This window comes from Nocardia wallacei (genome assembly GCF_014466955.1).
Classification (GTDB): domain Bacteria; phylum Actinomycetota; class Actinomycetes; order Mycobacteriales; family Mycobacteriaceae; genus Nocardia; species Nocardia wallacei.
Window position 1 is genome coordinate 1,134,887 of sequence record NZ_AP023396.1, and the last position, 55,091, is coordinate 1,189,977.

The following is a 55,091-nucleotide window of genomic DNA, read 5'->3' on the forward strand; positions in this document are numbered from 1 at the left end:
GGAAACCGTCGCTGGTGAAAAGATAGATCCACGTGCACGCGAGTACATGAACGAACTCATTCGTGATTTCCCCGGCCGGTTCGAGCACGTGGAAATATCGCGGAAAGATGCCGCACGGGCTTAGAAGCAGGGAGGGCACTCGCTTCACGGCAACTCGAATTGATCCGAACCTACCAACTGGATCGCGCTGAACGCGCCCGAAAACGACTCGCGAATATCCGCGAGATCCTACGCCAGCGCGAAGCCAAAGCCGCGGAGGAGCGCGCCAAGGCTGAACGCGAGCGGCAAGCCCGCGAGGAACGAGCACGGGTAGAGCGTGAGGCAGCAGAGCGGGTAGCTCGGGAGTTCGCAGAGAAGTACAAAGCAGTGTTCCGGGACCGCGAGCCGGACGAGAACACTTCGGCACGGACGCGGGAGGACGACGACGCAGCCGAGAAGACGAAGCAGCGCGAACGCGACCAGGCCGATGAGAAAGCGCGGCAGAGACAGCGTGAGGCAGCCGACCGGCTCGCGCTCGAAGCGCGGAGAGCGCGTGAATTGGCGGACAACGGGGAACCCGGCAACATGGTCCGAGAAGTTGCTGACATATTGCATGTCTCCCGGCCGACACCCGGAATCGGACCCCTGCACCGGGAACCGCCGCACGCGGGCCCGACTCGCGGCGGCAGGGAAGAGCGGGGACGCGAGCGCGGCGGACTAGAACGCACCCGTGACTAGATGAACCAGAGATACCCGGAACACCGGCCTAGCTCGTGCTTGCCGGGATGGAGTGAGTACACGCTGGGGAAAGGGGTGCTCGACTTTTGTGTGCGCGTACGCAGAATGGCGGTATGGATATCGCGACGCTCTATCGCCGCTGGTTGTTCGAGGTGTGGTACGGCGACTACTCCGGCGTGAGGGATATCTTCATGCCGGGTTTTGTCGGGCACTGGCCGTCGATGGATGTGTATGGGCCGCAGGGGGTTGTCAACCAGATCGAGCAGTCCAGACGCTTCTTCGACGACATCGAGAACACGCTGGATGTCGGGCCGGTGATCAATGGCGACCTGATTGCCGCTCGGTGGACCTTCCACGGCTCGTACCGCGAGGGTATTCCCGGCGCCACGGCCGCGCCCGGCACCCGCATCGCCTTCTGCGGGCAGGACATCTTCCGTGCGGAGGGTGGCCGGTTCGCCGAGTACTGGGTGGTGTCCGACGGGCTGGGCATGATGCAGGCCCTCGGTGCGCTCGGACAATGACGAAAAGTGCTGTGCCGCAGGCTTAGTCGTCGGCGAGGTAGCGCTCGACGCTCGCCACCTTCGAGGTGAGGCCGTCGGTGACGCCCGGCCGGATGTCGGCCTTGATCACCAGGCTGCAGCGCGGGGCGGCGGCCATGACGGCGTCGGTGGCCTGTTTGATCACGGCCATCACCTCGTCCCATTCGCCTTCGATCGAGGTGTACATGGCCGTGGTCTCGTTGGGCAGGCCGCTGGCCCGCACGACGCGCACGGCCTCGGCGACCGCCCGGCCGACATCCTCTCCGGTGCCGAGCGGGGTGATCGAGAAGGCAGCAATCATGGGATCAATTGTGGTGCCGCGCCATGTCGTGCAGCGTAGCGACACGCGACTCCAGGTACTCCAGCTCGGACTCGTCGAGCACGGTGCGCTGGATGCCGGCCGAGACCAGGAACGCGCCCTGGCGGTGATCGTCGATCACGTCGACCTCGATCGCCACCGCCACGTAGTCCTCGGCGTCGGGCATCGGGTCGGCGATCACGCGCGCCGTACCCCGGGCGCACAGCGCCACATTGTCGCCGCTGAGGAGCAGCAGCGCCACATCGGGACGCTTGCGTAACCGAACCAGGGAGCCGCGATTCGACCTGAGGCTCAACAGGATTCGATGATCACCCGCGCGCACCGGCCAGGACACCGGGATGGCGTGGGGTGACGGGTCGGTGGTCACCAGCACCCCGATGGTGTCTCGTGGCCATTCCGGCAGTACGTCCAGTTCGGGATGCTCGGTCATCTCTGCCTGCGGCTCGGTCGAGGTCTCCTGACGTTCCCGGGCTTCGGCTACCATATTTCGTCACCTCACGGTCGGCTCGCGCTGCGGGCTGAATCGCGCGTTTCCTAGCAGTGTAAGCCGTTGCGCCGCTTGCTCGCTGGGATGGAGACGGATCAGGACGCGACCGCTGCGGTGGCCAGGGCCTCGATCGGCAGCGACCGGGCCCACTCGCGCGCCTGATCCTGCGGCCGGACGGTGCCGGAGGCGTCGTGGCGGCCGTGCTCGCCGACCTGCCGCGCGCCCAGCGCGGTGAGTTTCTCGGCGCAGATCTCCCCGCCGCGGTTGAAGGTGTCGTCGTAGACGATGTCGCCCAGGCCGAACACCGCGAACCGCAGTCCGGTCAGATCGGGCAGGCGGTCGTCGAGCTGGTCAAAGAACGGCTCGGCTCCGGTCGGCAGCTCCCCCGTGCCATAGGTGGAGCAGACCAGCACGTGGAAGTCGTGAATGTTCAGATCGTCGGTGTCGAAGTCGGACATGTCGTAGATCGAGACATCGTGCGCTCGCGCCAATTCGTCGGCGACGGCCTCGGCCGCCCGCTCCGCGGTGCCCATCTCGGACCCGAACAGAATCACTACCCGCACGCTGTCTCCCTCGCGTAGTTCCACTGACCGCTTAGTGAGCCTACCCTAACTTGTATACTGGTGGAGGTGTCCGCCCCGGACGGATACCGACGGCCCGGGATTCTTCCGTTACGGATGTGAAAACCTCTCGGGACCTGCGACCCTCCTGATTGACGAACAGGCACCACCGGTTGCATCATTCGTAACAGTTCCCCGTCTTGTCGGGGTCACGCGAGTAACCGGTCGATGAGCGCCCGGTGAAGCGAGGTCGCTCACCGATTCCTGGTGCCCGACGAACGCAGCAGCATCCGTACGGCGCGTCCGCGCGCCCGACGACGAGTGAGGTGAGTGCGATGGGATTTCGGCCCTACCGATACCGACTGTGGGCGGCCTTCCCGAACAGTCTGACCTCGCGCGGCTTCTTGTAACGCATTCGACGCAGTGGTGAGCCCTCCGCCGAGGCGGCGGAGGGCGTATGCGCGCGCGTCTGGTGATTTCACGGGTGATGGTGCCCGCGGCTCCGCTCGGAGAGCCGCGGTTCGGGAGTACGAGGCAGGAGACGGTGATGACGGAATTCGAAACGGTGGAGACGGCCGGGCCGGCGACGGTGGCGAATCTCGCGGTGTCCACGGCGGTGCTCGATGATCTGCGGTATCTGCGGGCCGAACTGGTGGCCGCGGAGCTGCCGTACCTGCTGGTGCGCGACGGCGATCACGGCCTGGCGCTGGCCGTCGACGCCGCGTACCGGGCTCAGCTGCGGCGGGTGCTGGGCGCCGCCCTGGTCGCCGGATTCTCTTGTAACGAATTGCGGCACAACGTCTTCCGGTTGGGCCGGGACGTGGATCCGGCCCACCACGTCGACCTCGAGCTGTGGGAGTACCACGGTGACACAGTCTCCTGCCCGCGCCCGAACGCGCTGACCCGCAACGTCTTCGACGTCGCGGACGTGGAGTACACCACCGTGCTGCTGTTCGACGCCAGCTGGCCCACGCTGGCCGGGATGTTCGCCCCGCACCCCACCGACGTCGGATTCGACATCGACATCGTCTACTCCTGGGTGGACGGCTCCGATCCCGAATTCCGCGCCCGCCGTGCGGGAATGCTGGCCCAGGTGGTGGTCGGCGAGGGGGACGACGCGGACGCCCGCATCCGGCAGATCGACGAGCTGAAGTACGCGCTGCGTTCGGTGCACAAGAACGCGCCGTGGATCCGCCGCATCTTCATCGCCACCGACTCGCGGGTGCCGCACTGGCTGGCCGACGACCCCAAGGTGACCATCGTCCGGGCGCAGGACCACTTCTCCGACACCAGCGGCCTGCCGGTGTTCAATTCACACGCGGTGGAATGCCAGCTGCAGCACATCGAGGGACTGTCGGAGCACTTCCTCTACTCCAACGACGACATGTTCTTCGCGCGCCCGGTGCGCCCGTCGATGTTCTTCACCCCCGGCGGGATCAGCCGGTTCATCGAGGCGGACACCCGCATCGGCCCCGGCGGCAACAACGAGCGGCGCAGCGGATTCGAGAACGCCGCGCGGGTGAACCGGGCGCTGCTGTCGAAACGCTTCGGGCACATCATCACCCGCCACCTCGAGCACACTCCGGTGCCGTTGCGGCGCAGTGTGCTGCTGGAGATGGAGCGCGAGTTCGGCGCGGACTTCGCGCGCACCCGCGCCAGCCGGTTCCGGGCGGCCACCGACATCTCGGTCACCAACTCGCTGTACCACTACTACGCGCTGCTGACCGGCCGCGCGGTGCCGCAGGAAGCGGCGCGGGTGCGATACGTCGACACCACCGGCTACGCCGGTCTGGCCCTGCTGGACGGCCTGGCGCGGCGGCGCAAGGTGGACTTCTTCTGCCTCAACGACGGCAGCTTCCCGGAGGTCCCCGAGGCGGAGCGGGTCCGTGTCGTCTCGCAGTTCCTCGAGGGCTACTTCCCGGACCCGGCGCCCTGGGAGCGTGTCACCGAACCGAACCCGTTGGGGGCGCTGGAGCCGGGCGCGGCGTAAGCCGGTCCGTCCGCACGAGCCGTCCGCACGAGTCAACAGACCGATTCGTCGTCCGATTCGGGAGCCTCGGTCTGGCGGTCGAGCACGCGCGGGATGCGCGCGGCGGGCGGGATGACGATCCCCGCCCGCTCGAGCCGCTCGGCGGCCTCCGCGGGGGTCGCCGGTTGCCCGACCGTCGGACCGTGATCGATGGGCACCACCGAATGCACCACGGTGTCCGGGTAGACGTGCACGTAGTTGAAGCTCTGCGCGCCGTCGCGGCCGCGCTGGCCGCCCTCGGCGACGGCCAGGTCCTGGCTGTAGCAGGCGGAGGACGCCACCGACACCGGGATGCCGGCGAACGTCGCGGTGGTCGAGTAGTGCAGGTGCCCGGCGAGAATACTGCGCACGTCGGTGCCGTCGAGCACGTCGGCGAGGCGCTTCTGGTCGCGCAGCTCGACCGTCACCGCCAGGTCCTGAATGCACGGCACCGGCGGGTGGTGCATGGCGAGGATCGTCCCGAACGGGGCGGGCTCGGCCAGAACCGCACGCAGCCAAGCCAATTGGTCGTCGGTGAGCTCGCCGTGATGGTGCCCGGGGACCGTGGTGTCCAGCACCACGATGCGCAGGCCGTCGATGGTGTGCACCAGGTCGAAGGGCTCGGCCGAACCGTCCTCGCCGAGCAGGTGCTCGCGCAGCGTGGCGCGATCGTCGTGATTGCCCGTGACCCAGACGACGGGCGCGCCCAGCCGATCGGCGAACGGTTCCACCAGCGCGCGCAGCTTGCCGTACGCGCGCGGCTCACCGTGGTCGGTCAGATCGCCGGTGAACAGGATGGCGGTCGGGGTGATGCCGCCGGCCGCGGCCCGGTCCAGAAGCTGGCGCAGGCGCTGTTCGGCGTCGACGGCGCCGTAGAGCGCGCCGTCGTCGGCGATCAGGTGGGTGTCACTGAAGTGGAACAGAACATGGTCCGGTCGTGGGTATTCCGCGACTCTGCTGATGGGCACCGGATTCCTCCCGGATACGGGCTTGGCTTCGCCTCCGCGTCAGAATAACGAAGCGGATCCCTACTAAATGCCCACGCCCGGTGACGACATGCTTACGCCCAGATGAGAATTTCGTGTCAACTCGCGCCGCCGAGACTACCGGCGAGCACCCGCGGCCGGGCGTGCTCACGCCCGTCCAGCAGGGCGAAGTACCGCCGCAGCATGAGTCCCGCGGTCGCGGCGAGCCCGGCCGTGAGCCCCCACCACACGCCTGCCGCGCCCAGCCCGGCCGGGTAGGCGAGGACCAGGGCTGTGGGCAATCCCACAATCCAGTAGCCGACCAGCGAGAGCCGGAATCCGGCTTGCGTCTCCTTCAGTCCGCGCAGCAGTCCGGTGCCGATGTTCTGCGCGGCGTCGAAGAACTGCAGCACGATCGCGATCAGCAACAGGGTGTGCGCGAGGGCGACGGTGTCGCCGTCGCGGCTGGTGAGGAACGGGCGCAGCACCGCGTCCGGGGCTACCGCGTACAGCAGCCCGACCAGCGTGGCGACCACCGCGGCATGCCGCAGGGCCAGCCACGCCAGCGACTGCGCGTGCCGGTGCTCCTCGCGCGCGACGGCCTTGCTGACCAGGATCGAGACGCCGTGCGAGATGCCGATCGCGACCTGGAACACGATGTAGACCAGCTGGTAGACCACGTTGTGCGCGGCCAGCGCGGCCGGTCCCAGCGCCCCCATGACCAGCGCCAGCACGGAGAACATGCCCGCCTCGGAGCCGTAGGTGAGTGCGATCGGGGTGCCCAGCCGCAGCTCCGCGACGACGGTCCGCCACCGCAGCGGCCACATCCGCACCGGCAGCGTCGGCCGCAGGCGGGTGTCGCGGCGCACCATCGCCCAGAAGATGCCGAAGGTGATCAGGAAGACCAGCGAGGTGGCCAGGCCGATGCCGGTGAGGCCCAGCTCGGGCAGGCCCGCCCAGCCGTGCATGAGGCCAAGGGCGAGAACGACATTCAGCGCGACCGAACCGAGGGTCACCAGCAGCAGCGCCTGCGGGCGCTGCATGCCGACGGTGTACTGGCGCAGCACCTGGAACCACAGGCACGGCAGCAGGCCGGGAGCCAGCGCGACCATCATCGGGCGCGCGGCGGACAGCACCGACGCGTCCTGGCCCAGCCACTGCAACGACCAGCCCAGCGCTACCAGCACCAGCCCGCCCAGCAGGCCCGCGACCGTCGCGATCAGGAAGCTGGACCGGACCACGTCGCGGATCTCGTGGTCGGCGTCGGCGTCGCACTGCCCGGCCCGGCTCGCCACCGTGGCGACCTGGTTGCCGGTCGCGGTGATCAGGCCGACGCACATGGTGCGGATCTGGTTGAACAGCGTCATGGCCAGGCCACCGGCGGCGACCTGGGTGATGCCGAGCGAGCCCATCAACGCGATATTGGTGGTCGACACCGCGACCTGTGCGAGCTGCGTCAGCGCGATCGGCGTCGCCAACGTCGTCAGGCTGCGCCAATCGGAGCGGTGCGATGCGCTGCTCATTGCGCCCTTTCGTGCATGAGAATCACATTCTTGACAGCGTGCATCAATGTTCTCGTCAGGGACACCTTACTCATCGCGCGCCCACCAGATCGCGGCGCGCGGGCGAGTAGCGCTCGAGCAGTTCGAGCACGGCGTGCTCGGCGCTTTCGTCCAGCAGGTCACGTTCGTTCATCCAGCCGTCGTCGAAGACGGTATCCAGATATTTCTCGCCGCCGTCGCACACGATCGTCACCACGGTGGACCCGGGCGGGAACTGTTCCAGGCGGGTCAGCGCGGCGTGCACCGAGCCGCCGGCCGAGCCGCCGATCAGCAGGCCCAGCTTCGCGGCCACCGCGCGCGCCGTGGCGAAGGCGGCCACGTCGGTGACCTTCACGCCCTCGTCCAGCAGTGTGTAGTCGACCGCCGTGCCGACGGTGGCGCCGGGCGGGGTGCCGGTGCCGGACTGCCAGTACGGCCCGCCCTCACCGCCGAACGCGATCGAGCCCACCGGTTCGACGCCGATCACCCGTGGCGCGCAACCGAGTTCGCGCAGGCGGCGGGCGGTGCCGAACAACGAGCCGCCGGTGCCGACGGCCGACAGCAGGATGTCGACGCTGCCCAGATCCTCCAGCAACTCCTCGGCGACCGCGTAGTAGCCGAGGGCGTTGGCGTCGTTGTTGTGCTGCTCGGTGAAGTAGGCGTCGGGCCGGGCAGCGGCCATCGCCTCGGCGAGGTCCTCTCGCGCCGAGGTGGCCAGACTGTCGTCTCCGTCGTCGGCGACGTACACGAGTTCGGCTCCCATGGCTCGCATAGCACGCAATTTGTCCTTGCAGGCGTGGTGATCGACGACCGCGGTGAAGCGATACCCGCGCTCGGCGGCCACTACCGCCAGTCCCAGTCCGGTATTGCCGGACGTGGACTCGATGATATGCCCGCCATCTTTCAGCAACCCTCGCCGCTCCGCGTCGCGCACCATTTCCCGGGCCATTCGGATCTTGGCCGCGCCGGTCGGGTTGAACTGTTCGAGCTTGAGCAGCAACCGGGTGCCGGTGTCGGTGGCGGCGAGTTCGAACAACGGGGTGTTGCCGATCAGGTCCGTCACACGCGTGACGAGCGCCATGAAGTCTCCTCGGACTATGGGTGTGGAAGGGGATGCGACGGGGACGCTAGTGCGCGTCGAGGGTCCAGCGGAACCGGCCGCCGGGTGCCTCGTGCAGCACGACCTTGGGCGGGATCGGTAACTCGTGGAACGCCGACTCGTTGGAATCCATCTGGTATCCGGCGGTATTGGGGTAGACCAGCAGGTCGCCGGGAGTCGCGGGCCGCGCCAGCGGGATGCGCCGCCAGCTGAGCATGTCGGAGTCGAGGCAGGTGGCCGCGCCGACGCTCGCCGGCGTGCGGGCGCCGGGCCGGGTGGGCCACAGCACCGGGTCGGGGAGGTACTCGCTGTCGAACCATTGTTCCGACAGGCTCAGGCTGGTTCCGTCGACCGTGAGCAGCTGGTACGGGAGCCCTTGCGCCGTGCGTGTTTTCGTGCCCTGCACGCGGAAGACGGTGCTGCCCGCGCGGTCGAGCAGGGCGCGACCGGGCTCGATCGCCAGGCGAATACCATTGTCCCGCAGTTCCTTTGCCAAGCCGTGGTGGCCCAGGACGGCGGACAGCGCGGCCGGGCCCGCCGTCGCGCTGTGGTACGGGTAGTAGGAGTCGAACGTCTTCCGGGCGTGAAACCAGTGCGGTCCCGCGGCTTCGGTGAATTCCCGCCATGCCTGCTCCGGCACGTAGTCGACCGCGAAGCCGCCGCCGAGGGAGATCGTCGTCGCCGGGTGGCCGAGCGTGCGTGCTGCCCGGCAGCGGGTGACGAGGGCGGCGGCCAGCTCGGCCCGGGGCGCCGGCCGGTAGCCGGACAGATGAAAGCTGAATCCGTCGATACGGACCGGTCCGAGGTCGGTGCGGGCCAGCGCTCGATCGAGTTCGTCACCGGTCATGCCGAAGCGGCTGTCGGAGTCCGGGGGCAGCGCTCGCAACAGCACCCGTACCGGAATGCCCTGCGCCGCAAGCCGATCCAGCTCGCCCGCCTCGTCGATCGCGATGAGCGCGCCGTGGCGCGCCGCCAGCCACAGCAGCTCGTCGGACTTCGCCGGGCCGGTGACCATCAGCTCATCGCCCCGGACACCCTGGGCCAGAGCGGAATTCAGTTCTCCCGCGCTCGCCACGTCCACTCCGGCGCCGTACTCGGCGCACGCGCGCGCCACGCACCGGGCCTTGTTCGCCTTCTTGCCGTAGTAGATCGCGCCGTCCACCCCGGCTCGCTCGAACACCGCCCGGAACGCCTCGATATTGCGGCCCACCCGCGCCGGGAACATCACATGAAACGGCCCACCGACCGCGAACGCGATGTCCCCCAGCAACTCCGGATCGGCCAGCAGCCGCCGCTCCCAGTCGTCCCGGTGTGCGGGCAGCGGTGCCGCGACGATCCCCGCTCCCGCGGCGGGCGCGACACACGGTGCCGCGCCTGCGTTCAGTCCCATATGGGGACCTCCGTGCCGCGGCCGTCGGCGATGGCACGTTCGGCGAGGGCGTGGGCGACGGCGATGTCGGTGAGGACCAGGCCGCTGTTGTAGACGAAGATGCGCTGGTCGTCGGTGGTGCGGCCGACGCCGCGGCGGCTGAGGATCTGCGGCAGCTCGACATCGACCGGCCGCAGGCGGCCGTCCGGCCCCGCCATGTCGGTGCCGGTCAGCGACATCTGCTCGGCATTGGTGGCGACTACCCGGTCGGCGTCGGTCAGAGCCGACGGCGCGAGGCCGTAGCCCACCAGCACGGCCACCGAACCCGGTGCGAGATCACCGGATTCGAGGGCCACCTTGGTGCCGGGACCGGCCGTCGCGAGCACCACGTCGGCCTCGCGGGCGGCCGCGTAGGGATCCGGCACGGTCTCCAGTTCGGTGTGCGGGTGATGCACGGCCAGCTGCTCGTGCACCGCCTTCAGTCCGTCCGGGTGCGTGCCGTACAGCATCAGGCGATTCAGCTGCGGGTTCGCGGCGAGCAAGTGCGGCAGCGCGTTGCGGCCCTGGGTGCCGGTGCCGATCAGCAGCACGCTGCGCGCGTCGGAGCGGATGGTCTCGCGCACCAGCAGCGCCGACACCGCCGGGGTGCGCAGCGCTCCGACCCGGGCGCAGTCCATCATCGCGATCGGCATGCCGGTGGCGTCGTCGTACAGCGTGATCGTGGTGTAGTAGCGCTTGGTGCTGCGGTCGTGGCTGGGATCGAACTTGTAGGAGGTCTTCATCGCCACCACCCGGCGGCGGCCGTCGCGGCCGAGCATGGCGTAGGCGACCGACCAGCCGTCGGGGTGCGCGACGCTGAGTTTGCGCGGATTGTCCGAATCTCCCGACGCCAGCGCGATATACGCCTCCTCGACGGCGCGCACCACATCCACCGGGGTGATCGGGACATCGGCGAGGTCGCTGCGGCTGAGAACTCGCAGCGGGGTGCGGCGGGTGGTCACTGGCTTCCTCGGTTCATCGGTCCGGAACCTCCTGTGTCGCAGTATCTTTCGAGTCGAAGGGGGTGACCGTCCGCTGTCCGTAGCCGGTTTCGGCGGCCTCGGCCGCGGGCCTGCGGCGCGGCAGGCGGATGTTGACCCGCTTGAGCCAGCGGTCCGTCCCGTCGTAGCGCGGCGTGAACGGCACCCGTCCGTGTACTACCACGTCGTTGTCCACCAGTAACAGCTCACCGGGAGCGAGGACGGCCGTGCGGCACACCCGCTCCAGCTCGGCCCCGAGATGGGCGTAGGCGCTGCGGAATTCGGCGTCGGCGTCGTCGAGTGGGGTGTAGGCCGGGTCGTAGCGCAGGGTCGGTCGGCCGTCGTGGTCGCCGACGGTCGCCAGCGGTGTCGCCGGATACCGGTGAAAATCGGTGCCGTAGGAGACATCCGGCAGGATCGGCAGCGTCGGCTCGCTCAGTCGCCGCCGCTGCCGCTCGTTCAGGCGCACCTGCCGCACCGACGACACCGTGGTGCCGACGCGGTCCGGATTACGCAGGCAGCCGAGCATGAGCAGGTGAGCACGGTGCGGGTGGAAGGCGTCCTCGGTGTGCGGGGTGAGCAGTGTGGCGCTGGAGGCCCCGGACTGCTCGTGCTCGTGCCCGGGGGAGGGGACGATGTTGTTCACCATCCGCCCGTTCTGCTGGCCCTGCCATCCGAACGGCGCACCGGCGGCGCGGGCCAGCAGCAGCATCGTGATGTCCCAGTGGAACGAGGCGTGCCGGTGGGCCGGATCGCCGCTCCACGCGGCGGCCTGCCGCCAATCGCGCGGGGTGGGGCCCAATTCCTCGTCGCGCAGCGGTAACCGGCTCACGATCGCGGCGCCGGCCGCGGACACGGGCGGCCGCAGCGCGGTGCGCACGGCCTCGGGTAAGTGTGCGGCATGGGTGTCGACCAAGTCGATCAGCGCCGGATCGGTGAGAGTGGCGGCGCGCGCGGCGGAACCCGGCATGCTCTCGATTGTGACCGCGATGTCGCGGGCGGTGTCGCGAACGGCCTGTGCGACATCGGCGGGCAGCGCACGTCGTTCGATCTCGTCCGATTCGGTGGGGTGGTGCGTCATACGTTCGCAGAGAACGTTTTCCACCAGGAATTCCCTTCTTCGCAACGGTGGTGAAGCAGGTGGTGAAGACTCGGTCTGCGAAATTAGTCTCTCCCGAGACCTTAAGCAAGGCTTACCTAAAGTGTGTCGCGGGACGTGCGAACGGACGGCGCGAAGACTCAGCTAGCAGGGTAACCGCCGAGCCGACCGGTCCGAAGCGCCGGTGCCGGATGGCGACGTGGACGTCCGCGTGCCGGGTAACGCAGAATCATAAGGTTAGCCTTGGCTGGCACAGCCGACTCGGATGAGGGACGAGGGCACCTGCGATGACGACCATGACCAGACGGCGGTTGCTCGGCGCCGGGCTCGGAGTGAGTGCCGCACTGGCACTGGGCGCCTGCGGGCGCGCCGCCGGCGACACCGGGACGCTCCGCGTCGGCGCGCTGGGCAAAGCCTCGGCGCTGCAACAGGATCCACACGCCAACCTGAGCAACGAGAGCGACTTCCTGATCGCGTCGCTGATCTACGAGCCGCTCACGGTGCCCGGCGTCGACCCGACCGTGCGGCCGCGCCTGGCCGCCGCCTGGTCCGCCGATGCCGCGCAGCGGCGCTGGGTGTTCACCCTCGCCGAGGGCGCGACCTTCCACGACGGCAGCCCGGTCACCGCCGAGGACGTGGTGTGGTCGCTGCGCCGGCTGCGCGAGGTGGGCGGCGAGTCGAAGATGCCGGTGGCACGGCCCGACGACATCACCGCCGACGGACCCGGGCGGGTGGTGGTGACGGCGTCGGCGCCCAACACCCAGATCCCGGTGCTGGTTCGGCTGATGACGTTCACGGTCAAGCGGGGGACGACCGAGTTCTCGAATGCCGTGGGCAGCGGGCCCTTTCGGCTCGAGTCCTATCGCCAGGGCAACGCCCGGCTGGTGCGCAACGATGCCTGGCACGGGCCGAGGCCGCGGCTGGAGGCCATCGAGGTCACCATGTTCGACAGCGTGGACGCGCTGTCGAACGCGGTGGTCGGCGGGCAGATCGACCTGGCGTCCAACGTCGGGGCGATCGCCGGGCGCACCGCCGCGGGACGCGGGGATCTGCAGGTCGTCCGGCGGCCCGGCGACACCGCCATCGCCATCGCCATGCGCACCGCCGACGGGCCCTTCGCCGACCCGCGGGTGCGCACCGCGCTGCGGTTGGCGGCGGATCGCGACGCCCTGGTGGCGCAGACCTTCTCGGGCTACGGCACCGTCGCCAACGACATCCTGGGTACCGGAGATCCGCAGTACGCCAAGGAGATTCCGCAGCGACGCCGCGACGTGGACCGGGCGCGGGCGCTGCTGGCCGAGGCCCGGTTCGATACCGGCGCGACGTACCAGCTGGTCACCAAGGAGGAGGCGCCCGGGGAGGTGGAGTCGGCGCGGGTCTTCGCCACCCAGTTGCGCGATATCGGCGTGGATGCCGAAGTGGTGGTGCAGGACTCGGGCACCTTCTACGATCGCACCTGGTTGCACGCGCCGCTGTACACGGTCAACTGGGGCACCAACGACTCGGTGCTGTTCTACGCCGCGAAGCTGCTGTCCTCGGGCAGCAATCGCAACGAAACCGCCTTCGCGGACGCGGAATTCGATGCCGCCACCGCCGCGGCGCTGGGCGCCGCCGACCCGGCGGGTTATGCCCGGGCGTGCCGCACCCTGCAGCAGATCGAATACGACCGGGGTGGATACCTGGTGTGGGGCATGGCCGACGGCATCGACATCGCCTCGAGCCGCGTGCGAGATCTGCCCACGCTGGGCGGGTTCGGGCGCGTGCAGCTGGAACGGGTATGGCTCTCGTGAGCGTGGCCGAACCGGTGGTGCTCGGCGTCGCGGACGATCGGCGCGGCGTCCGGGTCGCGCTGACCGGTATGGTGCTGCGCCGGGTCGGGCTGTTGCTGGCGTTGCTGACCCTGGTGTTCTGCGCGGTCTCGCTGCTGCCCGGCGATGCCGCTCGCGTGGCGCTGGATCGCGGGGCGAGTCCGGAGACCGTCGCCGCCAAGCGGCACGAGCTCGGGCTGGATCGTCCGCTGCCGCAACGGTTCTGGTCGTGGTCGAGTGGTTTGGTCACCGGCGACTTCGGCGTCACGGCGCACGGGCGGTCGATCGCCGAGCTGCTCGCCGGGTCCGCGCCGCAGACGCTGCTGCTGGGCGGAATCGCGTTCGCGACCACCGTGTTCGCGTCGATGGCCGGCGGGATGTGGTGGGCGACAAGGCCGGACGGGTGGACCGCGCGGGTACTGCAACCGGCGACCGCGATGGTGGTCGCGTTACCGGAGTTCGTGGTCGCCGCGGGCCTGATCGCGGTGTTCTCGTTCGCGGCCGGGTGGCTGCCCGCGGTGACCGTCGCCGGTCGCTCCGGTTTCCCGGCGAGCGCCGACATGCTGGTGCTTCCGGCGCTGGCGCTGGCGCTGCCGCAGACCGGCTGGAACACCCGGGTGGTCCGCGGGGCGCTCGCCGACGCCGCCCGCGCGCCACACGTGGAACACGCGGAACTGGAAGGCGTTTCGCCGTTTCGCTTGATGACCCGGCACGTCTTCCCGGTGGCCCTGCCGGCCATCGCGGCCTCCTACGCCACCACTGTGGGCATGCTGCTCGGCGGCGCCATGGTCGTCGAGAGCCTGTTCAACTACCCGGGCCTCGGCGCCCTGCTCGCCGGTTCCGTCGCCGATCGCGACACCGGCCTCGCCGCCGCCACCGCGGCGGTAGCGGGCGTGACGATCATGTGCGTGCTGCTGGTCGCGGACGGTTTGCGTGCCTGGGCGATGCGGGGACGGCGATGACCGTCGGACCGCCCGTGAGCTGTGCGGGAGTTCAGTGGTGGTCTCCCCGCGGCGAGCCGGTCCGGGCGGTCACCGATCGTGCGAGTGCGGCGGATTTCGCCCTCCCGGGTGAACCCGTGACCGCCGAGGCCGGATCGTCGAAGGGTGCCTTGGCGAGAGCATGGGTGTGAGTGGCGTGGGCGTGAGTGTGGGTGGCGTGGGTATGGGTGTGGGTGGCGTGGGTATGGGTGTGGGTGGTGTGGGTATGGGTGCGGGTGGCGAGGACATGGGCGCGGGTGGTGTGGGTATGGGTGCGGGTGGCGAGGACGTGGGTGTGGGTGGCGTGGGCGTGGGTGGACGGTTGTGAACCGGGGTTTGGTACTGCGGGGGCTGCCTGCGCTGGTCGTGGTGGTGGCGGCGGTGGTGGGGCCGTGGGTGGCGCCGCGGGCCGTGGACGCCACCGTCGGGATGCCGTTCGCCGTGCCGCGGGCGGGGGCGCCGCTGGGCGCGGATCGGCTGGGGCACGACGTGTTCAGCCGGTTGCTGCACGGTGGGTGGGGGCTGATCCTGCTGGCCGTGCTGATCGCCGTCGCGGTGACCGGGTGCGCGAGCGTGCTGGGTGCGCTGGCGGCGCTGCGACCGCGGCTGGGGGTGGTGATCGAGCGCGGCGCGGACCTGGCGATCCTGCTGCCGGCCGTGCTGGCGCTGCTGCTCGTGGTGGCGTCGTGGCCGGAGTCAGGAGCGTTCGGTGTGGTGCTGGTCGCGATCGTGTTCGGAATTCCCTACTCCGCGAGGGTTTTCGCGGCCGCGGCGACGCCCGTGGCCGCCACCGGCTATGTCGAGGCGGCGCGGCTCGGCGGCGAATCCACCGGCTACGTGATCTTCCGCGAGATGCTGCCGAACATGCGGGAACTGGTCTTCGCGCAGTTCGGGCTGCGTTTCGTCGAGGGCATGTATCTGGTGTCGACGGCGGCGTTCCTGCGGCTGCCGACCTCGCTCGGCGCGTCGAACTGGGCGGTCATGGTGCGCGACAACGCTTCCGGGATCCTGCTGAATCCGTGGGCGGTGCTGGCGCCGAGCCTCGCCATCGGCGTCGTCGCGGTGAGCGTGAACCTGCTGGCGGCCGCGCTGGGGCGACGGGAGGTGGGCCGGAGGTGATCGTGGTGCGGGAACTGTCGGTGTCCACGGCGGCCGCGCCGCTGCTGGACACCATCTCCCTGCGGGTGCCCGAGGGCGGTGTGACCGCGCTGCGCGGGCCGTCCGGATGCGGCAAGTCGACGCTGATGAAGGCGCTGCTCGGGCAGGTTCCGGCCGGGACCACCGCGAGCGGGTCGGTACACGTCGGCGAGCACGAGGTGCTCAGCTTGGACCCGCCCGCGCTGCGGCGGTTCCGGCGCGAGCAGATCGCCTTCGTCGGCCAGGACCCCGGCGTCGCGCTGAACCCGACCATGCGCGTCCGCTCCCTCCTGGGCGAATTGTCCGACTCCGCAAGGGCTTTGGAAGCCCTGGCCGCGGTGGAACTGCCCGAGTCCTACCTGCGCCGCCGCGCGGCCGAACTCTCCGGCGGTGAGCAGCGCCGTGTCGCCCTGGCCCGCGCCCTCGCCCGCCGCACGCCCGTCCTGGTACTCGACGAGCCCCTGTCCGGCTTGCACGGCCGCCTACGCACCTCCCTCACCCACCTCCTTCGCCGCCTGGCCGACAACGACGGCACCACCATCGTCGTCTCCGGCCACGACACCACCACCCTGAACCACTTGGCCGACGAAGTCATCGCGGTAGGCAACGGACACAGCGGCCCGCATGGAAAAACGTTCGCGGCCAAGGACATCCTCGCCCTGCCGGACCATGCCGCCGCGTCCCCCGCGCCCGTCGACGGTCACCGCGCGCCGCGCGCGAAGTCCGCCGCAGACGCGAGCACCCCCACGCCACGCGGGTCGGGCGACGTTACGAACGCGATGGGCGATGGTCGTGGTGCGTCGGGTACAGAGGCGGCCTGCGCAGACGCGAGTGCTCCCACGCCACGCGGGTCGGGCGATGGTACGAACGTGATGGGCGATGGTCGTGGTGCGTCGAGTGCAGAGGCGGCCTGCGCAGACGCGAGTGCTCCCACGCCACGCGGGTCGGGCGATGATACGAACGTGATGGGCGATGGTCGTGGTGCGTCGGGCGCAGAGGTGGCCTCTGCAGGCGCAAGCGCCCCCACGCCACGCGGGTCGGGAGATGTTACGAACGCGATGGGCGACGGTCGTGGTTCGTCGGGTACAGAGGCCGCCGCCGCAGGCGCGGGGACTCTCGCCCCGCACGACTCGGGTGAGGGTGAGAACGGGGCGGGCGACAGTGTCGGTGCGGCGGGGGAGTCGAGCCACGGGGTGGACCGAGGGAGCGGTGGGCTCGAAGGTGTTGGTAATCAGGTGCTTTCGGTGACCGGGTTGGGGGTGTCGATCGGGCGGCGGGTGGTGCTGGAGGGGATCGACCTGCGGGTCCGGGCGGGGGAGTCGGTGGCGGTTGCGGGGCCTTCGGGGGCGGGGAAGTCGACGTTGGCTCGGGCGGTGGTGGGATTGCGCCGGGCCGCGGCGGGGGAGGTGCGGGTGTCGGGGCGGGTGGCGCTGGTGCCGCAGGACAGTGCGGGGAGCCTCAATCCGCGTCGTACTGTGGCGCAGACGCTTTCGCGGCCGGTGCGGCGGCACCACGGCGGGCGCGGGGCCGCGGTGGCAGCCGAGATCGCGCGGTTGCTGGGCACGGTAGAGCTGGACAGCGAACTGGCCCAGCGGTATCCGCACGAGTTGTCGGGCGGGCAGCGGCAACGGGTGGCACTGGCCCGCGCCCTGGCGCTGCGACCGGCGGTGCTGGTGTGCGACGAGATCACCTCCGCCCTCGACCGCGACACCGCCGACGCGATCATGACCCTGCTGGACGGCCTGCGCCGCGAACAGCAGCTGGCCTTGCTGGTCATCACCCACGACATGCACGTCGTCGCCCGCTACTGCACCGGCATGTGCGTCCTGGAATCCGGCCGCATCGTCGAGTCCGGCCCGGTCCCCGACCTCTTGCGAGCCCCGGCCCACGATGCCACCGCCGCCCTCCTGGGCTGAGCGGAGCTGCGTGTCCGGGCACTTGCGGTCGGTTGCGCCGGGCGGGGTGCGGGCGGGCATACACTCGGGGCGTGTCGAGTGCAGCAGCGGTGCCCGCGGCAGCCGGGGGACGGCGGGCGCGGTGGCAGCCGCACAATGCGGCGCGGCGGGAGCGGATCGTCGAGGCGGCGATCGCGTTGCTGGAGGAGCATCCGCCGGGCGCGGACATCTCGGCGCAGCAGATCGCGGCGCGGGCGGGATTGGCGAAATCCGTTCTGTACCGGCAGTTCTCGGGTCGCGAGGAACTCGACCGCCGGGTCCGCACCACCATCGCCGAGCGTTTCACCGACGCCCTGGACGCCGCGCTCGACATCGGCGCGGGGTCCATCGCCGAGATCCTGGCCCGCACGGTCGGCGTGGTGGTCGACTGGATCGGCGACCACCCGCGCCAGCACGAATTCCTGCGCACCGGCCCCGCGGCCGACGGCCCCGAGGACCGCGACGCGCTGAGCGGCCTGCTGATCACCATCACCGGCCGCGCCAACGGGCTGGTGTCCGGCCTCGCGGGCGCGGTCGGCGTGGCGGACCCGCCCGTCATCGACACCCTGACCTTCGCCATCGTCGCCATGGTCGAGGCCACCGTCACCCGCTGGGCCCGCGAACCGGATCCGGCCCTGGATCGCGCCGCGCTGATCGCCGAGGTGGCGGGTTATGCCTGGAGCATCCTCGACGGCGTCGCCCGCGCCCACCACCTCGCCCTCGACCCCGACCAGCCCCTGCTGCAACTGATCGAGGCACTGGCCGCACGCGACGGATGAGCGCCGCGGAACCGGTCGTTCACGCCGCCCGGCGCGCCGGTTCGCTCCGGTAACGCGAGGGCTCGCCGTCGATGTGCAGCGCCTTCCACAGCAGCTTCGCCGGGGCAGGCAGCAGGCCGAGATCGTCGACCAGTTTGCGGACGTCGTCGAAGTAGCCCGAGAGGATCTTGCGAGAGGCCGGCCCGCGCCAGAACGCCTCCTCTATCACCTCGCGCGGAATGTCGAACCGGCGGGCGAACGAGCGTGGCGGCGTCATGATCTCGCCCGCCAGCCACCGCATCGCGAGTGGGAAGGCCAACGCGCACAGCGCTTTTCCGGGAATGCCCATCCGCTCGATGTGCGCGGTGAGGTACTCGTGGGCGAACGAGATGTGCCGCGCCTCCTCGGCGATGTGGATCTGCATGGTGCGCAGCACCGCCGGCGGCATGTTGGCGTCGGCGCGGATGACCGCCTTCTGATAGTGGTCGATCGGTTCCTCACCGCCGAGTATGCCGATGAACAGAATGACGTGCGCGTACCCGCCCGCCACGCCGATCAGCGGCGACAGCGCCCGGAACACCGGCCGCATCCCGGGCACGTCCACGCCGATGCGGTTCACCAGTTCCTGGAACATCTGGATGTGGTTGCACTCTTCGGTCATCTCGTGCAGGCAGTACCGGAACTCGGGAGATCCGTTGGGCAGCTTCATGATGTACTGCATCAGCCCGCGGATCAGCACGCTCTCGAACGCCGCCCCCACCTTGATCACGTTGGAGATGCGCCATTTGCCGATCTCGATCTGCTGCCGCAGCGGCAACTCCCGATACCAGCGGGTGGCGCCGAGCGGGTCGATCTCCGGATCGAGCACCCAGCGCGGGTCGTCCGGGTCGATCGCCAGTTCCGGACTGTCCCAATCGATGTCGAGATACGGGTCGAAACGCCGATGCACCGACCCCTCGGACAGCGCCGCCAACGCCTGCGCGTACTCGGGCGTGATCGGGCCGGTGTGCATGGTGTCGGACAACGTCATCGGTGCCTCCTGAACCTCGAGTGGCCGCCGCCGGAACGCGCCGGGTCGGTGTGCCGGATCTCGTCTTCGAGGATACGTGGGACTCGGAGTCCCACACAACCACCACCACCGGAATATCTGGATGATGGAGAGGTGCGTCCGAAGAAGGCCGGTGCTCGAACCGCTCGGAAGGTCCGCGCCGTCCTTATCGGCGTCGTCGCGGCGGCCGTCGTGCTGTCCGGTTGCGGGGAGGTAGAACACCTCCCGCCCATCCCGGAGGGGATCCCGCCGGGCGTGGGCACCCCCGTTCCCCCGATCGATCTCGACGCGCCCGGCCGCAGCGCCGTGCAGCTGCGCGAGTGGGCCGACGGGCAAGCCGACGCGCTCGGCATCCCGGTCGTGGCGCTGGAGGCCTACGGCTACGCCGCGGCCGTGCTCGCCCGGTCCCGGCCGGGCTGCGGCATCGGCTGGACCACGGTCGCGGGCATCGCGCGCGTGGAGAGCAAACACGGCAGTCACGGCGGTTCCCGCCTCGGGTCCGACGGCCGGGTGAGCCCGCCCATCCGCGGCATCCCGCTGGACGGATCGCCGGGTGTGGCGCGCATCGTCGACGAGCGCGAGACCGCCCGCGCCGGTGAGCCCGTCTACGTGCGTGCCGAGGGCCCGTTCCAGTTCCTTCCCGAAACGTGGCAGCGCTGGGGTGTCGACGCCAACGGCGACGGCGTGGCCGACCCGGACAACATCGACGACGCCGCCCTCACCGCCGCCCGCTACCTGTGCGCCAGCGGCGGCGACCTGACCACCCCGGAAGGCTGGCAGCGCGCGCTGCTCACCTACAACCAGTCCACTCCGTACCTGAACAAGGTCCGCCTCCACGCCGCCGCCTACAGCGTCGGCCGCAAGGTCTGAGCGGCCGACGCACCCGGCGAACCGTCGGCGACGGACGTGGTCGGCCTGCGTTAGGCTCACTCGGCACGGGTTCGCCGTGCGACCTGCTCATGGACGGCGGTGGGCGGGACCGAGTCAGGAGCCGAAGGAGTGTCGTTTTCGTGGCCATCATCGAACAGGTCGGAGCTCGCGAGATCCTGGATTCGCGCGGTAACCCCACCGTCGAGGTCGAGATCGCTCTCGACGACGGCACCCTGACCAGGGCTGCGGTGCCGTCGGGGGCCTCCACCGGCGAGCACGAGGCCGTGGAGCTGCGCGACGGCGGCGACCGCTACGGCGGCAAGGGCGTGCGCAAGGCCGTGGAGGGCGTGCTCGACGAGATCGCCCCGGCCGTCATCGGTTTGGATGCCGTGGAGCAGCGCACCGTCGACCAGGTGCTGCTGGATCTGGACGGCACCCCCGACAAGTCCCGGCTGGGCGCCAACGCGCTACTGGGCGTGTCGCTGGCGGTGGCCCGCGCGGCCGCCGAATCCTCGGGCCTGGAGCTGTTCCGCTACCTCGGCGGCCCGAACGCGCATGTGCTGCCGGTGCCGATGATGAACATCCTCAACGGCGGCGCGCACGCCGACACCAGTGTCGACGTGCAGGAATTCATGATCGCCCCGATCGGCGCGCCGACCTTCCGCGAGGCGCTGCGCTGGGGCGCCGAGGTCTACCACGCCCTCAAGGCCGAGCTGAAGAGCAAGGGCCTCAACACCGGCCTGGGCGACGAGGGCGGTTTCGCCCCCGACCTGCCGGGCGGCACCCGCGAGGCGCTGGATCTGATCGTCGCGTCCATCCAGAAGGCCGGGTACCGGGTCGGCAGCGATGTGGCGCTGGCGCTGGACGTGGCGGCCACCGAGTTCTACACCGCCGGTACCGGTTACAAGTTCGAGGGCAGCGTCCGCTCGGCCGCGGAGATGACCGAGTTCTACGGTGAGCTGCTGGCCGCCTATCCGCTGGTGTCGATCGAGGACCCGCTGTCGGAGGACGACTGGGACGGCTGGGTCTCGCTCACCGATCAGCTCGGTGACAAGGTGCAGCTGGTCGGCGACGACCTGTTCGTCACCAACCCGGAGCGGCTCGAGGACGGCATCGAGAAGGGCGCCGCGAACGCGCTGCTGGTCAAGGTCAACCAGATCGGCACGCTCACCGAGACTTTGGACGCGGTCGAACTGGCCCACCGCAACGGCTACAAGTCGATGATGAGCCACCGTTCCGGCGAGACCGAGGACACCACCATCGCCGATCTGGCGGTCGCGGTCGGCAGCGGGCAGATCAAGACCGGCGCGCCGGCGCGCAGCGAGCGGGTGGCCAAGTACAACCAGCTGCTGCGCATCGAGGACGCGCTGGGTGATTCGGCCCGCTACGCCGGGGACGTCGCGTTCCCGCGCTTTGTTCTCGAGGGATAGTACGGTCGGAGCTGTCGTCATGCGGCGCGCGTGCCGGGGCCGGATGGTCACGACGGGATCCACGCGCGCCGCCCCGCAGGCAGCCGATTTCCGAGGTGTGAGATGACCGAGCGACGGGCGCGCGGTGCCAGTCCGTCCGGGCGCGGGGACCGCCGCACCTCGCGGACGACCCGGTCGCGTCCCGACAAGCCGGTCACCGGGTCCACCCCCGCGGCTCGCACCGCCGCCGGAAAGCGGGCCGCGCAGCGCCGCACCGCGACCGGAGGTTCGCGGGCGGCCCGCGCCCGCGCCGCCCGCGACAAGCACGAGCGCAAGATCCTGGGCCTGTCCACCGGCCGTGCGGTCATCCTGGCGGCCGTACTGTGCGCGCTGGCACTGACCCTGGCCGTGCCGATGCGCACCTACTTCAGCCAGCGGGCCGAGGCCACCCAGCTCGCCCAGGAGCGCCGGGAGTTGGAGGACGACCTGGCCCGCCTGCGCGATCGGCGTGCGCAGCAACAGGATCCGGCCTACATCAAGTCCGAGGCGCGCGATCGGCTGCGGCTGGTGATGCCCGGCGACACCGCGTACATCGTGCAGGTCCCCGGCATCGAACAACCGCCCGTCCCGGCCCAGGCCACCCGGGAGCGCCGGCCCGATCCCTGGTACACCGAGCTGTGGCGCAGCATGTCGACACCGCAACCCGCGCCGCAACCCGATCCCGCGGCCGTATCGCCCCCGACCCCCGAAGGAGCGCCCCGGTGACAGAGCCCGCCAGCGAGGCCGATCTGGAGATCGTCGCCCGGCAGTTGGGCCGTCCGCCGCGCGGTGTGCTCGGCATCGCCTACCGCACCCCGGACGGGCAACCGGCCGTCGTGCGAACCGCGCCGCGGTTGCCCGACGGCACGCCGTTCCCCACGCTGTACTACCTGACCGACCCCCGCCTCACCGCCGAGGCGAGTCGGCAGGAGGCGACCGGCGTCATGAAGAGCATGACCGAACGGCTCGGCACCGACGCCGAACTGGCCGCCGCCTACCGTGCCGCGCACGAGAGCTATCTGGCCGAGCGCGACGCCATCGAGTCGCTGGGCACCGATTTCAGCGGCGGCGGGATGCCGGAGCGGGTGAAGTGCCTGCACGTACTGATGGCGCACGCGCTGGCGAAGGGCCCGGGAGTGAATCCGCTCGGCGACGAGGCGGTCGCGCTGGCGGCCGACAACGGCTTGCGCGGTACCGCCGTTCCGGCAGACTGGCCGAAGTTCGTGGAGTTGCACCAGGGGAAGGACAGCGATGAGTGACCGGGTGGCCGCCGTCGATTGCGGCACGAATTCGATCCGGTTGCTGATCGCGGAGGTCGGCGCCGACAAGCGTCTGACCGACGTGCACCGCGAGATGCGGATCGTGCGGCTCGGCCAAGGGGTCGACGCCACCGGCGAACTGCACCCGGAGGCGATCGAGCGGACCCGGGTGGCGCTGCACGACTACGTGGACCGGATGGTGGACGCCGGTGTCACGCGGGTGCGCATGGTTGCCACCTCCGCCACCCGCGACGCCCGCAATCGCGACGACTTCTTCGCCATGGCCGCAACGGAATTGGGCCGCGTGGTGCCCGGCGCGCAGGCGGAGGTGATCACCGGCGACGAGGAGGCCCGGCTGTCGTTCGCCGGTTCGGTCGACGAATTGTCCAGTGCCGAGGGGCCGTTCGTCGTCGTGGATCTCGGCGGCGGGTCCACCGAAGTGGTGCTGGGCGACAGCACGGGAGTGGAGTCGGCGTACTCCGCCGACATCGGCTGCGTGCGGATCACCGAGCGCTGCCTGCGCGGTAACCCGCCCACCCCCGAAGAGGTCGCCTCCGCACGGTTTTTCGCCTCTCAGCGGCTGGCACAGGCGTTCGGGGTGGTGCCGGTGGAGCGGGCGCGCACCTGGGTCGGCGTCGCGGGCACCATGACCACGCTCGCCGCCGTGGCGCTCGACCTGCCCGAATACGATTCGGAGCAGGTGCATCTCACCCGCATGAGCCTGGAACAGGTACGGGCCGTGTGCAATCGGCTGATCGCCATGAACCATGACGAGCGTGCCGCACTGGGGCCGATGCATCCCGGCCGCGTCGATGTGATCGGCGGTGGCGCCGTCATCGCCGAGGTGCTCGCCGACGAGCTGGCCCGCCGGGCGGGCATCGCCGAGCTGATCGTCAGCGAACACGACATCCTCGACGGCATCGCCGCGTCGGTCGCCTGAGCGCTCGCGGTCCCCGGCCCGCACCCCGATCGTGCTGCGGCGCATCGGTTGTCGGGGGGTCGCGTCATGCCCTGTGCGCTGTCGGAATTCCTCGCGGCCGGTATATTGCTCGCAAGCTGCTGTCCTTCTCAGACAGATGGCACATTCGAGCCATCGGCGGGGATGGGCGTTTTGTCCGGCCGGGGTGATCGCAAGGGGAGGAATGCCGTGCCGCCGTCGCGCATTCTGGCAAGTTCTCACCGGAAAGCTTGGGCACTATGCCTGCGATCCGCTGATGACCTGAACACTCTGACCGAAATTCAGCTCGGGAACTCATGCGTCCAGTTAGTCTGCTGCGGCGGCGCGCCGAAACCCGGCCCGCCGAATCACCGCGACTGCGATCCGGTTGCTGGAGAATTGCGTGCATGGAAAGGTCGAGTACATGACCGGAGTGGCCCACCCAGCGCGGCGGGGAGCCGAACGCACCCTGTTCGGGCACCCGATCGGCTTGGTGAACCTGTTCGGAGTCGAGCTGTGGGAACGGTTCTCGTTCTACGGCATGCTCACGATCCTCGGCTACTACCTGTACTACTCGGCCACCGAGGGCGGGTTGGGGCTGGAGAAGTCCACCGCCACAGGCATCGTCGGCGCCTACGGCGGCCTGGTGTACCTGTCGACCGTGCTGGGCGGCTGGATCGCCGACCGCGTACTGGGCATGGAGCGCACCGTGTTCTACGGCGGTGTCGTGGTGGTGGCGGGGCACCTCGCGCTGGCGGTGATCCCGGACCTGGCCGGTGTCGGCGTCGGCCTGGTGCTGGTCGCGCTGGGCAGCGGCGCGTTGAAGGCGAACGCCTCGTCGCTGGTGGGCACGCTCTACGAGAAGGGCGACGCGCGCTCGGACGGCGGCTTCACCCTGTTCTACCTCGGCATCAACATCGGCTCGTTCATCGGCCCGCTGATCACCGGACTGTTGCAGACCCACGCCGGTTTCCACTACGGCTTCGGCGCGGCGGCGATCGGCATGGCGCTGGGTCTGACCCAGTACGTGGTGTTCCGCCGCAATCTGGGCACGCACGGCCGCATCGTGCCGAACCCCCTGCCGCGCAACGGATTCGGTCCCGTGCTCGGGGCAGTCGCCGCGCTGCTGGTGGTGCTGGCGGTGGCCGTCGCGACCGGATTGCTGACGCTGGACAACCTCTCCGGCGCGACCACCGGTGTCATCGTGATCGCCGCGATCACCTACTTCGCGATCATGCTCAGCAGCTCGAAGGTGACACCCGTGGAACGCACCCGGGTGCGCGCGTTCATCCCGCTGTTCGTCGCCAATGCCGTGTTCTGGTCGTTGTTCCAGCAGATCTTCACCGTGCTCGCGGTGTACTCCGACGAGCGGATGAACTGGTCGCTGTTCGGTTGGACCGCGCCGTCGAACTGGGTCGGTTCGGCGGAGCCGGTCTGGATCATCGTGCTGTCGCCGCTGTTCGCGATCCTGTGGACCCGGCTGGGCGATCGCGCGCCGACGACGCCGCACAAGTTCGCCTACGGCGTGATCGGCATGGGCGCGGCCTTCCTGCTGTTCGTGGCGCTGGCCGGGTTCGACGGCAAGACGGTGCCGGCGCTGCTGGTGTTCCTCGTCCTGGGCGGCTTCGCGGTGTCGGAACTGCTGCTGTCGCCCATCGGCCTGGCGGTGACGACTCGGCTTGCGCCCGAAGCCTTCCGGGCCCAGATGATGGCGCTCTACTTCTTCTCCGTCGCGCTCGGCACCTCGATGTCCGGTGTGCTGTCGAAGTACTACGACCCCGCGCACGAGATCGCCTACTTCGGTACCACCGGCCTGGTCGCCGTCGCCGTGGGCATCGTGGTCTACTTCTTCGCTCCACGGGTCAGTCGCCTGATGGAGGGAATCCATTGAGCAAACTTTCGGATAATTCCGAGACGCCCGTACAAGTTTGATAGGTTGACCGGACGCCCCCGTAGCCCAATTGGCAGAGGCAGCGGACTTAAAATCCGTCCAGTGTCGGTTCGATCCCGACCGGGGGCACGACGACACAGCAGGTAATCGGTCCTCCCGTCCGGCTGTGTTACATCCCTGTGCGGCCCGCTCGGGGCGCGCGTCCAGCACGGCCGCGACCGTGTCGGCAGCGCCGCGGCGGATGGTGCAGGCAGTGGCCGGGCCGGGTGTGCGGGCGCGTTCGGCGGGTGCACTTTTCGCCCGCGTTTGTGATCCTCGTCACTGTTGCTCGGAGATCGGCGAACTCGGTACTCGCACACGGTGACGCGACGAACGCCGCCACTCCACGGCGAGCGGCTCGCCCGGTTGCCAGGGTGTGGCCGACCAGCCAGTTTCCTTGCAGCAAACCAGCTTCCGGAAGCGGGACCGCGCGCGACGAGGCTCGGCCGCCACCGGCGGGAAGGCCCGACAATGAATTCGTCGATGGCGGAAAGGACTCGGTGAGGTGACGACCGCGGCGGTGCCGAGGGTGGTGGAGTCCCACGTCGTCGGGGACTATCTGGTCGCCACGGCGGAGCGGCTGGGATTGGGATCCGACGCTGCGGTGGTTCGCGCCGTGGCGGCGAACGCCTGCGGAACGCGACTGCACCCGCTGTGGCCGGACGGGCGGCGGGCCACCATGCTGACCCTCTCCGGATTCCCGCTCGAGGTGAGCGTGACAGGCGGTCGCGGCGAGGTGATCCCCGCGCTGCGCTATGTCACCGAAATGGCAACCGACCGAACCGAATTCGCTACTCGCGCCGCGGCTCAACTGGCCTCGCTCCCGGACCTGGTGGCGCGGTTGCCGCACGGTGACGCGGCGGTCGCCGACCTGCTGCGGTCCTTCGTCGCGACCGTTTACCCCGATCCGGAAGCGGTGTCCAGGCGGCATCGCTTCGTCACCTGGACCGGTATCACCCATCGCGCCACACTGCCGTGCCACGCCGCGCATCTCAAGGTCTACGCCAACCTGCGGGCGGTGCCCGGGGCCGTGGACCGGCTGTGCCGGGAGTGGCCCGGGTTCGCCGGATTGGCAACGGTGCCCGCGGACCAGAAGTTCGTCGGACCGGTCGCGGCCGCGCTGGAGGTGGACGCCGCCGGTGCCCTGACCCACAAGATCTACCTGGCCACGCGGTACAACGACCCGGCCGTGCCGGGGGAACTGGTCCGGTATCTCGGCGATCCGGCAGCCGAAATACTGGCCGAGTATGCCCGCTGTGGCGTGGACACCGACCTGGTTCGGCAATACAACATCGTGCTCTGCCGCGCCTTCCGTGACGGAGTGGGCTCGATGACGCTCTACCTGCTCGCGAAGCGGCGCACCGATGCGACCGAGCCGGTGCGGGTACTGGCCGCTCGCCATCACGGGAGCACCGCCGCCGTCGATGCGCTCGCCGACGCGGCTGTATCGTCCGGCGCGGAGTGGTTCTACTCGGGCGTGGGACTGGGTTTCTCACCGGTCGACGGGATCGATAGGCTCAATGTCTACGGCACCCCCCTGTGGTTCAGCCGGCTCGCGCCGCCCGGGCGAGCCCGAGGTGGGCGTTGACATGGTCCAGCCGGTGCGCGGAGCGCAGCCGCCGAAGCCGGCTCAGGTCGGCGCCGTAGAGCCGCCCGGCCAGGGCATCGTCGAGCTCGTCGGCACCGTAAAGGTAAGGGCGCCCGCCCAATTCGCAGCAGCGTTCGAGGAGGTCGCGAAACACCCCGCGAACGGCGGCGGTGGCGGACGGGTCCCGATCGACCCAGGTGTAGACGCCCACTCCGATCGACACGGGCGCAGTCGCGGCAGGCGCGAAGGCGAACGGGACGGCGGCGGCGGGACGGCGCACAATCAGCAGATAGAGCATGGTTCGGGCCCGATCGAGGGGTGGCCGCAGCCGATACTCCTCCACCGCCGCGACCATCGGCGCCAACCGTTCGACGGGTACCAGGTAGTCGGTCCACAAACGCACGCGGTCGGCCGTCCGCTCCGGCTCACGATCCCAGGTGAACGGCAGATCCGGCGCTGTCGAGCAGTTCGCGGTGGCGCAGCGCACCGGCTCATCGGAGGTCCAGCCGGTGGCGGAGCGGAACCGGTGGCGGCGCACCGACGCCCAGTAGATGTCGACGTCCTCGGAACGTGCGATTCGCTCGGTGTGCTCGACGAGTTCGGCGAGGGTGCGATGGCGCGTGCGGTGCACGTGGGCGAAGCGACGGTAGGGCGCCGACCGCAGCACGATCCGCTCGATCAGCCCGACGGTGCCGAGCCCACCCAGCGCGAAGCGGAACAGCTCCGGATGTGCTGTGCGGGAGCACCACCGGCCGGTGCCGGTCCCGTCGATCAGCCGGATGCGTTCGATGTGATCCGTCTGCATGCCGTGGCGCACGGAGGTGACGCCGATACCGCCGACCGACAGCGTGCCACCGACCGACATGTGCAGGTAGTTGGGAAGCACCGGAACCGATCGTCCGCGCTGGTTGAGATGTCGCTCGAGGGCGTGCCAGCTCGCTCCCGACGGCACCTCGATCAGGCCTTCACCCAGATCGCGGATGTCACGGGCGTAGGTGTCGGGCGCATAGGTGACGAGAAGCTCGCCGTCGGTGACGGTCTGGCCGCCGCAGGAATGCCCCGCGCCACGCAGGGTGATCGGTCTGCCCGAGCGGAGCAGCTCGCCGGGCGATGCGGACGGTATTCGATGCACGGCTCGCGGAACGGCATGTCTCAGGCCGCCGAAATCGGTGGCGAATTCGTCGATGACTGACCTCGCGTGGCTCGATATTCGCGAAATACCGAGTATGTATGCTTCCCGTCGCTGGGGAGGATCCTGGTCGCCGTCCTCGATAAGGCCCGACAATATGTATCGCGTAGCCAGGCGGGAAGGATGAGCGTGCCAGAGACGATTGGCCGACCCATGGTCTTGCCGAGGGGTCCGCTCGTGGCGGCCGCCGGGCGGTCGGTTCCCGCGCTCGTGGTGGGTGAAGCGGGCGAAGATGATCTGCGGCTCGCCCGCACTCTGCTCGCGGCGATTCTCGCCGCCGCGCCCCCGTCTGCGGCCGGCTTGGACTGGGCGGTGGCGGTGTTCCGGACCTCGAAGGGGGCCCTGGTGATGGTGAACACCGCCGAGGGCCGCGGCTGGCTGCCCCCCGGGTTGTTCCTGCCGATGGCCGTCACCACGGTGTGGCGGTGGCCGGTGATCGCGCGACAGCCGGGCGACGAACTCATCGCTCCACTGGAAGGCGTCGCCGATCCCGCTCGCGCACTTGCCGAATTCGGCCTGCTCGGAATGCGTACCGGTCGCGGACGGATCAGTGCCCTGGTGTCGTCTGCGGGCATTCCGCACACGGTGCGGGCGGGTCTGGGTAACGAAGTGCTCATCGAGGATCGCGTGGAAGCCGTCCCGTCCGCCATCGATCTCTCCTCGCCCGCAGCGGGTCTGGTCGATCGGCTCGCGGTCGCCGGTCTGGAGAAATTGCAGGTCCGGGCAGATACGGCCGAAAAGTCGGGCTGGGCAACGTGTCTGGAACTTGCCCGCGACGCGGAGACGCGGATTCGCTCTCTGGTGGCCGACGCGGACGGTGACAGCTCGGGTTACCACGAACTCCGGCGGCGGATCCTCGACGCATTGCACGCCGGTGAGCAGGTTCCGGAGCGATGGTGGGGACAACTTCGCGACGCCGACGCCATGCTGGCGGCCGTGACGAGAGGGCGCCGGATGGATGTTTCCGATTCCCCGCTCGGTGTGCGGGTGGATCCGCCCGGTGCGGACGCGTTGCGCACCTTGGTATTCGAACGGCGAATCGGCGAATTGTCCTTGCTGCTGGCGGCAGGCGAGCCGACTGCGCAGACGCTGCGCGATGCGTTGTACACCTACGGTCAGATCGTGGAGCATCCGCTGTTGCGGGGTGTGCGGAGGGTCGATGGTTTGGTGAGGACAGGAGTCTCTGATGGGTAAGTCGAAACAGGAGGTTCTCGACGAGATCCGCGAGGACTGGAACGATGCGGCGTGGTTCGCCGGCATCGACCAAGACAACATCAGAAAGTTCCTGGACGACCTGAACCAGCTGCCGCCGGACGAGATCGATGACGTCATCAGGGAACTCGGTGACGGCATCCGCGACGATCTCGTCGCCGAGGCCAAAGACGAGGGCATCTATGACGACGACAAATATAAATATCTGACGAAGGCGCTCGAAGGCGGCGACGCCGAAATGAACGACCTGATGAACCACTACCGGTCGAATTATATCGGTAGGGATGATCCGGAGGCCGGTGACAAGTTCACGGACTTCAAGCTGGAGATCGCGCTGCCGCCAGGGTCGACGGTGTCGGATGATCTGAAAGCGGCCGTCTCGGTGGCGAACGACGAACTGCGGTACCTGATGTACCAGATGGGAACGCAGAGCAGGGATAAACCTTCGCTGCTGATCTCGCCGGAGAACAATGATCAGAACCACTTGGACAAGAATCTGTCGAAGTCGTTCATGGACACTATCGCTTCGGGTGAGACCGCGGAGGGATACATGTCGGCGATCACATATCTCGAGGGTCTCGCGGACGAGTGGAACAGGAAGGATTCGCAGTATCTGCTGACCGAGCAGACGCTGGGTAATTTGAACGGCCGCTACTACAAGAGTATGTGGGACCGGATCCAGACCGTACGCGAACACATGTGGGACAGCCTGACGAAGCTCGACGGCACCGAGACGACCTGGATCGACGAGCAGTTCGACAAGCCCGAGGCCGACCGGGCCTCGTTCGTCAGAAACCTGCCCGAGGGTCATCGGGACAAGGCCGGGCTGGAAGCCGCGTTGCGCGAGCCCGGGATCCAGCACGTGATCGAGGAACGCCCGCTGTTCAACATGATCCGGGAAGCGGTCGTGGGCTGCCGCGACGATGTCATCTCCTACGTCGACACCGTCGCGGAGCTGCCCTTCGACATCGGCACGCCCGCACCCGCGCCGGCACCCCCGGCTCCGGCCCCGGCGCCCCCGGCCCCGGCCCCGGCGCCCGGGTCACCGTCTCCGGCGCCCGCGTCACCGTCCCCGGCGCCCGCCTCCCCGGCTCCGGCACCGGCCCCCACGCCGATCCCGACCCCGACCCCGACGCCCACGCCGACCGCAACGCCCGCATCCAGTGACACCCCCGCGGGTAACGAGGACTTCAGCAACCTGTTCAGCGACCTCCTGACAGATGAAGAAGGCAACCCGCTCACCGACGACGGCAGCGGTCTCACCACCGGCGACGGCGGTCTCACCACCGGCAACGGTGCCCCCACCGGTAGCGGCGTCACCGCCACCCCGGCCGCCTACCAGACCCCCGCGGCGGCCGGCGGCGGGGGCGGCGGCGACGCGCTCGGCGGACTCACCTCCATACTGCCCATGCTGCTGACCATGCTCACCAGCGGACTCGGCGGGGCGGGTAACGCGCTGGGCGGCAACAAGGAGGACGACAAGGCCCGCGAAGAGGAGATCAAGGAACGCGAGCAGGCCGCCTACGAGGCGGGTGCGCAATCACAGCAGACCGTCACCGCCCAGCAGGCCGCCTACGCCCAGCAACCCGGCGCGACCGACCCCAATGCCGCCGGTGCGCAGCCCGCCGCAGTCACCGCACCCACCGGTAACGGCAACCCTCCTCCGGTCAACTCTCCCGGCACCATGGTCGACTTCCCCATTCGCGACGGGGTCACCCAGCAGGTGCCGACTACCGTCGCCGACGCCCTCAACCGCCAACTCCACGGCGGGGCCGCCGACGCCGAAGCCGCCTACGCCGGCACTCCCGGCGAATCCACCGGCGACCATCGCTGGACCATCGTCAACGATCTCAACAAGCTGCAAACCGGCGACATCGTGCAGTGGTCCAACCACAGCGCGCTCATCGTCGTCGACAACGGCACCCTCAGCTACGTCGACAACGGCCAGCTCATCCCCCTCGACCCGCAGAACCCCCAGAACAGCAGCTACGGCGCCTTCCAAGGATTCCGCCACCCCTCGGGTATCGCAGGACCCGGTGACACCGCCGATCCCGAACCCAACCCGACGGCCATCACCGCGGCGGCCACCCCGCCTCCCGTCACCGCTGCCCCCAACCCCACCGCCGCCGAGCCGCCGAAGATCTGATACCGCTATTGCGGGTCCTGCTCCTCGTTCGTGTTCAGGTGAATGGTGTAACCGGTATACCGCTCCCAGCTCTGGTTCGCGTCGTCCCACGAGTAGTTGTACCTGCCGACGTGTTCGAGGCGGATTCTGGTGTCGGCGAAAATGCTGAACCCGGAACGCCGGGCGCGCTCGCAGAATGCGAAATCCTCGCCGAGGTACCAGGTGTCGTCTTCCCGGTCGACGACCATCGGCAGGAAGAACGGAATGCGCGGGCTGGTGTTCCGCTGGCAAATCGGCAGTTTTTCGTGCACGGCGATCTTCTCGTATACCTCGCGTTTAGTATACAGGAAGCCACCGGCTGCGTGCCTGATCTCCATGAGCCCGCCGTGCTTTCCGAAATGAATCTCTCGGGTTCCGGGCAGGAATCCGCATGCGGGCTGAAAACGGGGATGCTTTTTCGCGTAGATACCACACACGATCGGAAGATCGTGTGATCGGAGCGTTTCCACGGATTCGGGATCGAATTTAACGTCCGAATCGATCCACATCAATTCGTCGAATCCCTTCGCCAGCGCTTTGGTGGCGAGTCGATTGCGGCCCTGGTCGATGGCGGAAACGCCGAAAACGCGCCATACGGTATATCCGAGACGCTCGAGTTGCCGGAGGTTGTATTCACATGCGGGATCGATGTGATCCCGCGCGGGCACCAGCACGACGCACCCGGAGGGGTCCTTTTCCATTCATCCACCTAAGGAAGGGCTGACCGATCGAGGGAACGGTACCGCGCGCAAACCCGGGTCGCCTCCCCTGGGAACCGCCTGATCGGGTGGTATAAGCGGAGCGCTCCGCGCCGCCTTCCCAGTTGTGGGGAGTGGGGATAATGAGGTCTGTTGCCTGGAGCCTGCCGACGCCAGGTTCACGGTTCTGTTGTCGAGAGGGCGACATGTCACCGGCCGGACGGTGAGCTTGTCCTGGAGAGTGGGGCCATCATGGTCGAGATGCATCCCGAGACGGTGGCTGCCCTCGGTTCGAGCAAGGAATTCATCCACACGATCGATGAGATGCAGGAACGGATCGACAAGATCCGGGCCAGGCGGCCGTCGCCGACCTCGCGGGTGATCCCGGAAGTCGACGCCGAGGCCAGGTTGACCGATTTGTACATCGCTCCGGGCACGATCGAGACGATGACCAGGCAACAGTTGACCGCCGAGATCGTGGGCGCGATTCAGGAAAGCGCGATCGATGCGCTGCGACAGCACCGGCTGGCGGTGCAAGCGACCGAGTGGCCTCGAACCCGCCGGGCCGGGCAGTGATGTCGGTCGCCGGTTGCCGGGTATGCGGTGAGGAGTCAAATGGCGACGCCGGGTGACGTCGATGCCGCGGTCCACAGCGACCATGTGCCGCAGAATCAGGTCTACGAGGTCTTCAACCCCGACTACTCGGTGGGAGTCGCGTGCGAACGCAACGGCATCATCGTCGGGCTGCACCTCGATGACGAGGTGTGGGAGAGCACCGACGCCTGGCTCGCGGCCGAAATCGTCCGGCTCGCCCGGCTGGCGCACATGAAGGCCAGGGTAGGCCGGCGTGCGGAGCTGGTGCAGCAGTACGGAAATGGTGGTCTCGCCGACGCGCTCGGCCTACCCACCGAGGCGCAATACCGCCTCGCCGAGAAGCAGGAGTTCGGCGGCAGCTACTGAACCGCGCATCCCCATGGTTGGGGACGTGGGAAACTGCAAGAGTTCGGTTGGAAGAAAGAGGCACTCGGCATGACTCGACCCGTCAATCAAGACCCGGACGATCTGCGCCGCAGCGGCAACGACAATCACGGTGTGGCCCCGGCGAGTCGCGAGCGTGCCAGGACCAACGACGAATACCGCAACAAGTTCTACAGTGCCTACGGGTATGCCGCCCACTCGTACCTGGTCTGGTCGGACGGGCAGTACCGGACCGCCCACGAAACCGGCTGGAACACGAAGGCGGACGGTCACGAAACGACCGGTGACAACGCCTACAGTGCCTCGACCAACTTCGAGAGCACGGACATCCACGGCGGAACACAGATCCGGCGCACCGCCCCGGAAGTGTAAGTCCGGCAATTACTTTCGGCCGAGGGTCGCCGATCAGGGCGACTCTCGGCCTGCTGCTCTCTCCCTGGAAATCTGGTGACGCCTCAGACCTTCGGTGGTTCGATGGCGCTCGGGTCCTGTTCGGTGGTGATCGGGGGCGGGGTGGCTGCCGTGCGACTGGGCTGCGCGTTGGCGGTGTTGACGGGCGGAGGGTTGCCGTTGCCCACGGGCGCGGTGACGGTACCGGGCGGGGCGCCGGTGCCGGCGGGCGCGGGGGCGCCGGTCGGTGCGATGGCGCCGGTGGGAGCGGTGGCGCCGGTGGGAGCGGTGGCGGGTTGCACACCGGCCGTATTGGGGTCGGTCGCGCCGGGTTGCTGGGCGTAGGCGACCTGCTGGGCGGTGCCGGTCTGCTGCGATTGCGCACCCGCCTCGTAGGCGGCTCTTTCGCGTTCCTTGATTTCCTCTTCGCTGGGCTTGTCCTCGTCTTTGTTGCCGCCGAGCAGGTTGCCCGCGCCGCCGAGTGCGCTGGAGAGCGCGGTCATCAGCAGCGGTGCGATATTGGCGAGTCCGCCGAGCGGGTCACCGCCGGTATTGCCGGTATTGCCCGTGGTGTTACTTGCGGGGACGACGCCGCCGGTGTTGCCGGCGTCCGCGGCGACCAGGCCGCTGTCGTCGGTGAGGGCGCTGCCGTCTTCACCTGTCAGGTCGAGAGCGCTGAAGTCCTGGCTACCCGCGGGGGTGTCACTGGATGTGGGCGTCGCGGTCGGTGTGGGCGTCGGGGTCGGTGTGGGGGTGGGCGTCGGGGTCGGTGCCGGAGCCGGTGATGCGGGCGCCGGAGACGGTGACGCGGGCGCCGGAGATGGTGACGCGGGTGCCGGGGACGGTGACGCGGGCGCCGGGGACGGTGACCCGGGCGCCGGGGCCGGGGCCGGGGGCGCCGGGGCCGGGGCCGGGGGTGCCGGCGCGGGTGCGGGCGTGCCGGTGTCGAAGGGCAGCTCGGCGACGGTGTCGACGTAGGAGACGACATCGTCGCGGCACCCCACGACCGCTTCCCGGATCAGGTTGAACAGCGGGCGTTCCTCGATCACGTGCTGGATCCCGGGCTCCCGCAGTGCCGCTTCCAGCTGGCCCACGTTCTCCTTTTCCTTGGCGAGCGTGGACCGCTGGGACTCGGGCTTGTTGAACTGCTCGGCGGCCCAGGTGGTTTCGGTGCCGTCCAGCTGTTTCATGCTGTCCCACATCTGCTCACGCACCGTCTGGATCCGGTCCCACATGCGCTTGTAGTAGCGGCCGTTCAGATGACCCAGCGTCTGTTCGGTCAGCAGGTACTGCGAATCCTTCTTGTTCCACTCGTCCGCGAGGGCCTCGAGGTACGTGATCGCCGACATGTAGCCGTCCGCGGTCTCGCCGGACGCGATGGTGTTCATGAACGTCTGCGACAGATTCTTGTCCATGTGGTTCTGATCGTTGGTCTCCGGCGAGATCAGCAGGGACGGTTTTTCCTCGCTCTGCGTTCCCATCTGGTACATCAGATACCGCAGTTCGTCGTTGGCCACCGAAATGGCCATTTTCAGATCGTTCGATACCGCACGCCCCGGCGGCACCGGAATCTCCAGCTTCCAATCCGAAAACTTGTCGCCGGTCTTCGGATCGTTATCACCCTGTCTGCCGAGGAAATCCGACCAGGACATCGGCAGGTTCCGGTCGTCGGACGCGTCCCGGTCGAATACCGAGGTGTTGTCCTCCCATTTGATATGGAAGGCCGTGCCGTCGGCGCGGTAGTCGATGCCGTTTTCTTTGTATTCGTCGAAGGACCAGCTTCTGACCCGTATCGGATGCTCGGGATCGTCGGGGTTCGCCTGGTACAGGGTGACCTCGCCACCCGGGCGCTCCTGGCCGGTGAAGTAGCCCGACCTGGGGATATCGTCCGACTTCGTGAGCTTGCCGTCCGAAGACGCATACTGGTAATACGTAGTCACTTCCGCACCCCTCGACAAGTTGTCTCGCCGCAATCGGGACAGCAGCTGCCCTGGGGGCGATGTCCACGGCAGACTGGCCCGTCGATCCGGTCGGTGCGACGTCTGCCCCGATTATGCCGAGTTCCCAATTGTGGGGAACGGCCGAACACGCGCGGCGAAGCGTGCCCGGCCGTCGACTTCCCGATCAGCTGTGGACCAGCTCCGCCTCGCGCTCTTGCGCCTGCTCCGGAGCAGTGGAGCGGTTGGGGAGCAGAACCGCCATGACGATCACGATCAGGGCCAGGGCGGCGGAGACGGCGAAGGCCAGTTTCATGCCGTCGAGGTTCGCGGTGATCGGGTCGGTGCCGTCGGCGACCAGGGCGGTGCTGCGGGCGGTCATGACCGTCACGACCAGGGCGGTGCCCAGCGCCGCGGCGACCTGCTGCAGCGTGCCGAGCATGGAGCTGCCGTGGGAGTACAGGTGCGCGGGCAGCGCGCCCAGGCCCAGGGTGAACACCGGCGTGAACGAAGCGGCCAGCGACACCATCAGCAGTATGTGCAGGCCCAGCAGCGCCCAGTACGGCATGGTCAGCGAGATCTGGGTGAAGCCGGCCAGCGCGGCGGCGACGCCGATCGAACCGGGGATGACCAGCAGCCGACCGCCGAACCGGTCGTACAACCGGCCGATGCTCGGGCCGAGCAGGCCCATCGCCAGGCCGCCCGGCATCACCAGCAGGCCCGTCTGCAGCGGGCTCAGTTCGCGCAGGTTCTGCAGATACAGGGGGAGCAGGATCATCGAGCCGAGCATCGCCAGGAACGCCACCGCCATGAGGGTCAGCGCCTTGGCGTAGGTGCCCGAGCGCAGCACCCGCATGTCGAGCAGCGGCACACCGGTGCGCTGCAGACGCAGCTGACGCAGGACGAACAGCGCGATCACGGCCAGTCCGGCCACGACGATCACCGCGGGGGTAGCGACGTTGTGAGTCTCGAATCGGCTCAGGCCGTACACGAGCCCGCCGAAGCCCAGGGCCGAGAGCGCCACGCTGAACCAGTCGATCGCGCCCGTCTCCGGTTCGCCGACATTCTCCAGCTGCCGCAGCCCGAACCACGTCACGATGCCCGCGATCGGCAGCACCAGCACGAAAAGCCAACGCCACGAAGCGATCTGCAGGACCAGACCGGAGATGACCGGGCCCATGGCCGGTGCCACCGAGATGGCCAGGGTGACGTTGCCCATGACGCGGCCGCGGTCGTGTTCGGGCACCACCGTCATCAGCGTGGTCATCAGCAGCGGCATCATCACCGCGGTGCCGCCCGCCTGGACGATCCGGCCGAGCAGCAGTACCTCGAACGTCGGTGCGACGGCCGACAGCGCGGTACCGGCGAGGAACACGCCCATCGCGATGGCGTAGGCGCGCCGGGTGGTGACCCGCTGCAGGAACCATCCGGTGACCGGGATGACCGCCGCCATGGTGAGCATGAACGCGGTGGACACCCACTGCGCCGACCGCTCGCTGACGTGCAGATCGCTCATCAGCCGCGGGATCGCGTTGATCATGATGGTCTCGTTGAGGATCACCGTGAAGGTCGCGAGCACCAGTAATCTGATGACTGGCGGTGTCCGCCGCCCGGTCGGGTGATCGGTTTTCTCGGCGGACATCGGGTACCTCCGGGGCGTGCTCGAAATGGGGGGACTGCGTGGCCCCGGGGCGAGTCTTCGACTGCCGTATCCGGCGCCACATGAGATCGGACGGGGATGGACGGCTCAACTCATCGGTCGCCGCTCAGTATTCCCGGTCCGCGCCCGCCGGATCATCCGATTTTCCGGTGCCCGCCGGCACCTGCTCGTTGTGAAAGCCCCTGGTAGACAACTGTTTCGACAGTTCGCGCGGCACAATCGTGATGCTGGTCACGGCCTCCGCTCGGGTGCCCGCACCCCCAGCAATGCCGCCAAACCGACGCCCAATACCAGCAACAGCCCCACGATGCCCGCGCGATCGGACCCGAACCGCCAGGCCCACAGGGCGAACAGCGACGGCGCCAGGAAGGACACGGCGCGACCGGTGGTGGTGTAGAGGCCGAACAGCTGTCCTTCGCGGCCCGGCGGCGCGATCCGGACGAGGAAGCTGCGCGACGCGGCCTGCGCGGGGCCGACGAAGACGGTGAGCAGCAGTCCGAACACCCAGAACAGCATCGGCCCCGACACGACCAGCAGGACGGCGCCACAGACCAGCATCGCGCTCAGCGACACCACGATGACCGCTTTGGGCCCGATGGTGTCGTCGAACCGGCCCGCGACGATCGCGCCCAGCGCGGCCACCACGTTCGCCGCGATCCCGAACAGCAGCACGTCGTCCTCGGCGATGCCGTACACCCGCACGGCCAGCACGGCGCCGAAGGTGAACACGCCGGCCAGTCCGTCGCGGAACACCGCGCTCGCCACCAGGAACGCGACCGTGCGCCGGTCGGCCCGCCACAGTTCCCGCAGATCGCGCCACAGCACGAGATAGGACGCGAGGAATCCGGCCCGCGCCGCCCCGGGGTCGGCGGTCGTGCGTGGCACTTCCGGAATCGCCATCAGCACCGGCACGGCAAAGGCCGCGAACCAGACCGCCGCGAACACCGCGACCAGCCGGATGTTCAGCCCGTCGTGCGTGGGCACGTCCAGCAACCCACGGTTGTCGCCGTCACCGGCGATGAACCCGAAGTAGCAGATCAGCAACAGCAGGATGCCGCCGAAATACCCCATCGCCCAGCCGAATCCGGACACCCGGCCGACTGTCGCCGGGGTGGAGACCTGGCGCAGCATCGCGTTGTAGGGCACTCCGGCCAGTTCGAAGGTGGCCGAACCGAGCCCGAGCAGCAGCAGTCCCAGCCATAGTTCGCGGTGGTCGTCGTGCACGAAGAACATGGCCGCCATCAGCACGATCGTGAGCCCGGTCAGCACGGCGAGCGAGAGTCTGCGGCGGGCGGTGGCGTCGAACCACTGTCCGCTGACCGGCGCGGTGACCGCGACGAACAGACCGGACAGTCCGAGCGCCCAGCCCAGCCAGGAACTCGCCGAGATCCCGCCGGGCAGGTCGTCGCCGACGGTGTCGGTGAGGTAGACGGAGAACACGAAGGTCAGGATCACGGCCTGGAACGCGGAGGAGCCCCAGTCCCACAGCCCCCACGCCACGATCTGCCCTCGCCCGGCGGCCTGCCCGATCGTTGCCCGCCCCGAAACCTCGGTCATGGTGCGCAGCGTATTCGAGAACTCGCCCCTCGCGGGTATGATAGCCATTCGGTGGCGTCCGTCGAGCATCGGAGCAGCAGTCATGATTCCGGATCCGGGTGAGTTTCGGGTCGGCAGTGTGGATTCGCTTGTGGCCGAGCGTGGTCCGACGGCGCTGCGGATCGCGGTCGGCGGGCAGCTGCGCAAGCTACGTGAGCAGCGCGGGATCAGCCGCGAGGACGCCGGCGAGCACATCCGCGGTTCGCACGCCAAGATCAGCCGTCTGGAACTGGGCCGCACCGGCTTCAAGGAACGCGACATCCGCGACCTGCTGACGCTGTACGGCGTCGTCGACCCCGAGGAGCGCGAGTCGTTCCTCGAACTCGTCCGCACGGCCAACCGGCCGGGCTGGTGGCATCGCTACAGCGACCTGCTACCGCAGTGGTTCGAGACCTACATCGGCCTCGAACACGCCGCGCACTCCATCAGAACCTTTGAGGCGCAACTGGTTCCGGGCCTGCTGCAGACCGAGGCCTACACCCGCGCCGTCGTCGAACTCGGCCACGAGGAGGGCGAGGCCGCCCGCCGGGTCGAGCTGCGCCTGCGTCGCCAGGAGGTCCTCGACCGGCCGAGCGCCCCGACGCTGTGGGCCATCGTGGACGAGACCGTGCTGCATCGCCCGGTCGGCGGCAACGCGGTGCTGCGCGAGCAGTTGGAGCATCTGGTCGAGATGTCCGCGCGGCCGAACGTGACGCTGCAGGTGCTGCCGTACGCCGCGGGCGGCCATGCGGCGGTGGGCAGTTCGTTCGCGATCCTGCGCTTCGCCGAGCAGGAGCTGCCCGACATCGTCTACATCGAACAACTGACCAGTGCGCTGTACCTGGACAGCGCGAAGGATCTGGAGCTGTACCGCCGTGTCATGGACCGGCTGAGCATCCAGGCCGCACCGACGGAGAAGTCGCGGCAGATGATCAAGGACGCCGTCGCGAGCCTGTGACCCCGTCGCGGGCCTCGCGATAGCGTTCGACCAGTTCCGCTCCCAGCCGGGCGAGTTCGGTGCGCACCGCCGGTGGGCCGGTGACCTCGATCGCCGCGCCCCATCCCGCCAGCTGCTGCGCGATCATCAGTGGCGTCGGCGCGGTGACGCGGACCCGGGTGCGGCCCTCGCCCGCCGGGCCGTCGACCACGCAGTGCCGGCCCTGCTGTTTGTGCAGGATGGGCGCCAGGTCGTCGGAGATCAGGACGGTCGCCGAGGTGGCCGCGCGGTGCTGCTCGACCTCGCCGACCACCTCCTCCCATGCCGCGGCCAACACGAAATCGCCTGGGATATCGAAGGTTTCGCCGGTCGGTTCGGCGGCGTGGACGCGGTCGACGCGGAAGGTGCGCCGCCCGCGGTCGGTGCCGGCGACGAGGTACCAGATGCCGTCCTTGTCGACCAGTCCCCACGGATCGACCTGGCGCCGCGAGCGTTCGCCGCGGCGTTCGTACACCAGCTCGAGCCGGCTGCGGCGCACCACCGCCTGCTGTAGCCGGCCGACCAGTTCGGGGGCGGCGGCCTCCCGCCCGCCCCAGCCCACCGGGTCGACCACCACCGCGTCGGCGGCGGCGCGGGCCTCGGTCCGGAACGTCTCGGGCAAGGCGCGCAAGAGTTTCCGCAGCGCCGAGCGCACACCGGGCGCGGCGGTGGCCGCCGGTCCGAGGAGCAGGAACAGGGCCTGTGCCTCCGAGGCGGTCAGCCCGCTGAGATTGGTGCGGGCGCCGCCGATCAACTGCCAGCCGCCGCCGCGACCGGGCTGCGCGTACACCGGGACGCCCGCCGCGGACAGGGCCTCCAGGTCGCGCCGGGCGGTCGCGACCGACACCTCCAGTTCGGCGGCCACCTCGGCCGCGGTCACCCGCCCCCGGTCCTGCATCAGCAACAAGGTCGCCACGAGTCGATCCGCACGCATACCGAAAATTCTGCCCGCAAAAGCGCTCATTCGATGAGCACTTTGCCGCCGACGATGGAAGCACAACACGACGAACGGAGAAACCGATGTTGCGAGGAATGGCCCATGTCGCGTTCTACGCCGACGATCTGGACGCGGCCGAGCGGTGGTACAGCGAGGTCTTCGGCATGACGGCCTACTACCACGTGCCCGGCTACGTCGAATTCCGGGTGGGCGACTACTCACAGGAGTTCGGCCTCATCGACGGCCGCTTCCGCCCGCCGGGGGAGCCCACCGAGCCGGGCGGCGAGATCCTGCACTGGCACGTCGACGACCTGCCCGCGGCGTTCGACCGCCTGCTCGCCCTGGGCGCGAAGGAGTTTCAGGCGCCCCGCGAGCATGGTCCGGGCTTCGTCACCGCGTCGGTGGTGGACCCGTTCGGCAACATCCTCGGGGTGATGTTCAACCAGCACTACCTGGACATGTACGCCGAGATCCGCGGCGCCTGAACTACTTCGGCGGGCGGTGCCCCGGCGCGCGTGCGCCGGGGCCTGATCGGTGGTTCGCCGCGTGCGAATACGGGTAATTCTGGGGCGGTAGAACCCGTCGAAACCGACGCGAACACGGAGGAGCCCCTCGATGTCGATGTTAGTTTTCCTGGCCCTGTTACCGTTCGTGGGCGCCGACAACGCGCAGTCGCTGGCGATCCAGAATCAAGGCCTGCTCGGCGGGTGGTGAGGACCCGCCGAGTACACCGTGTACCGGGCTGGTTCGTGCACACGGCCCGATGAACCGCGGTGTCGGTCGGCCCGGCCTTTCGGGGCCGGGCCGCGCTGCGTGTGCCGGCGCTAGGACGGGTTGCCGGACAGTCCCGTGTTCAGGCGCACCACGACATTGTCCGGGTTGACCTCCTGGACCGTGATGTCGAGACCGTCGGCGGGCCTGGTCTCGCCGACCGGAACATCCACCTGCTGCCCGGCCACCTTCAGGGTGACGGTATTGCCGTTCACGGCAAGCAGTTCCGCCTCCACGCCGAGGATGCTCGCCTTGGCGTTCACGCCGCGCTGGAAGGTGACGGTGCACCCGCTGACGGCGCACTCGGTCTTGGTGCCGGCGCCCTCCGCGGTGCATGCGGCCACGCTCAGCGGGATGACCAGGGCGAACAGGGGCAGGGTGAACAGCCGTCGAAGACGCACGCGCTCAGTGTAGGGCGGATCGGGATCTTTCGGGCTCGGAAGGCGGTCTCGCGACCGGGGAGCGACCCTAACGGCCCACGGGGGGACTGCCGAGCAGCCCGTCCAGCACGCGGTGCGCGGTGTCGATGCCGTGCGAATCACCCAGTCGCAGCGCGGTATTGGCCGCGGTGAGGACGGCCGCGAGCTGGAAGGCGAGAAGTTCGGGATCGGTGTCGTGCAGATCCCCGGCGGTGACGGCCGCACCCGCCTCGCGGGCGAGCAGTGCGACCCAGTCCCGATGCTGCTGCGCCAGCGCGTCCCGGACCGGGCCCGGCCGGCTGTCGAATTCGGGCAGGTTGGCACTCCAGAAGCAGCCGCCGGGGAACACCGGCTCGGTGGCGTAGGCCAGCCAGTTGTCGACCAGCGCCCGCAGCCGAGTGGCGCCCCGGGCGGCCGCGGCGGCGGGCTCGACCACCCGCTCGGCGAAGATGGCGCCCGCCGCGGCCACGGTCGCCAGCTGCAACTTCTCCTTGGTGCGGAACAGCGTCTGGATGCCCGCCTTGCTGATGCCGAGTTCGTCGGCGAGCCGTCCGAAACTCAGCCCGTCCAGTCCGTCGAGGGAGGCGATGTCGACGGCGCACCGGGTCACGGTCTGCCGCGACCGGGCGCCGCGCAGCAGCCGCCGGTCGGAGATCTCGACCTCGGAGGAATGCATACGACCGATCGTACGGCAGTTAGGCGGTCTCCACCTTCGCCGCAGCGCGGGTCCGCAGTCCGCGCAGCGACTCCGGCAGCAGCCGATCGCGGGTGGACGGTTTCGGCCCCGTCAGCACGTACACCGCCACGAGCAGCACGCTCAGCCACACGTAGGTGTTGCCGACCACGTGTTGCCAAGGCGTCCAGTCGAATTCGCGGTTGTTGTCGCCGGGTTCCCAGTTCTGCGGGCCGATGACGAACACCACCGCGGTGGCCGCCACGACGGCGTACCAGAGCCGGGCCTGCCGCCGCGGCAGCCGAGTCGCGGCGCCGAGCGCGGCCAGCAGTCCCGGCGCGATCCACACCCAGTGATGCGACCAGGAGATCGGCGAGACCAGCAGCGTGAAGACGGCGTTGAACGCCAGCGCCAGCGCCGGGGTGTCCGCGGCCTGCCGCATCGCCGTCGCGACCAGCGCCAGCAGCGCCACCGCCAGCACCAGCCAGATCACCGTGAACTCCGGCTTGGGCACCTGCAGGCGGGACAGCACGCCCTGGATCGACTGGTTGGTGTGGAACGCCGATCCGCTCAATCCCGACACGTTGCCCATGCCGCCGAACCAGTACCGCGTGGACTCACCGGGCATGACCACATAGGCGAGGGCGCTCGCGACCGCGCCGGTGATCGCCGCGGTCGCCGCCGCCTTGTAGTCGCGACGCACCAGGAAATAGAGGACGAACGCCGCCGGGGTCAGCTTGATGGCCGCGGCCAGGCCGATCAGCATGCCGCGTTTCCACTTGGGGCGCGCGGTCAGGCAGTCGGCGACCACCAGCACCATCAGGATCAGGTTCACCTGGCCGAAGTCCAGCGTCGCGTGCACCGGCTCCAGCAGCAGGCCCAGCGGGACCGCGCAGGCGGTGGCCCACAGCACCATCTCGGTGCTGCCGTCCCAGTACCGCCGAGCCACCAGGTAGAGCGTCACCGCCAGCGCCGCGGTGGAGACCACGAAGAACGCGATCGCGGAGGCGTGCATGGGCAGCATCGCGAACGGGCTCAGCGCCAGTGCCGCGAACGGCGGGTAGATGAACGGCAGGCCGACGCCCAGGGTCGTCTTCGGCAGCGTCCCGTACATATCGGCCCCGTGCCACCACGCCTGCACCCCGAGCCGGTACACCTGCAGGTCGATGAATTCGCCGCTGATCGGTTCGAGTGGCCAGCTCGGCAGCCGCAGCCACCCGACGGCGGCGGCGATCAGTGCGGCCGGAACGAGCCACACTCTTCGCCCGAACCGTCGAGTCGCGGTGTCCGGCTGCGGGGGAGTGGAGACACTAACCATCCGGCCAGAGGTTACCGGCAAGCCGGTGCCCGGTGCGCGCACGGGTCCGAGTGTCCGTGCCCCGGGACCGGCGCGCCGCTCCCGCCGGAAATTTGCTGCCCGGTCCGTAGCATGAGAGCCGCTATGACGATCATCCGTGCCCGCCGGCGTTCCGCCGAGGCTCCCCTCGTGCTGACCACCGACCCGGCCCGCAGCCTGTCGTTCTGGGACCAGACCGCTTTCTGGGCCAACCTCGGGGTGAGTCTCATCGGATTCACCGGTGCGGTCTATGTGCTGCAGCCCGAAGGATATCCGCGGCTGCCGATCGCGGGCGCGTTGCTGGCCACGGTTCTCGGTACGCTGATCGGCACCGGCCTGGTCGCCGCGGCCGGTGCGGTGGGTGCGCGGACGGGTGCACCGGCCATGGCCAACTTCCGCGGGCTGTTCGGGACCCGGCTGTCGTATCTGCCCACGGTGGCCAACATCGTGCAGTGCGTCGGCTGGGGCGTGTTCGAGCTGACGGTGATCTCCGGCGGCGTCGGGGTGCTGACCCACGACCGGGTCGCGCACGGCGTCGCAGTGGTGGCCGCGGGCGTGCTGTGCACGGTGATGGCGATCTGGCCGCTGAGTGTGCTGCACATCCTGCGCAAGTACGTGACGGTGGCGGTCGCGATCTCGATGCTCTATTTCACGGTGCAACTGCTGCGGCATCCGCTGCCGCGGGTCTCGGACACCTCGTGGAGCGGATTCTTTCCCGGCGTGGACACGGCGCTCGCGGTAGCGGTGTCGTTCGTGCCGCTGGCCGCCGACTACACCCGGCACGCGCAGTCGGCGCGCGCCGCGGCCGGCGCCACGATGCTCGGCTACTCGGTCGCGCAGGTCTGGTGCTATCTGCTGGGTGTGGTGGCGCTGATCCAGGTCGGCGGCGACCCGGACCGGATCTTCGACACCTTCCTCGGCGTCGCGGCGGGCTGGCTGTTCTTCGCGGTGCTGGTGTTGCGCGAATCCGATCAGTCCTTCGCCAACGTGTACTCGACCGCGATGTCGCTGCAGAACTTGCTGCCGCGGGTGGACCGCCGCGTCCTGGCGGCCGGGGTGGGCGTGCTGGCGACGGTGCTGGCGCTGGGGGTGCACGACTTCACCGGCTTCGCCAACTTCCTGCTGCTGATCGGTTCGGTGTTCGTGCCGCTGTGCGCGGTGCTGGTGGTCGACTTCTACTGGGGGCGCGGCAGATCCGATCCCGGCGCGCACGGCTGGGATCTGTCGGGCCGGGCTCCGGCGCGGCCGTTGCTGCTGCTGCCGTGGCTGCTGGGATTCGCCGTGTATCAGGTGTTCAATCCCGGTTCGCTGGCGTGGTGGGCACGGCTGTGGACCGCTGTGCGGAACGCGGTCGGTGTGCATCCGGGCTGGTGGTCGTCGGCGTCGCTGTTCTCCTTCCTGGCCGCGGGGCTCGCGACCGCCGTGGTGGTGCCGGTCGAACGGCGGCTCGCCGGGCGCGCGCGTGGCTGACGACCGCGTGTTCGGCATGGGCGAGCACCCGTTCGCCGAACCCGACTGGCCGGCACTGGAACTCGCCGAGATCGACCTCGTGCTCGACCGCGCTGCCCGCGACGCGACGGAGCAGGTCGAGTCGGGGCGGCGGGGTGCGGCCGTCGTCGAGTGGCGCAGCCAGCGCCCGATGTCGTCCACGGCCCGGGTGCGGCTGGCGGACGGTACGCGGGTCGTGGTGAAGCGGCTGCCCACGGCGCTGCGCGACTCGGCGGCGCTGGCCGAGGAGCACGCGTTCGCGACCCATCTGCGAATCCGGGGGATTCGGAATCCACCCGTGCGGCAATCCTTTTCGCGTGGCGAGTTCATCTATGAGGTCCAGTCCGCCGGTGCGGGCGAGGACCGTTACCGCGACGACTTCTCCTGGTCGCCGTATCGGTCCGTGGCGCACGCGGCCGCCGCGGGCGACCTGCTCGCCCGGACGCACCGGGCCGCCGCGGGTTACGACGCGCCGGTCCGGCCGCCGCGGCCGCTGCTGGCCGGGCTGTGCACCGACTTCGCCGAATCCGTCGCGCGCCGCGCGGCCGCTCGGCCCGCGGTCGGGGCATTTCTCGAGCAGCGCGGCTGGCGGACGGAGGTGGAATCGCTGCGCCGGGCGGCGGGCGGTGACCCGCTGCGCGTCGATCTCTCCGGTCTGCCGCCGCTGTGGACCCACAACGACTGGCACGGCACGAATCTGCTGTGGGCCGGAGACGAGATCACCGCGGTCATCGATTTCGGTCTCGCCAACCGCACGGTCGCGGTGTTCGATCTGGCCACCGCGATCGAACGATTCGCCGTGGACTGGCTCGCGCTGCGCGCCGGTGGCCCCGCGCGGATACACACCGACCAGCTCGCCGCCTTCCTGGCCGCCTACCGCGAGGTGCGGCCGCTCGACGCCGCCGAGCGCCGCGCCCTGCCCGCGCTGTTCCCGCTGGTCCACGTCGAGTACGAGCTGTCGGAGATCGACTACTTTCTCACGGTGCTGCCCGAGCCGAATCGCGAGAATGCCGAGATCGCTTATCGCGATTACCTTTTCGGCCACACCCGGTGGGCGTTCGGCCCGGCGGGCCGCGACTTCGCCGAACTGCTGTCGCATTTGTGCTGCTGACTCGCGTGCGCCGTGCGCATCAGGTTGGCATCAAAGCAGCAACCCGAGACGCAGATCACACCCTCCGGCTGTTAAATTCTGCCGGCATGTCTGAAAATCGCGATGTCCGGTGCGACATCGCGGACGGAGGAGAAGGACTGTGGCTATACCGGAGCCAGAACAGCAGGCCGCCGACACCGCGTCGGCCGGCCGGTGGGGTGGATTGCTGCGCACCAAAAGTGTCGAGCAATCCATCCGTGATACCGACGAACCCGACGCGAAACTGCGCCGCGACCTGACGGCCTGGGATCTCACCGTCTTCGGTGTCGCCGTGGTGGTCGGTGCCGGCATTTTCACCCTCACCGCGCGAACCGCCGGCAATGTCGCCGGCCCCTCGGTGTCGCTGGCATTCGTCTTCGCCGCGATCGCCTGCGGGCTCACCGCGCTGTGCTACGCCGAATTCGCGTCGACGGTGCCGGTGGCGGGCAGCGCGTACACCTTCTCCTACGCCACGTTCGGTGAATTCGCCGCCTGGATCATCGGCTGGGACCTGATCCTGGAATTCGCGCTGGCCGCGTCGGTGGTGGCGAAGGGCTGGTCGCAATATCTCGGCGAGGTGATGGGCTCGCGCCCGCCGATCGTGCATTTCGGCTCGGTCAGCTTCGACTGGGGCGCGGTGCTGCTGATCGCGGTGCTGGGTGTGCTGCTGGTGATCGGCACCAAGGTGTCCTCGCGGGTGTCGGCGGTGGCGGTCGCGATCAAACTGGCGGTGATCGCGCTGGTGGTGGTCGTCGGCCTGACCTACTTCAAGGCGTCCAATCTGAAGCCGTTCATCCCGCCGTCGGTGCCGAGCGACGCCGGCAGCGGCGTGCACCAGTCGCTGTTCTCCTGGCTGACCGGCGCGGGCAACAGCACCTTCGGCTGGTACGGCCTGCTGGCCGCGGCGAGTCTGGTGTTCTTCGCGTTCATCGGGTTCGACGTGGTCGCCACCACCGCCGAGGAGACCAGGAACCCGCAGCGCAACGTACCGCGCGGCATCTTCGGCTCGCTGCTGATCGTCACGGTGCTGTACGTGGTGGTGTCGCTGGTGCTGACCGGCATGGTGCCCTACACGGATCTGGCCGGGAAGGACGCCACGCTCGCCACGGCATTCGCGCTGCACGGGGCCACCTGGGCGAAGAACATCATCTCGATCGGCGCGCTGGCGGGCCTGACCACCGTGGTGATGGTGATGTTCCTGGGCCAGACCCGGGTGCTGTTCGCCATGTCGCGCGACGGGCTGCTGCCGCGGTCGCTGGCGCAGACCGGGCGGCGCAACACCCCGGTGCGGATCACCGTCATCGTCGGTGTGGTGTGCGCGGTGCTCGCCGGGTTCGTGGAATTCGGCACGCTCGAGGAAATGGTCAATATCGGGACGCTGTTCGCGTTCGTGCTGGTGTCGATCGGCGTGCTGATCCTGCGCCGGACGCGGCCGGATCTGCCGCGCGGGTTCCGGGTGCCGCTGGTGCCGGTGGTGCCGGTCCTCGGCGTGCTGGCGTGCCTGTGGCTGATGCTGAACCTGTCGGTGGAGACCTGGCTGCGCTTCCTGATCTGGATGGTGATCGGCCTGGCACTGTATTTCGCCTACGGAGTACGGCATTCGGTGCTGCGCACCGGCGTGAAATAGCGGCCGAATCGGGGCGAAGGTCCTCCGTCGCCGTGCGCTCGGCTTCGGCTCAATATTCTGTTCGCATGAGTGCGCAGACCGAGGGCCGCAACGGTCCGTTACCCCGCGGCCGGCACCGCCTGTCCCGGGCCGAGGTGCAGTCCTCGCAATACCGGCGACTGTGTGGGGCGGCGCTGGTGGCCGTCGGCGAACTCGGTTACTCCGCCACCACCGTCGCCGACATCGTGTCCCGGGCGCAGGTGGCGCGGCGCACCTTCTACGCGATGTTCGCCGGTAAGGACGAATGCTTCGCCGCCGCTTACGATTACGGCGTCGAGCTGGGGCTGCGCCGGTTACGCGAGGCGATGGACTCCGCGGATCCGGTGAACTTCCGCGACCGGGTGCACGCGCTGTTCGAGACCTACCTGTCCGTGCTGGCCACCCAGCCCGCCGCCGCGCGCGCCCTCTACGTGGAGACGCTGGTGGCGGGAGCGCCGCTGGTGGCGCATCGGGCGCGGGTGCATCGGCTGTTCGCCGACTACCTGGCCGAAGTCGCCCGATTGGGCGTCAGCCGTGGGGAATTGGCGGCGGCACCGGATGGGCAGCTGATCGACATGCTGCTCGGCGGCATCGACGATCGAATTCGCGCCTGCCTGCACGAGCGCGGCGCGGCGGCGCTGCCCGAGCTGGCGCCGTTGTTCACCCGCACCGCGCTGACGCTGTGCGGTGCGCGCCGTTGATCAGCGAATTCCGTTGCCGGGCACGGCGTCTCGATAGGTGCGCGCGATGAGTGCGGCCCGCAGGTACCACAGCCCGCTGGGCTGCGCCGGATCCAGCCCGGTGAGCTGGCCGATCCGCTTGAGCCGATAGTCGACGGTATTGGTGTGCACCTGCAGCTGGCGGGCCGTGCGCTGGCGGGACAGGCCCGTCGCCAGATGCCGGCGCAGCGTCTCGAGCAGATCGGGGTAGGCGTCCAGCGGATCGAGCAGCGCGCCGAGCCGGTCCAGTCCGGGGCCGGGGCGGGTGAGCTGGTATTCCATGGCCAGATCGGCGAAGCGGTACAGGCCGGGCGTGCTGTCCAGTCGCAGCACCATGTCGAGCAGTTCGTGCGCCCGGTCGGCGGCGTCCGGAATCTGCTGGGTCGCAGCGGTGATCACGGTGGCCGTGACGGGCACCTGCGCCGCCGTGGACAACCCCAGCACCAGTTCGTCGAGCCCGCCCGTGGTGACGGTGTCGGTGGCGGCCGTGTCCTCGGGGATCAGCAACGTGCCGCCGTCCACACTCAGCAGCGACAGCGCCCGGCCGCCGCAGCGGGCGCTCAGCTCCGCCTGTAGTCGGCGAAGTTTGCGGCGCGCGACGACCTTCGGGTCCACGTTGGGGTGGGACTCGTCGCGATGGCGCGGAACATGCACCGCGAGAATGGCGTACGCGGGGGCGATCTCGATGCCGCTCTCCCGGGCCATCGTGGAGGTCGGGTGCCCGGCGAGCAGCGCCGAGACCAGGGTGTGCACCGCGGTGTGGTGTTCGGTGACCGCCGCCTGGTGCTCGCGCACGTAGGCCAGGGCGACGGCGGGGGTGATGGTGTCGAGGGTGCGCAACAGCAGCTGCGCGGGGTTCTCGGGCCGGTCGGTGGGGTCGGTGCGGTTCAGCAGGAGATCGAACGACAGCCGGAACCCCTCGTGCACCGCGTGGTGCACGGTGTCGATCGGGATGCCTTCGCGGGCCCAGTCCGCCGCGGCGCGCTGCAGGCGCTCGACCTTGTCGGCCGGGTCGCGGCCCTCGAGCAGATCGATCGTCAGCTCCAGGCAGACCCGGGTGATGGTGGTGATGTCACCGTGCAGGGCGTCGCCGGGCAGCGTGGCGCAGGCCGCCACGTGGGTGGCGAAGTGGCCGACCAGTTGCCGGGACAGGCTCCGGAGATCGTGAGGTGTGCGTCCGCTCATGCAGGGCTCCGCGCTGGGGTTATTCAAGGAACTATCACGTTCCTATTGGCGGCCAACCCTAGCGACGGCACCCGGGGCCGCGCAACTTCCCGTCTCGAAAGTGCCGCGCCCCCGCACACTTTCGGTTGCTCGCCCCGGCGGGCGGTAGCGCTCGAGCGCTCCGTCCGGTCACAGTGGCGTCGGCGCCGCGGCCTGACGTTCGTCGAATCGCTCTCGCGCGGAGAGGATCTCGTCCTTGTGCTCGACGGTCCAGGCGCCCAGCAGATGGGTGACCCGGCCCAGATCGGTGCCCAGGTCGGTCAGTGAGTACTCCACGCGCGGCGGTACGGTCGGATACACCGAGCGGCGAACCAGGCCCTCGCGTTCCAGCGTGCGCAGCGTCTGGGTGAGCATCTTCTGCGTGATGCCGTCGAGGCGGCGGCGCAGATCGTTGAACCGGATGGGGCCGCCCTCGTCCCGCAGCACACCCAGCACCAGCAGTACCCACTTGTCGGCGAGCACGGCGAGGATCTCGCGCGCGGGACACCGGTGCAGGTAGCTGCCCACCAGACCGCCCGGAGCGGCTTCCCAGTCACACATGGTATCCATCGGGTACCTCGGTATCGAAATAGTGCCTTCTTCCCAACGGATACTACGGCACAACAGAATCGACGCCATGCGAGCGATCACTCAGAAGACATTCGGCGGCCCGGACGTGCTCGAGACCGTGGACCTGCCCCGCCCGGTGCCGCAGCCCGGAGAGGTGCTGGTGCGCGTCGCCGCCACCTCGGTGAACCCGGCCGACTGGAAGCTGCGGTCCGGTTCGGTGACGCGGATCGGCGATCCGCCGTTCACGCTGGGCCTCGACGTGTCGGGTACGGTGGCCGAACTCGGCCCCGGCGTGACGGGCTTCGACCGCGGCGACGAGGTGTTCGGCATGCTGCTGAACCGGTCCGGAGCCTACGCGGAATACGTTGTGCTACCGGCGGACTCGCTGGCCCACAAGCCCGCCGAACTCGACCACGTGCACGCCGCGGCGTTGCCGGTGGTGGCGCTGACCGGATGGCAGGCACTCGCCGGGCTGCGGACCGGGCAGCGCCTGCTCATCCACGCCGCGGCCGGTGGAATAGGCCACCTCGCAGTGCAATTCGCCAAGGCGCGGGGCGCCTACGTGATCGGCACCGCCCGCGCCGTCAATCACGATTTCCTGCGCGGACTCGGCGCCGACGAGCTGATCGACTACACGGCGGTCGATTTCACCGAGGCCGTGCGCGATGTCGATGTCGTCCTCGATCTGGTCGGCGGCGACTACGGCTCGCGCTCGCTGCGAGTGCTGCGCCCCGGCGGCCGGTATCTCGACACGCAGGGCTCCGACGCCGAGGGGGACCCGCGCTACGTCCGTATGTACGTCGAGCCGTCCGGCGCCGAATTGCGCGAGATCGCCGGATCGGCCGCGCGCGGCGAACTGCACATCGAGGTCGAGCGGGTGATGTCGCTGGCGGATGTGGCCGAGGCGCACAAGCTCAGCGAATCCGGGCGGGTCCGCGGCAAGATCGTGCTGCTGCCCTGGGCGGCCGAGTGAGGTGACCCGCGGGGAAATGCCATTGCGGGAGCCCGCCCGCGCGGCATGATGGTCGCCATGGACGCGCACGAGGAGCTGATCGATCTCGCCGAACGGTATTGGGACAGCGTGCTCGAGTCGTCGCCCAGCTCGGCAACCCTGCTGGGGGACAGGCGCTTCGACGACCGCATCGAGGATCTGTCCGAAGGGGCCGAACAGCTGCTGCTGTCGGCCTGGCAGGCGATGCTGGGTGAGGTGACGGTGCTGGATCCGGCGCGCCTGGACGCGCGCGACCGCATCACCCGCAGCCTGCTGCAGAACGAACTCGAGTCCGGGATCGATCGACTGTCCTGGCGACCGGCGGAGCTGGCGTCGGATCAGATGGACGGTGTGCACGCCGGCATCCTGACGCTGGCCCCGCAGGTCAACGCGCCCCGCCCGGAGCACGCGTGGGCCCTCGTGCGGCGGCACCGGCAGTTCGGCACGCTGCTGGGCCAGGCGGTCGAGCGGTTCCGGGCGGGACTGAGAGCCGGTCGCACGCCCGCCCGGATCACCATCGAGCGCTCCCTCAACCAGCTCGACGGCTACCTCGCCGGCGACCTCGCGACCGACCCGTTCGTCACCTTCCCCGGCCCTGCCGAGTGGAATGAGGAAAACGCTTGGCGTGCAACGCTGTCCGAGGTGGCCCGGGACGTGATCCGCCCGGCCTTCCAGGCCTACCGCGACATGCTCGCCGACGAACTGCTCCCCGCCGCACGGCCCGACGACCGACCCGGCCTGTGCTGGCTGGGCGCTGACGGAGAGGACATCTACCGTCGCCTGCTCCGCCACCACACCACCCTGCCGGACCTGGGCGCCGACGAGATCCACGCGCTGGGCCTGGCCGAGCTGGAGCTGCTGCGCGAGGAGTACGCCGAGGTGGGCGAGCGGCTGTTCGGCACCACCGAGCAGGCCGCCATCTTCGCGCGGCTGCGGGAGGACGCCACGCTGCGCTACACCGACGGCGCGGAGATCCTCGCCGACGCGAAGCGGTGCCTGAGTGCCGCGACCGCCGAGATGCCGCGCTGGTTCGGGCGGCTGCCGCGCGAAAGGTGCGAGATCGCACCGGTCCCGGACTTCCTGGCCGCGGACGCACCCGGCGCGTACTACTTCCCGCCCGCCGCCGACGGCTCCCGGCCCGGCGCGTACTTCGTCAACCTGCACCAGGCGCAGGGCCGCAACCGATTCGAGACCGCCGCGGTGGCCTACCACGAGGCCATTCCGGGCCACCACCTGCAACTCACCATCGCCAACGAGCTCGACAGGTTGCCGCGCTTCCAGCGGCAGTCGTTCAGCAATACCGCCTTCGTGGAGGGGTGGGCGCTCTACACCGAGCGGCTGGCCGACGAAATGGGTTTGTACGACGACGATCTCGCGCGGGTCGGCATGCTGGCGGCCGACTCCTGGCGTTCGTGCCGGCTGGTGGTCGACACCGGATTGCACGCCAAGGGCTGGAGCCGGCAGCGGGCGATCGACTTCATGACCGCCAACGCGCCGGTCGCGGTGTCGGAGATCCTGGTCGAGGTCGACCGCTACATCGCCATCCCGGGTCAGGCCGTCGCCTACAAGGTGGGTCAGCTGGAGATCCGCCGGCAGCGAGCGCTGGCGGCCGAACGGCTCGGGGCGGACTTCGACATCCGGGCGTTCCACGACGTCGTCCTGGGTGCGGGCTCGGTGAGCCTGCCGGTGCTGCGGGAACTGGCCGCCACGCTGTAGGCAGCCGCTCCGGGACGCGGGCTCGCATACGAGGGTGTCCCGGTGCCGGACGTTCGAATAATCGGCCTCGAACGGGCCGTGGGTTTCCGGACGCATGACCACGTGCGGCGATCTGGTGTGTCTGCTTCCGGCGTTGCTGGCAAATGCGGTTCAATTGATGTCGATCGACGAGTTATACCAGTATGCTCCCGCCGCCCACCGTCTCATTCGGGCGGACTGCTTCACACCGGCATCACCTCAGCATCCGAGAGGACACGAACGTGAGCATGGTTCTCGCCGCCCACGATATGTACAGCACGGTGCTGGCTCAGGTCGGCAATCCGACACCGGAAACCCCACCGGCCGCCGACAAGCTCATGAAATTGGTCCGGTACTTCACCTGGTTCGTTCTGCTGTCCGGCGTCACGGCCGTCACCTACGGCGGTGGCAAGTTCGCCTGGGAGAAGTGGAGCGGCGGTGCCCTGGAGTCGCCGAAGATGATCGCGGGCGCCATGATCGGTGGTGGCGTCGCGACCAGCGCGGGCACCATCATGAACGCCGTCATCGGCAGCTGACCCGGTACCCGTGCGGGTGTGCCGGTGGCCGGCACACCCGCTGACTCGTGCGCTCAGCCCTGGCCGAGCATGGCCCGCATCTGCTGAATCTCCGCCTGCTGAGCGGTGCTGATGCTCTGCGCGAGGGTCCGGGCGTCGGGGTTGACGCCCTGCGCCAGTTCGGTGTTCGCCATATCGATCGCGCCCTGGTGGTGCGCGATCATCATGGTCAGCCACTTGCGGTCGAATTCGGGCCCGGTGGCGTCGCGCAGCGCGGTCATCTCCTCCTGCGACATCATGCCGGGCATCTCGTGCCCCATCGCGCTGGGCGCGGGCTTGCCGAAGGCGCTCAGCAACTCGGTGAAGCGCTGCATCTCGGGCGCCTGTGCCCGCTCGACATTCGCCGCCAGCGCGACGAGCTGCTGATTCTGGGTCCGGCCCGGTACCAGCTTCGCCATGTCGACGGCCTGCGCGTGGTGCGGATACATCATCTGCAGGAAGGTCACGTCGGCGTCGGTGAAGTCGGTTCGAGTCGGGGCGGCGGTGCTCGACGGCGTGCCGTGGTGCATGCCGGGCATATCCGACATACCGGTCGCCGAGGTGGTGGGCGCGGCCGTCGTGTCGCCGGAGTCGTCACCACAACCGGCGACGAGCAGCGCCGCGGCGATTCCGGTGCCTGCCAAGGTGATTCGGGTACGCGAGAGGGACATGTCGTTCTCCTCGGAATAGGGGGTCGTGCTGAGGTGGACGGGGAACCCGCGTC

54 protein-coding genes and 1 tRNA gene (1 of these 55 cut by a window edge) are annotated in these 55,091 nt (G+C 69.3%); 31 read left to right on the plus strand and 24 right to left on the minus strand.

What is annotated here, in order from left to right; genetic code table 11:
* On the plus strand, positions 1-124 hold the final stretch of the coding sequence (locus NWFMUON74_RS05170) for a hypothetical protein (protein WP_187686834.1). Its footprint begins 302 nt before the window's first position; only the last 124 of its 426 coding nucleotides appear in the window; its start codon lies beyond the left edge, outside the window; the stop codon is at positions 122-124.
* Between the two features lie 104 nt (positions 125-228).
* Here NWFMUON74_RS05170 and NWFMUON74_RS05175 read toward each other — a convergent pair whose 3' ends face one another.
* Positions 229-594, minus strand: a complete 366-nt coding sequence (locus tag NWFMUON74_RS05175; RefSeq protein ID WP_187686835.1) for a hypothetical protein — start codon at positions 592-594, stop codon at positions 229-231.
* Positions 595-830: 236 nt separating this feature from the next.
* On the opposite strand from NWFMUON74_RS05175, the gene NWFMUON74_RS05180 reads away from it, so the two are divergent.
* On the plus strand, positions 831-1,238 hold the full coding sequence (locus NWFMUON74_RS05180; protein WP_187686836.1) for an ester cyclase: 408 nt from the start codon (positions 831-833) through the stop codon (positions 1,236-1,238).
* Between the two features lie 22 nt (positions 1,239-1,260).
* On the opposite strand, the gene NWFMUON74_RS05185 is transcribed toward NWFMUON74_RS05180, so the two are convergent.
* The 3 genes from NWFMUON74_RS05185 to NWFMUON74_RS05195 all read right to left on the minus strand — a co-directional run bounded on the left by NWFMUON74_RS05185 (position 1,261) and on the right by NWFMUON74_RS05195 (position 2,625).
* Positions 1,261-1,557: an MTH1187 family thiamine-binding protein gene (locus NWFMUON74_RS05185; protein ID WP_187686837.1), complete on the minus strand. Its 297-nt coding sequence runs from the start codon at positions 1,555-1,557 to the stop codon at positions 1,261-1,263.
* Between the two features lie 4 nt (positions 1,558-1,561).
* Positions 1,562-2,059 (minus strand): hypothetical protein, encoded by a 498-nt coding sequence (locus NWFMUON74_RS05190; protein WP_232110851.1) that lies wholly within the window; start codon positions 2,057-2,059, stop codon positions 1,562-1,564.
* A 98-nt stretch (positions 2,060-2,157) separates the two neighbouring features.
* Positions 2,158-2,625 carry a flavodoxin domain-containing protein gene (locus NWFMUON74_RS05195; RefSeq protein ID WP_187686838.1) on the minus strand — a complete coding sequence of 156 codons (468 nt, stop codon included), beginning with the start codon at positions 2,623-2,625 and terminating at the stop codon, positions 2,158-2,160.
* Between the two features lie 544 nt (positions 2,626-3,169).
* On the opposite strand from NWFMUON74_RS05195, the gene NWFMUON74_RS05200 reads away from it, so the two are divergent.
* Positions 3,170-4,612: a stealth family protein gene (locus NWFMUON74_RS05200; RefSeq protein ID WP_187686839.1), complete on the plus strand. Its 1,443-nt coding sequence runs from the start codon at positions 3,170-3,172 to the stop codon at positions 4,610-4,612.
* A 32-nt stretch (positions 4,613-4,644) separates the two neighbouring features.
* Here the strand turns inward: NWFMUON74_RS05200 and NWFMUON74_RS05205 are convergent, their stop codons facing one another.
* From NWFMUON74_RS05205 to NWFMUON74_RS05230, 6 genes are all read right to left on the minus strand, one after another.
* Positions 4,645-5,598, minus strand: coding sequence for a phosphodiesterase (locus NWFMUON74_RS05205; RefSeq protein WP_187686840.1), 954 nt, complete (start codon positions 5,596-5,598; stop codon positions 4,645-4,647).
* 116 nt (positions 5,599-5,714) lie between these two features.
* Complete coding sequence (locus NWFMUON74_RS05210; protein WP_187686841.1) at positions 5,715-7,118, minus strand: MATE family efflux transporter; 1,404 nt, start codon at positions 7,116-7,118, stop codon at positions 5,715-5,717.
* Between the two features lie 70 nt (positions 7,119-7,188).
* Positions 7,189-8,217, minus strand: a complete 1,029-nt coding sequence (locus tag NWFMUON74_RS05215; RefSeq protein ID WP_187686842.1) for a PLP-dependent cysteine synthase family protein — start codon at positions 8,215-8,217, stop codon at positions 7,189-7,191.
* Positions 8,218-8,263: 46 nt separating this feature from the next.
* Complete coding sequence (locus tag NWFMUON74_RS05220; RefSeq protein ID WP_187686843.1) at positions 8,264-9,625, minus strand: type III PLP-dependent enzyme domain-containing protein; 1,362 nt, start codon at positions 9,623-9,625, stop codon at positions 8,264-8,266.
* Positions 9,616-10,605, minus strand: a complete 990-nt coding sequence (locus NWFMUON74_RS05225) for an ornithine cyclodeaminase family protein (protein ID WP_187686844.1) — start codon at positions 10,603-10,605, stop codon at positions 9,616-9,618. Before NWFMUON74_RS05225 ends, NWFMUON74_RS05220 begins: the two co-directional genes overlap by 10 nt.
* 13 nt (positions 10,606-10,618) lie before the next feature.
* Positions 10,619-11,704, minus strand: coding sequence for a TauD/TfdA family dioxygenase (locus NWFMUON74_RS05230; RefSeq protein WP_187686845.1), 1,086 nt, complete (start codon positions 11,702-11,704; stop codon positions 10,619-10,621).
* 314 nt (positions 11,705-12,018) lie between these two features.
* On the opposite strand from NWFMUON74_RS05230, the gene NWFMUON74_RS05235 reads away from it, so the two are divergent.
* From NWFMUON74_RS05235 to NWFMUON74_RS05260, 6 genes are all read left to right on the plus strand, one after another.
* Complete coding sequence (locus NWFMUON74_RS05235) at positions 12,019-13,512, plus strand: ABC transporter substrate-binding protein (RefSeq protein ID WP_232110852.1); 1,494 nt, start codon at positions 12,019-12,021, stop codon at positions 13,510-13,512.
* Entirely contained in the window at positions 13,500-14,492 is a 993-nt protein-coding gene (locus NWFMUON74_RS05240; RefSeq protein ID WP_232110853.1) for an ABC transporter permease, read from the plus strand. Before NWFMUON74_RS05235 ends, NWFMUON74_RS05240 begins: the two co-directional genes overlap by 13 nt.
* Before the next feature lie 160 nt (positions 14,493-14,652).
* The gene (locus tag NWFMUON74_RS05245) at positions 14,653-14,838 is read left to right on the plus strand and encodes a hypothetical protein (RefSeq protein ID WP_187686847.1); all 186 of its coding nucleotides are present in this window, start codon (positions 14,653-14,655) and stop codon (positions 14,836-14,838) included.
* Complete coding sequence (locus NWFMUON74_RS05250; protein ID WP_232110854.1) at positions 14,835-15,629, plus strand: ABC transporter permease; 795 nt, start codon at positions 14,835-14,837, stop codon at positions 15,627-15,629. Before NWFMUON74_RS05245 ends, NWFMUON74_RS05250 begins: the two co-directional genes overlap by 4 nt.
* Positions 15,626-17,563 carry an ABC transporter ATP-binding protein gene (locus tag NWFMUON74_RS05255; protein WP_187686848.1) on the plus strand — a complete coding sequence of 646 codons (1,938 nt, stop codon included), beginning with the start codon at positions 15,626-15,628 and terminating at the stop codon, positions 17,561-17,563. The genes NWFMUON74_RS05250 and NWFMUON74_RS05255 overlap by 4 nt, the downstream gene beginning before the upstream one ends.
* Positions 17,564-17,634: 71 nt before the next feature.
* A complete protein-coding gene (locus NWFMUON74_RS05260; protein ID WP_187686849.1) occupies positions 17,635-18,360 on the plus strand; it encodes a TetR/AcrR family transcriptional regulator in 726 nt (241 codons plus the stop codon).
* A gap of 19 nt (positions 18,361-18,379) precedes the next feature.
* On the opposite strand, the gene NWFMUON74_RS05265 is transcribed toward NWFMUON74_RS05260, so the two are convergent.
* Positions 18,380-19,369, minus strand: coding sequence for an AurF N-oxygenase family protein (locus tag NWFMUON74_RS05265; RefSeq protein WP_187686850.1), 990 nt, complete (start codon positions 19,367-19,369; stop codon positions 18,380-18,382).
* A 132-nt stretch (positions 19,370-19,501) separates the two neighbouring features.
* Between NWFMUON74_RS05265 and NWFMUON74_RS05270 the strand changes: the two genes are divergently transcribed.
* The 8 genes from NWFMUON74_RS05270 to NWFMUON74_RS05305 all read left to right on the plus strand — a co-directional run bounded on the left by NWFMUON74_RS05270 (position 19,502) and on the right by NWFMUON74_RS05305 (position 27,419).
* Positions 19,502-20,257 carry a lytic transglycosylase domain-containing protein gene (locus tag NWFMUON74_RS05270; RefSeq protein WP_232110855.1) on the plus strand — a complete coding sequence of 252 codons (756 nt, stop codon included), beginning with the start codon at positions 19,502-19,504 and terminating at the stop codon, positions 20,255-20,257.
* Between the two features lie 140 nt (positions 20,258-20,397).
* Positions 20,398-21,687, plus strand: a complete 1,290-nt coding sequence (gene eno, locus NWFMUON74_RS05275) for a phosphopyruvate hydratase (RefSeq protein WP_187686851.1) — start codon at positions 20,398-20,400, stop codon at positions 21,685-21,687.
* A gap of 102 nt (positions 21,688-21,789) precedes the next feature.
* On the plus strand, positions 21,790-22,431 hold the full coding sequence (locus tag NWFMUON74_RS05280; RefSeq protein ID WP_187686852.1) for an FtsB family cell division protein: 642 nt from the start codon (positions 21,790-21,792) through the stop codon (positions 22,429-22,431).
* On the plus strand, positions 22,428-22,964 hold the full coding sequence (locus NWFMUON74_RS05285; protein WP_187686853.1) for a DUF501 domain-containing protein: 537 nt from the start codon (positions 22,428-22,430) through the stop codon (positions 22,962-22,964). Before NWFMUON74_RS05280 ends, NWFMUON74_RS05285 begins: the two co-directional genes overlap by 4 nt.
* Positions 22,957-23,904, plus strand: coding sequence for a Ppx/GppA phosphatase family protein (locus NWFMUON74_RS05290; protein WP_187686854.1), 948 nt, complete (start codon positions 22,957-22,959; stop codon positions 23,902-23,904). Before NWFMUON74_RS05285 ends, NWFMUON74_RS05290 begins: the two co-directional genes overlap by 8 nt.
* A 421-nt stretch (positions 23,905-24,325) precedes the next feature.
* Positions 24,326-25,792 carry a peptide MFS transporter gene (locus NWFMUON74_RS05295; protein ID WP_187686855.1) on the plus strand — a complete coding sequence of 489 codons (1,467 nt, stop codon included), beginning with the start codon at positions 24,326-24,328 and terminating at the stop codon, positions 25,790-25,792.
* Between the two features lie 55 nt (positions 25,793-25,847).
* Positions 25,848-25,921: transfer RNA gene (locus NWFMUON74_RS05300), tRNA-Leu, on the plus strand.
* Positions 25,922-26,336: 415 nt separating this feature from the next.
* Complete coding sequence (locus NWFMUON74_RS05305) at positions 26,337-27,419, plus strand: hypothetical protein (protein WP_187686856.1); 1,083 nt, start codon at positions 26,337-26,339, stop codon at positions 27,417-27,419.
* On the opposite strand, the gene NWFMUON74_RS05310 is transcribed toward NWFMUON74_RS05305, so the two are convergent.
* Positions 27,376-28,551, minus strand: a complete 1,176-nt coding sequence (locus NWFMUON74_RS05310) for an FAD-binding protein (protein ID WP_187686857.1) — start codon at positions 28,549-28,551, stop codon at positions 27,376-27,378. The genes NWFMUON74_RS05305 and NWFMUON74_RS05310 overlap by 44 nt on opposite strands.
* Positions 28,552-28,761: 210 nt before the next feature.
* Between NWFMUON74_RS05310 and NWFMUON74_RS05315 the strand changes: the two genes are divergently transcribed.
* The gene (locus NWFMUON74_RS05315; protein ID WP_187686858.1) at positions 28,762-29,802 is read left to right on the plus strand and encodes a hypothetical protein; all 1,041 of its coding nucleotides are present in this window, start codon (positions 28,762-28,764) and stop codon (positions 29,800-29,802) included.
* Positions 29,795-31,966: a hypothetical protein gene (locus tag NWFMUON74_RS05320; RefSeq protein ID WP_187686859.1), complete on the plus strand. Its 2,172-nt coding sequence runs from the start codon at positions 29,795-29,797 to the stop codon at positions 31,964-31,966. The genes NWFMUON74_RS05315 and NWFMUON74_RS05320 overlap by 8 nt, the downstream gene beginning before the upstream one ends.
* A gap of 5 nt (positions 31,967-31,971) precedes the next feature.
* On the opposite strand, the gene NWFMUON74_RS05325 is transcribed toward NWFMUON74_RS05320, so the two are convergent.
* A complete protein-coding gene (locus NWFMUON74_RS05325; RefSeq protein ID WP_187686860.1) occupies positions 31,972-32,685 on the minus strand; it encodes a hypothetical protein in 714 nt (237 codons plus the stop codon).
* Positions 32,686-32,934: 249 nt separating this feature from the next.
* On the opposite strand from NWFMUON74_RS05325, the gene NWFMUON74_RS05330 reads away from it, so the two are divergent.
* From NWFMUON74_RS05330 to NWFMUON74_RS05340, 3 genes are all read left to right on the plus strand, one after another.
* Positions 32,935-33,258: a hypothetical protein gene (locus tag NWFMUON74_RS05330; RefSeq protein ID WP_187686861.1), complete on the plus strand. Its 324-nt coding sequence runs from the start codon at positions 32,935-32,937 to the stop codon at positions 33,256-33,258.
* Between the two features lie 39 nt (positions 33,259-33,297).
* A complete protein-coding gene (locus tag NWFMUON74_RS05335) occupies positions 33,298-33,642 on the plus strand; it encodes a hypothetical protein (RefSeq protein ID WP_187686862.1) in 345 nt (114 codons plus the stop codon).
* A 69-nt stretch (positions 33,643-33,711) separates the two neighbouring features.
* On the plus strand, positions 33,712-34,032 hold the full coding sequence (locus tag NWFMUON74_RS05340) for a hypothetical protein (protein ID WP_187686863.1): 321 nt from the start codon (positions 33,712-33,714) through the stop codon (positions 34,030-34,032).
* Between the two features lie 83 nt (positions 34,033-34,115).
* On the opposite strand, the gene NWFMUON74_RS05345 is transcribed toward NWFMUON74_RS05340, so the two are convergent.
* The 4 genes from NWFMUON74_RS05345 to NWFMUON74_RS05355 all read right to left on the minus strand — a co-directional run bounded on the left by NWFMUON74_RS05345 (position 34,116) and on the right by NWFMUON74_RS05355 (position 39,204).
* Entirely contained in the window at positions 34,116-35,990 is a 1,875-nt protein-coding gene (locus NWFMUON74_RS05345) for a hypothetical protein (protein WP_187686864.1), read from the minus strand.
* A gap of 184 nt (positions 35,991-36,174) precedes the next feature.
* Positions 36,175-37,629, minus strand: a complete 1,455-nt coding sequence (locus NWFMUON74_RS05350) for an MDR family MFS transporter (protein WP_187686865.1) — start codon at positions 37,627-37,629, stop codon at positions 36,175-36,177.
* Between the two features lie 124 nt (positions 37,630-37,753).
* A complete protein-coding gene (locus NWFMUON74_RS36505) occupies positions 37,754-37,882 on the minus strand; it encodes a hypothetical protein (protein WP_269475319.1) in 129 nt (42 codons plus the stop codon).
* Complete coding sequence (locus NWFMUON74_RS05355; RefSeq protein ID WP_187686866.1) at positions 37,879-39,204, minus strand: MFS transporter; 1,326 nt, start codon at positions 39,202-39,204, stop codon at positions 37,879-37,881. The genes NWFMUON74_RS36505 and NWFMUON74_RS05355 overlap by 4 nt, the downstream gene beginning before the upstream one ends.
* 82 nt (positions 39,205-39,286) lie before the next feature.
* Here NWFMUON74_RS05355 and NWFMUON74_RS05360 point away from each other — a divergent pair, with 82 nt between their 5' ends.
* The gene (locus tag NWFMUON74_RS05360; protein WP_187686867.1) at positions 39,287-40,180 is read left to right on the plus strand and encodes a helix-turn-helix domain-containing protein; all 894 of its coding nucleotides are present in this window, start codon (positions 39,287-39,289) and stop codon (positions 40,178-40,180) included.
* On the opposite strand, the gene NWFMUON74_RS05365 is transcribed toward NWFMUON74_RS05360, so the two are convergent.
* Positions 40,155-41,132, minus strand: coding sequence for a helix-turn-helix transcriptional regulator (locus NWFMUON74_RS05365; RefSeq protein WP_187686868.1), 978 nt, complete (start codon positions 41,130-41,132; stop codon positions 40,155-40,157). The two genes, NWFMUON74_RS05360 and NWFMUON74_RS05365, sit on opposite strands and share 26 nt — an antisense overlap.
* A gap of 86 nt (positions 41,133-41,218) precedes the next feature.
* Here NWFMUON74_RS05365 and NWFMUON74_RS05370 point away from each other — a divergent pair, with 86 nt between their 5' ends.
* A complete protein-coding gene (locus NWFMUON74_RS05370) occupies positions 41,219-41,620 on the plus strand; it encodes a VOC family protein (RefSeq protein WP_187686869.1) in 402 nt (133 codons plus the stop codon).
* A gap of 339 nt (positions 41,621-41,959) precedes the next feature.
* Here the strand turns inward: NWFMUON74_RS05370 and NWFMUON74_RS05375 are convergent, their stop codons facing one another.
* From NWFMUON74_RS05375 to NWFMUON74_RS05385, 3 genes are all read right to left on the minus strand, one after another.
* Complete coding sequence (locus NWFMUON74_RS05375) at positions 41,960-42,307, minus strand: hypothetical protein (RefSeq protein ID WP_187686870.1); 348 nt, start codon at positions 42,305-42,307, stop codon at positions 41,960-41,962.
* Positions 42,308-42,374: 67 nt separating this feature from the next.
* The gene (locus NWFMUON74_RS05380) at positions 42,375-43,001 is read right to left on the minus strand and encodes a TetR/AcrR family transcriptional regulator (protein ID WP_187686871.1); all 627 of its coding nucleotides are present in this window, start codon (positions 42,999-43,001) and stop codon (positions 42,375-42,377) included.
* 19 nt (positions 43,002-43,020) lie between these two features.
* Positions 43,021-44,256, minus strand: a complete 1,236-nt coding sequence (locus NWFMUON74_RS05385; RefSeq protein ID WP_232110856.1) for a glycosyltransferase 87 family protein — start codon at positions 44,254-44,256, stop codon at positions 43,021-43,023.
* A gap of 183 nt (positions 44,257-44,439) precedes the next feature.
* Between NWFMUON74_RS05385 and NWFMUON74_RS05390 the strand changes: the two genes are divergently transcribed.
* The 4 genes from NWFMUON74_RS05390 to NWFMUON74_RS05405 all read left to right on the plus strand — a co-directional run bounded on the left by NWFMUON74_RS05390 (position 44,440) and on the right by NWFMUON74_RS05405 (position 49,297).
* On the plus strand, positions 44,440-45,804 hold the full coding sequence (locus tag NWFMUON74_RS05390) for a purine-cytosine permease family protein (RefSeq protein ID WP_187686873.1): 1,365 nt from the start codon (positions 44,440-44,442) through the stop codon (positions 45,802-45,804).
* The gene (locus tag NWFMUON74_RS05395; RefSeq protein ID WP_187686874.1) at positions 45,797-46,933 is read left to right on the plus strand and encodes a phosphotransferase enzyme family protein; all 1,137 of its coding nucleotides are present in this window, start codon (positions 45,797-45,799) and stop codon (positions 46,931-46,933) included. The genes NWFMUON74_RS05390 and NWFMUON74_RS05395 overlap by 8 nt, the downstream gene beginning before the upstream one ends.
* Before the next feature lie 145 nt (positions 46,934-47,078).
* Complete coding sequence (locus NWFMUON74_RS05400) at positions 47,079-48,578, plus strand: amino acid permease (protein WP_187688944.1); 1,500 nt, start codon at positions 47,079-47,081, stop codon at positions 48,576-48,578.
* A 65-nt stretch (positions 48,579-48,643) separates the two neighbouring features.
* Positions 48,644-49,297, plus strand: coding sequence for a TetR/AcrR family transcriptional regulator (locus NWFMUON74_RS05405; protein WP_187686875.1), 654 nt, complete (start codon positions 48,644-48,646; stop codon positions 49,295-49,297).
* On the opposite strand, the gene NWFMUON74_RS05410 is transcribed toward NWFMUON74_RS05405, so the two are convergent.
* Both NWFMUON74_RS05410 and NWFMUON74_RS05415 read right to left on the minus strand, forming a co-directional pair.
* Positions 49,298-50,500, minus strand: coding sequence for a PucR family transcriptional regulator (locus tag NWFMUON74_RS05410; protein ID WP_187686876.1), 1,203 nt, complete (start codon positions 50,498-50,500; stop codon positions 49,298-49,300).
* A 168-nt stretch (positions 50,501-50,668) separates the two neighbouring features.
* A complete protein-coding gene (locus tag NWFMUON74_RS05415; RefSeq protein ID WP_187686877.1) occupies positions 50,669-51,088 on the minus strand; it encodes a winged helix-turn-helix transcriptional regulator in 420 nt (139 codons plus the stop codon).
* Between the two features lie 67 nt (positions 51,089-51,155).
* Between NWFMUON74_RS05415 and NWFMUON74_RS05420 the strand changes: the two genes are divergently transcribed.
* From NWFMUON74_RS05420 to NWFMUON74_RS05430, 3 genes are all read left to right on the plus strand, one after another.
* Positions 51,156-52,061: an NADP-dependent oxidoreductase gene (locus tag NWFMUON74_RS05420; protein WP_187686878.1), complete on the plus strand. Its 906-nt coding sequence runs from the start codon at positions 51,156-51,158 to the stop codon at positions 52,059-52,061.
* Positions 52,062-52,118: 57 nt separating this feature from the next.
* Positions 52,119-53,795, plus strand: coding sequence for a DUF885 domain-containing protein (locus tag NWFMUON74_RS05425; RefSeq protein ID WP_232110857.1), 1,677 nt, complete (start codon positions 52,119-52,121; stop codon positions 53,793-53,795).
* Between the two features lie 266 nt (positions 53,796-54,061).
* Positions 54,062-54,349, plus strand: a complete 288-nt coding sequence (locus NWFMUON74_RS05430; protein ID WP_187688945.1) for a hypothetical protein — start codon at positions 54,062-54,064, stop codon at positions 54,347-54,349.
* A 53-nt stretch (positions 54,350-54,402) separates the two neighbouring features.
* Here NWFMUON74_RS05430 and NWFMUON74_RS05435 read toward each other — a convergent pair whose 3' ends face one another.
* On the minus strand, positions 54,403-55,038 hold the full coding sequence (locus tag NWFMUON74_RS05435; RefSeq protein WP_187686880.1) for a DUF305 domain-containing protein: 636 nt from the start codon (positions 55,036-55,038) through the stop codon (positions 54,403-54,405).
* Positions 55,039-55,091: the final 53 nt, after the last annotated feature.

Excerpts from the sequence above, each read along its gene's own strand:
- NWFMUON74_RS05175 (WP_187686835.1), bottom strand. The coding sequence starts at position 594 with ATGCAATATGTCAGCAACTTCTCGGACCATGTTGCCGGGTTCCCCGTT.
- NWFMUON74_RS05180 (WP_187686836.1), top strand. The coding sequence starts at position 831 with ATGGATATCGCGACGCTCTATCGCCGCTGGTTGTTCGAGGTGTGGTAC.
- NWFMUON74_RS05185 (WP_187686837.1), bottom strand. The coding sequence starts at position 1,557 with ATGATTGCTGCCTTCTCGATCACCCCGCTCGGCACCGGAGAGGATGTC.
- NWFMUON74_RS05190 (WP_232110851.1), bottom strand. The coding sequence starts at position 2,059 with ATGGTAGCCGAAGCCCGGGAACGTCAGGAGACCTCGACCGAGCCGCAG.
- NWFMUON74_RS05200 (WP_187686839.1), top strand. The coding sequence starts at position 3,170 with ATGACGGAATTCGAAACGGTGGAGACGGCCGGGCCGGCGACGGTGGCG.
- NWFMUON74_RS05210 (WP_187686841.1), bottom strand. The coding sequence starts at position 7,118 with ATGAGCAGCGCATCGCACCGCTCCGATTGGCGCAGCCTGACGACGTTG.
- NWFMUON74_RS05215 (WP_187686842.1), bottom strand. The coding sequence starts at position 8,217 with ATGGCGCTCGTCACGCGTGTGACGGACCTGATCGGCAACACCCCGTTG.
- NWFMUON74_RS05220 (WP_187686843.1), bottom strand. The coding sequence starts at position 9,625 with ATGGGACTGAACGCAGGCGCGGCACCGTGTGTCGCGCCCGCCGCGGGA.
- NWFMUON74_RS05230 (WP_187686845.1), bottom strand. The coding sequence starts at position 11,704 with ATGACGCACCACCCCACCGAATCGGACGAGATCGAACGACGTGCGCTG.
- NWFMUON74_RS05235 (WP_232110852.1), top strand. The coding sequence starts at position 12,019 with ATGACCAGACGGCGGTTGCTCGGCGCCGGGCTCGGAGTGAGTGCCGCA.
- NWFMUON74_RS05240 (WP_232110853.1), top strand. The coding sequence starts at position 13,500 with ATGGCTCTCGTGAGCGTGGCCGAACCGGTGGTGCTCGGCGTCGCGGAC.
- NWFMUON74_RS05245 (WP_187686847.1), top strand. The coding sequence starts at position 14,653 with ATGGGTGTGAGTGGCGTGGGCGTGAGTGTGGGTGGCGTGGGTATGGGT.
- NWFMUON74_RS05265 (WP_187686850.1), bottom strand. The coding sequence starts at position 19,369 with ATGACGTTGTCCGACACCATGCACACCGGCCCGATCACGCCCGAGTAC.
- NWFMUON74_RS05280 (WP_187686852.1), top strand. The coding sequence starts at position 21,790 with ATGACCGAGCGACGGGCGCGCGGTGCCAGTCCGTCCGGGCGCGGGGAC.
- NWFMUON74_RS05290 (WP_187686854.1), top strand. The coding sequence starts at position 22,957 with ATGAGTGACCGGGTGGCCGCCGTCGATTGCGGCACGAATTCGATCCGG.
- NWFMUON74_RS05295 (WP_187686855.1), top strand. The coding sequence starts at position 24,326 with ATGACCGGAGTGGCCCACCCAGCGCGGCGGGGAGCCGAACGCACCCTG.
- NWFMUON74_RS05315 (WP_187686858.1), top strand. The coding sequence starts at position 28,762 with ATGGTCTTGCCGAGGGGTCCGCTCGTGGCGGCCGCCGGGCGGTCGGTT.
- NWFMUON74_RS05320 (WP_187686859.1), top strand. The coding sequence starts at position 29,795 with ATGGGTAAGTCGAAACAGGAGGTTCTCGACGAGATCCGCGAGGACTGG.
- NWFMUON74_RS05325 (WP_187686860.1), bottom strand. The coding sequence starts at position 32,685 with ATGGAAAAGGACCCCTCCGGGTGCGTCGTGCTGGTGCCCGCGCGGGAT.
- NWFMUON74_RS05330 (WP_187686861.1), top strand. The coding sequence starts at position 32,935 with ATGGTCGAGATGCATCCCGAGACGGTGGCTGCCCTCGGTTCGAGCAAG.
- NWFMUON74_RS05335 (WP_187686862.1), top strand. The coding sequence starts at position 33,298 with ATGGCGACGCCGGGTGACGTCGATGCCGCGGTCCACAGCGACCATGTG.
- NWFMUON74_RS05340 (WP_187686863.1), top strand. The coding sequence starts at position 33,712 with ATGACTCGACCCGTCAATCAAGACCCGGACGATCTGCGCCGCAGCGGC.
- NWFMUON74_RS05350 (WP_187686865.1), bottom strand. The coding sequence starts at position 37,629 with ATGTCCGCCGAGAAAACCGATCACCCGACCGGGCGGCGGACACCGCCA.
- NWFMUON74_RS05355 (WP_187686866.1), bottom strand. The coding sequence starts at position 39,204 with ATGACCGAGGTTTCGGGGCGGGCAACGATCGGGCAGGCCGCCGGGCGA.
- NWFMUON74_RS05360 (WP_187686867.1), top strand. The coding sequence starts at position 39,287 with ATGATTCCGGATCCGGGTGAGTTTCGGGTCGGCAGTGTGGATTCGCTT.
- NWFMUON74_RS05365 (WP_187686868.1), bottom strand. The coding sequence starts at position 41,132 with ATGCGTGCGGATCGACTCGTGGCGACCTTGTTGCTGATGCAGGACCGG.
- NWFMUON74_RS05370 (WP_187686869.1), top strand. The coding sequence starts at position 41,219 with ATGTTGCGAGGAATGGCCCATGTCGCGTTCTACGCCGACGATCTGGAC.
- NWFMUON74_RS05380 (WP_187686871.1), bottom strand. The coding sequence starts at position 43,001 with ATGCATTCCTCCGAGGTCGAGATCTCCGACCGGCGGCTGCTGCGCGGC.
- NWFMUON74_RS05390 (WP_187686873.1), top strand. The coding sequence starts at position 44,440 with ATGACGATCATCCGTGCCCGCCGGCGTTCCGCCGAGGCTCCCCTCGTG.
- NWFMUON74_RS05405 (WP_187686875.1), top strand. The coding sequence starts at position 48,644 with ATGAGTGCGCAGACCGAGGGCCGCAACGGTCCGTTACCCCGCGGCCGG.
- NWFMUON74_RS05410 (WP_187686876.1), bottom strand. The coding sequence starts at position 50,500 with ATGAGCGGACGCACACCTCACGATCTCCGGAGCCTGTCCCGGCAACTG.
- NWFMUON74_RS05415 (WP_187686877.1), bottom strand. The coding sequence starts at position 51,088 with ATGGATACCATGTGTGACTGGGAAGCCGCTCCGGGCGGTCTGGTGGGC.
- NWFMUON74_RS05420 (WP_187686878.1), top strand. The coding sequence starts at position 51,156 with ATGCGAGCGATCACTCAGAAGACATTCGGCGGCCCGGACGTGCTCGAG.
- NWFMUON74_RS05425 (WP_232110857.1), top strand. The coding sequence starts at position 52,119 with ATGGACGCGCACGAGGAGCTGATCGATCTCGCCGAACGGTATTGGGAC.
- NWFMUON74_RS05430 (WP_187688945.1), top strand. The coding sequence starts at position 54,062 with ATGGTTCTCGCCGCCCACGATATGTACAGCACGGTGCTGGCTCAGGTC.
- NWFMUON74_RS05435 (WP_187686880.1), bottom strand. The coding sequence starts at position 55,038 with ATGTCCCTCTCGCGTACCCGAATCACCTTGGCAGGCACCGGAATCGCC.